This is a genomic window from Anaerofustis stercorihominis (assembly GCF_024623185.1).
GTDB lineage: Bacteria > Bacillota > Clostridia > Eubacteriales > Anaerofustaceae > Anaerofustis.
The window spans coordinates 115,344-162,326 of record NZ_JANJZK010000003.1 but is presented as its reverse complement, the minus strand read 5'-3'; the positions used below and the strand labels follow the sequence as shown (position 1 = coordinate 162,326).

Here is a 46,983-nt window from a genome sequence, read left to right as displayed (position 1 = left end):
TTCGAATCCATTCTCCCCCACCATTTATACGATTTTAAACATCTTTCTAATGAAAGATGTTTTTTTGTATAACTCAAAAGATAAATGAAATTATAACTTTAATTTTTTAAATAAAATATTTAGGTATTAAAAAGTATCGTTATGAAATATGATTAATAAATATAATTATAAAATAGATATATTTTACTTGTAAGGTCTGTAGTTTTTTATATAATCTAATGATAATATTATAATACATAATCATAATAAAAGTATGTCTGATATGTTGGGGTATAAAATATTTATATTATAATTTTTAAAAGACAAAACAAAGCACAGAAAATCGGGAAACCTTTTTCTAATAATAGTAAGATATAAATACAGATAGGAGGTATTTATCATGGAGTGGACTGAATGTATTGGAGGTGCAATAAATTATATTGAGGATAATTTAACAGAAGAACTTACAGTCGAAGATATTGCACATAAAGTATTGATTTCACCTTTTTACTTTCAAAAAGGATTTAACATGCTTTGCGGATTTACCGTGGGAGATTATATAAAAAAACGCAGACTTTCGCTTGCCGGCAGCGAGCTTGTTTCAACAGATGAAAAAGTCATAGATATTGCTTTGAAATATGGTTATAATTCTCCGGACAGTTTCACAAAAGCATTCACTCGTTTTCATGGTGCAACACCTACTTCTGTACGAAAGGGTGAAGCAATGATAAAATCTTTTGCTTCGCTAAAAATCAATTTTACCTTAGAAGGAGGTTATACTATGGATTATAAAATAGTAAAAAAGGATCAATTTACCGTTGTAGGTATATCAAATGTATTTAATTATGATGAAGCCGAAACAGAGGTCCCTAAGTTATGGGAAGAATATTACCAAAAAGGGTTAAGTAATATTGTATGCAGTGTGTATGGTATTTCTATCGATGAAAATATGGAGGGTAATAAGTTTGAATATCTTATTGCGGACAATTACGACCCTATAAAAGATATTTCCGAAGAATTTATAACAAAAACCATTCCGGAACATACTTGGGCGGTATTTTCTTGTAAAGGTGCAAGTTCTAAATCGATTCCCGATGTGCAAAAGAAGATTTTTTCACAGTGGTTACCGAACTGCAGGGACTATGAAATAGCTGCAGGATATAATATTGAAATGTACAGCGATCCGTCTGAGTATAAAAAAGGTGTAGAAGATGATGATTATTACAGCGAGATTTGGATTCCTGTAAAAGCAAAATAGTTATTATAATAAAAAAGGAGATAAATCACATATCTCCTTTTTATATTAGTATATTTATTATAAATTAATAATGAACAATAAAAAAGTATATAACATATACCCAGCTTAATAATCCGTGAATGATTGCCCAGCCTATGGAATGCCATGTAGAATAGCTTATGACCATTGCAAGGGCACTTCCGAATGAAATCCCGGATTTCACACTTTTCTTTATTATCGTCGTCTTATTTTCTGTTTCCATATTTTTCTCCTATATAGCTTTAGTTAATTATACTATACGGTTTAAAGAAATACTATTTTTATTATTATTTACTTTTATTTTAATCTTCATTTCTCTTCTTACTCATACTAAAGCATACCAGTGCAACTATTATAGCACTTATTGTATTTATAATTGCGTTAAATACCTCAAATGGATCCGGACCTATAAAATAATTTGCTATATGGTTTATAGAAAGGCTTAAAGGGATCAATAATAAAAATGCCATCCCTGTAGCTTTAAATTTTTTATGTTTCATTTTTGTGTATAAGTAATATAGTATCCAAATATATATTATGCTAAGTACAGCTATAATACTTCCAAGAGAAAATATTAAATTATTTTTTAGTAAGATACTTAATACAAATAGATATGGGATAATTGACAGCGTAATACTTATAATGACCGATTTAGCTTTGTCTCTTTTGGATTTAAAAAACGGGAGTATAATAAACCAGCTTAATATACATGAAGCTGATACAACAAGCGACCATGAAAAAGAATCATACAATACATAATCGCATATCAAGCAAATTATCATACTTATAATAAGAGAGAATGTAACACCTAAAAATATATAATTTAAATATTTCTTACTCTTTTCACTCGATATATCAACCATATATGTAAGTGTCTTTTTTACTTTTTTATCTACGTCTTTATTGATATCCGATACTTTTTCTCTTTGTCCGTTAAGTATTTCATTTGTCGTTACTTCCAGAATATCGGATAATGGTATAAGCAAAGAAATATCGGGACAGCTTATTCCTCTTTCCCATTTTGATATTGCTTTGTTTGTAATATTGAGTTTATCTGCAAGTTCTTTTTGAGTCAAATTTTTTTCTTTTCTGAGACTGCAGATAAATGTTCCTATTTTTTTATAATTCATTAATGTTCCTCCGTTATGTTATTACAATCATAATGGAAAATAATAAAATAAGCAATCGCTTGTCAGTCGAATACATAAATAAGGACAATTATTTCAATAGCTTTATAAAAATAAAAAAATCTGTACTGAAACTTCAGTACAGATAGTTTTTTTAATGGAGCTACTAACGGGACTTGAACCCGTGACCTCTTCCTTACCAAGGAAGTGCTCTACCGCCTGAGCCATAGCAGCATTTTCAGTTCATATAATAACATGATTTCTTAAATTTGTAAATTGTTTATTAAAATTAATTATTAATATTATCTAAAAATTCCAGTACATCTTTATAAACTTCCATATGATTTTTTTCATTCAATATTTCGTGTCTCAAACCATAGTATAATCTTGAAGAAATATTTGTATACCCGATATTTCTTAAAAATTCTATACTTTCTCTAAATTTTTCCACTCCTCCGATAACCGGGTCATCTTCTCCCGCTATAAAAAATATAGGTAATTCTTTATTCTTGATTTTATATTCCTCTTTATTGAATGCCTTGTCAACAAGACTAAAAAGATTTTTAAATCCGTTTATGGTAAAAATATATCCGCAAAGTGGGTTTTTATTGTATTCTTTGACTTTTGACATATTACTGTTTATCCACTTATTCATTATAGGTTCTTCGAATTTATCATTGAATGAATTAAAAGCCAATCCATGAATAAATTTGCTTCTGTGATGTTCACCTTTTAATTTTCCGATTATCGAAGAGATGTTAAGACCCATTTTTGCCATTGGATTTTTATATGGTGCACCGCATAATATCATGCCATTTATTTCGTTGTCATATTCTTTCAAATAATTTCTTGCCACTAACGTACCCATACTATGAGAGAAAATATAATAAGGTATATCTTGATATTCCTCTTTAATAATTTCAGTTATACTATGGAAATCTTTAACTATCATCTCTCCGCTGTCATCATAAAAATAACCTAAGTCTTTATCTTCTATTATACTTTCTCCGTGACCTCTGTGGTCGTTGATAACGGTTATATATCCATTATTTGATAAATAGTCCATAAAGTCATAGTATCTTTCTTTATGTTCTGCCATACCATGGGCAATTTGAACAATACCTTTTATATTATCTTCCGGAATTTTCATATAACATGATATTTTTAATTTTTCATCGCTTGAGTCTATTAAAAATGATTTTTCTTTCATTTTGATTTACCTCACTTGTAATTAAAGTATATCTTTTCTGTAAGGATTTAAATGCCATTTTTTATATTATAACATAAATATTAATTTATATAAAATAGGCGGTAATATATATGTGTTAAAAGGTAGTTAAATATAATAGGATGATTACATATAAATAAAAAAGAAGTGATTTACACTTCTTTTTTATTTTTTATTGTACATATTCATTGCTTTATCCAAATCTTTATCGAGGGCAGTAAAAACAGCCTTACTTGTCATAATAACCATATCTTTTATTATAGGGAGCTCTTCTTCGTTAAATCTTCCGAGAACATAATTTACCAAGTCTCCGTGTTCGGGACTTCCAACTCCCAGTCTGAATCTTGGAAAGTTTCTTGTCCCCAGTTCCTTCACTATGGATTTCATTCCGTTATGGGTTCCCGGACCTCCGTTTTTTCTTATCCTGAGTTTTCCCTTTGGAAGCTCTATATCATCATAAATAACAAATATATTTTCTTCGGGGATTTTAAAATAATCTTTAAATAATTTAACGCTTTCTCCGCTTAAGTTCATATATGTCCTTGGCTTGATTAAAAAAACATCTTCACCTGCCAATTTGCCTTTGCCAAAGTCGGCTTTGAACTTTGTTTTATTTATTTTTATATCATATTCATCACTTATATAATCTACCACTTCAAAACCTATGTTATGTCGTGTAAGATTATATTCACTTCCTATATTCCCAAGTCCAACTATTAAGTACATGTTTGTGTTTTCTCCTAAATTTTAATCAGCTTATACATTATATCATTTATTATTAGTTTTTTTAATATGTATTTATTCATTTATTCTTTTTATTATGGCTTCACTTACCATTTTTACCATTCCTGTCATTGAGGTTATCGCCATTATAGCAACCTTGCTGACATCATCAATAATATCTTCTTTATTGTTTGTTTTAGTAAATTTTAAAGAATTTTCATTTAATTTACTCTGTCCGATTATATCTTTACTATATGGTACAAATTCGTTTATTAACTGCATATATAATCCTCCTTTTATTTTATAATATTTAAAAAGTTTAATAATGGTGATATTAATATGATGAATTGCTTTGTTTTATTGTTGGAAATATAATTTTATATTTTTAAGTATATAAGATGATATGCTATAATGAATAAAATCCTAGGAGAATTATTATGTATGACTTTATTAATGAAATTTTTGATAAGTATCAAGTAAGAAAAAGCTATAATGATAAAAGCAAATTCATCGAATATCTTGAGAGTATTTTTAACAAGCTTGGAATTAAATTTAATATAGATAACCATGGTAGAATGATAAAAAGCAGAAATATTATAGTAGGGGATATCGATGAAGCGGACACAATATTTACTGCCCATTATGATACTTGTGCAAAACTTCCTTTCCCAAACTTCATAACGCCTAAAAATATATTTATATATCTTTTATATTCTTTGTTTTTAGCGTTTTTAATAATACTCAGCGCATCTATATGTGCTTTTATCGCAGAACTTTTATTTCATAAGTCTCTTATCTCGAGACTTATATATATGTTTATTCTATTCATGGATATTTATTTAATGATATTCGGTAAGCCCAATAGACATACTGCAAATGATAATACTTCCGGAGTAATAACTTTACTGACTATAATCCATGGTTTGGATAGAGAATATATGGATAAAACAGCTTTTGTTTTCTTTGATAATGAAGAGGCAGGGCTCGTTGGGTCTTCTGCTTTTAAGAAAAAGTATAAGAACTTAAATGATAAGTTAATAATAAATTTTGACTGTGTATCCGACGGGGATAATATTATGTTTGTGTGTTCTAAAAAAGCGAAGTTTGATAAAAAATTCGAAATTTTAGAAGAGAATTTAAATAAGGAAAAAGAAAATTATAAAAAGAATGTGTTAATAGAAAATACAAAAAATACGTTTTATCCATCCGACCAAATGATTTTTAAAAATAGTATAGGGGTAGCCGTACTTAAAAAAAAACCTATAATGGGATATTATATGGATAAAATACATACAAATAAAGATATCGTTTTTGATAAAAGAAATATTGATTTTATAAGTAAGGTTATGATAAATGTAATTGAGAATGATAAATAGAGGTCCTAATAAGTTTTTATTAATTTTATATTTTCAGTTAAAGCAAGTTATATACAAATTAACGTTTTGATTTTAAATTTAAATAATTTATTGAAATATGCATAATAATATTAGATAACTTACATTATTACAAAAAGAATTTATATTTAACATAAAAATTCAGTAATAATAAAATGCTTTTAAATTTATTTATTAGCATGTATCATGTAGATATATGATTGATTTCATTTAATGCAAATATAAAATAAGGATGACATAAATGATAAAGAAAAGCAGTTTAAAGCATATAACTAAAAATAGAGAAATTCTTATTTACGAAGAAAACTTTGTTTATTTACGTCCATGTAAAAAATTAAGACATTTAGTATCTAATTTTACAATTACTATTCCCAATAAAACGATCATTTCAGATTATTATACTATTATGCCTCACGGAAGTGTTACGCTAGTGTTGTTCCAATATAATAAAAAAATATATAGCTTTTTGTTTGGACCGACCACTAAATCAGTCAAAGTAGGTGATATTGCAAATAAATGCGATATCATATTCATTATCGAGTTTCAACCGGGAGGATTTTATCCCATTGCAAAAATAAATCAAAATAAACTTACAGATAAAATTATCCCTCTTTCATTTATTGATAATTCTCTTGATATTAATATGAGAGCTATTTTTAATAAGTCTATATCCGTAGACGAATTATTATTTAAATCAGAAGAAATCCTTCTGCAAAGTATTATATTTCAATATCCAAGTGAACTTACTAATGCTGTTAAACTTATCATTCAAACTGAAGGCGGTATTACTTCTGAAGAAATTTTAAAAAACATTTATTACAGTATGAGACATTTAAATCGTTTATTCAATTTATATGTTGGTATGAGCATAAAGTCATTTTCTCGATTAGTTAGAATTAATAAGTCTTTTCAGCTTTTAAACAATAATAAATTTACATTGGATATCATATGCGAAAAACTTGGATATTATGATGTTTCTCATTTTGTAAAAGATTTTAAAGTAGTGTGTAATATTACACCCGGTGAATATAGAGCCAATATGTCCGATTTTTACAGTGAAATAGCGAAATTTTAAATCTATAATATTACTGTAATGTTAAATACAGAAAGAGAGGATTAAAAAATGAAATTTAACGAAACAACAATTCGTATTTTAGTAAGAAAAAATTATGGGGAATGTTTTGATTTTTACACAGAAAAAATTGGATTGACCACAGTTTGGGGGGATAGAAACGGACCTTATACTTCTTTTGCCATAGATGATAAGTCAAATCCTTGTTTTGCTATTTTTTCAGCAGAGGCAATGTCAATGTTTAAAGGATATGAACAACCAAATTTCAGTACACAGCCGGATACTATTACTGCAGTTATTCCTACGCTTGATTTAGACTCTGATTATTTACGTATGAAAGAAGCGGGAGTTGCTTTTTTAGGTGAACCACAGTATATTGAAGAATGGGGTATGCGCTGTACTTATTTCAGAGATCCCGAAGGAAATCTGTTTGAATTAAATGATGCCAGCGGTGTATAAAAGGCATATATAATTGAGTTAAAAAGTTAATGATTTATAATAGTATTTATTAGTTAATAATTATAAAAAAGACAATTAAAACTTATATTTTTAGAAATAAAAAAAGTCCTGTCATAGGACTTTTTAATCTTTCATTTTTTCTTCTCGTTCCATTATCAAATAATTTCTTGCATTAACAGTATTTGGATGCAAAAGATATCCCTTTTTTAGAATGGATAAAATAGTTCTGTTAAGGGACATAACTATTGCTTTATCAATATTTTCATATGCTACTTCCCTTACTTCTTCCACACCTTCATAAGTTCTGGTCTCTTCAATCACATCTGCAAGAAATATTATTTTTTGTAATAATGTCATATTTTCTTTACCAGTCGTATGATATTCTATTGCATTCAAAATATCTTCATCCGTTACATTGAATTTAAATTTTGCCATTACTCTTCCGGCTTTTCCATGAAGTAATGCAGTATTTTTTCTTTCTATATCGTCCAATTTGATATACTGCTTAGATAAGATATCTATCATTGCTTCCGGTTCCATGTTTTTAGCACAGTCATGTAAAAGTGCGGCAAGAGATGCTTTTTCAGGATCTGCTCCATAATTTTTTGCAAGCTTGACAGCTTCACGCTGTGTAGCCAATGTGTGAATATATCTGTCTTCTTTTAAAAGAGTCTTTAGTTTTTGCTTTATGCTGGTATATTCTTTCATTTTTTCTCCCTTAGTCATCATAATATAAATTATTCTTTATAATATATTCTGCCACTTTTTTAGGAATTTTTAAAGACTTATTTGATAAAATATTATTTCTTATTTCGCTGGAAGATAAATCGATCATCTTAAAGTTCTTTAATATGTTTATATTTATATCATATTTTTTGTTTAACTCATTTACTTTATCTTCAAGTTGCGGTAATTTATATGGATTCCTGCCGGCAATAATAAAATCTACTTCTTTTAGTAATTTTTCATAGTCTTTCCATTTATGAAGTTCAAATATTAGGTCTGCGCCTCCGATAAAATATAAATCATTATATTTATTTTTTAAATATTCAACGGTATCAATAGTATAACTTATTCCTTTTTTATCGACTTCATAAGTATCGATTTCAAAATCATCATAATCTTCAATCGCAAGTTCTACCATCTTGACTCTGTCTTCTGTTGATACTTTACTTTTGTTTTCTTTTATAGGGTTTATACTGTTTGGAATAAAAATCACTTTATCCAAATCAAATTCATTTTTTCCTGCAAGCGCCAAGTTAATATGTCCGTTATGTATCGGATTGAAACTTCCGCCGATAAAACCAACTTTCATTTTATCTCCTAGATGTTATATTTATTCTTATCGGGATTTCTTCTGTAAAGTACAAAAGTACTTCCTATCGTAATAACTACTTCACTGTTTGTCTTATCTGCTAAATATTCTGCTGATTCTCTAACATCTTCAAGAGAGTTTTGCTGTATTTTTCCTTTTACCAATTCTCTTGCTTTTAATGCATCATCGGCTTGAGTGACAATATTATCACTCATTCCGTCTTTACCGATGTGTATTATTGGCTGCATCTTGCTCGCTTCTTTTTTTAATAAACTTCTTTCTTTGCTGTTCATTTTTCTACTTCCTATTTATAATATTCAAATTCAAATCCTTCGATGTTTACTGTATCTCCGTCTGTAATGCCCATTTTTTCAAGTTCTGCAAAAATCCCTTTGTTTTTAAGAACTCTTTGAAAATATGTGCTTGATTCATAATCTTCAAGATTAACGGAATTTATGAGTCTTCTCATCATTTTTCCTTCAACATAATAAGTTCCGTTTTCTTTTTCGATTTCGTATTCTTTTTCTGCTTTTGGTGCATATAGTACTTTTTCTTCAGTTGTAAAGAATAATGGAGTTCTTTCTATTGTAGGGAGTACTTCTACTATATAATTCATTATTTTATCAAGTCCGTCATTCATAGCCGCACTTGAGTCAAATACTCTATATCCCTTTTGTTCAAAGTAAGTTGTTAAATCTTTGATTATTTCTTCCTTATTATCTATATCAATTAGGTCGGTTTTATTCAAAACAACTATTTGAGGTCTTTCCTTTAACTTCTCTGCATATAAAGATAATTCATTATTTATAATATCAAAATCTTTTTTTGGATCTCTTCCTTCTACTCCCGAAGCGTCAAGAACATGCACGAGAAGTCTCGTTCTTTCAACATGTCTTAAAAACTGATGTCCAAGTCCTTGTCCGGAGCTTGCGCCTTCTATAAGTCCCGGGATATCGGCTAAAACAAATTCCTCACTGTTTTTATACTTAACTATACCTAGGTTAGGTGATAATGTCGTAAAGTGATAATTGGCTATTTTAGGTGTAGCATTTGTTACCATTGAAAGGATCGTTGATTTGCCTACATTCGGAAAACCGATAAGTCCTACATCGGCTATTGTTTTAAGTTCTAATATTAGATTTTTTTCTTCTGCTTCATCACCGGGCTTTGCAAATTTGGGAGACTGTCTTGTAGATGTGGCAAAATGCTGATTGCCTCTGCCGCCTCTTCCTCCGTTAAGCACTGTTATTTCCTGGTTATCTTCTACCATATCGCATATTAAAGCTCCGGTTGCTGAATCAAAAATAACGGTTCCTACAGGAACTTCTATTACTATATCTTTTCCGTCTTTGCCGCTCATATTGCTTCTGCTGCCGTTTTCTCCGGCTTCTGCAGCAAACTTTCTTTTATAACGAAAGGCTTCGAGTGTATTTAAGGCAGAATTACTTTTAAAAATAACATTTCCGCCTTTTCCGCCGTCTCCTCCTGAAGGACCTCCGTTTGGAACATATTTTTCTCTTCTAAAAGCGACAGCACCGTCTCCGCCTTTACCGCTTTTAACATTTATACTAACTTTATCTACAAACATATATTATTTTCCTTTATAAAAAATTAAACTCCACACACTTAGTATGGAGTTTATTATTTAAATTATTCTATTGAGCCTTAGGGTAAACACTAACTTGTTTTCTTGTTTTGCCTTTTCTTTCGAATTTAACAACTCCGTCAGCTTTAGCAAATAATGTGTCATCTCCGCCAATTCCTACGTTAACTCCTGGATAAATTCTAGTTCCTCTTTGTCTAACTATGATATTTCCAGCTAAAACATATTGACCGTCACCTTTTTTAGTACCAAGTCTCTTTGATTCACTGTCTCTACCATTCTTTGTACTACCCATTCCTTTTTTGTGGGCGAATAGTTGTAAGTTATCTAAATTAAATTTAATCATTTTTATTCCTCCGTGATATTTAGTTTTATAAACTCAGGGTTTTCCTCTTCAATTCCTTTGACTGAAAGCATAAAACTTTTTGTAAGTATATCGGATTTTAATCTTTTATTTTTTTCTTGTTCGTCTATTTCTATCAATGTAAATCCTTCAGATACTTCTGCTTTGATATTTGCCTTAGCTATTTCCGTTAAAGCATTTATAAGGGATATAGTTAAAGTCGAAATACTGCAGCATATCAAGTCTTTTCCTTTTTCATTGCTTTCAGCGTGACCGCTGAGCTTAATTGTTTCAATAAAATCAGATTTTATATCAATGCTGATATTGATCATTACTCAGCTGCTTTTTCTTCTTTTTTTACAAGACCTGTTATTTCAACTTGTGTATATGGCTGACGGTGTCCTTGTTTTCTTCTGTAGTCTTCTTTAGCTTTATACTTGTAGATAATGACTTTTTCGCTCTTACCTTGTTCAAGTATTTTACCTTCTACCTTATAGCCTTCTACCAAAGGTGCACCTACTAACATATTTCCGTCTTCGTTTACAAATAATACTTCATCAAAAGTAACTTTCTTTTGATTTTTTCTCTTTGGAACGATTTTTTCAACGTTTATAACGTCGCCTTTTTGTACACGGTATTGTTTACCGCCTGTTTTAATAATTGCATACATATCTTTTACCTCCACTATCCTGTCTCGCCGTCCAAGGTGTGAATAATCAACTTCTTTTTACCTTCTTCAGTGCGGATACATGCTTAAATAGTATATCACCAAGACCTTGTTCTGTCAATGATTTAAAAGGTTTTTTATATTATTTTGTTATATTGAATGAATTATATTTTTTTAATGAATATTGATTGATTTAAATTAAGATCTTTATTATGCTTAAACTGTTTTTTTATATAATAAATATATGAATTGTTTAATTTATATTATATTGTCTTTGATATATATTTATGATATTTACAAAAAATATAATTTAGAAAGGATGAACAACTTATGTTTTATACTTATAAAAATATAAATATTTATTATGAAACTATCGGTGTCGGTAATCCTGTACTAATGATACATGGTCTTGGCTGTGACTTGACTTTACTTAAAAAGTGTATGGAACCAATATTTAAAAAACATGAAAATTATAAACGTATTTATATAGATTTACCAGGAATGGGGAAATCCGATGCTTTAAAAGAATATTCTTCTTCTGATAAAATTTTAGAAATATTGTTATCATTTATTAAAGAAGTGATAAAAAAGCAAATTTTTACTGATAGGGCAATCATATGGAGGTTATTTGGCTAGGGGTATATTATCAAAATGTAGTGATATGGTAGATGGTATGCTACTAATTTGCCCTGTGGTAATCTCTGATGTTAAAAAAAGAAATGTACCGGAAGTAAAAATCAAATATAGAGATGAAACCTTTTTAAAAGAGTTACACGATAGTGAAAAAAATGATTTTTTAGAGGATTGTATCGTAGCCAATAGTGAAGTATTCTATAGATATAAAAACGAAATACAATCTGGTCTTAAAATAGCTAATAATGTATTTATTGATTATTTAAAAGATGATTATTGTTTTTCATTTGATGTTGATAAAGAAGTTTGTAAACTTAATTATGAAAAATCTGTTTTATTAATAGCGGGAAGACAGGATAATTGTGTTGGTTATCAGGATTTATGGAATTTAATAGAGGACTATAAAAGTGCTTCTTTTTCTGTTATTAATTATGCAGGTCATAATTTACAAATTGAGCAAACTCAAATATTTAATGCTTTAGTTAATAATTGGTTGTTTTCTTTAGAAAATTATCAAAATTAAATATAATTGTATATATTGATTTAAAGTAAAAAATAGAAATAAGCTTAAACTAATTTCTATTTTTATTATTTTCCTACATTTTTAAATATGCATCGATGAATACATTGATATCTCCGTCCATCACTGCCTGAACATTTGAGGTCTCAGCCTTTGTTCTATGGTCTTTTACCATGCTGTAAGGGTGAAATACATATGACCTTATTTGATTTCCCCATGCTATTTGACCGTAGTCTCCTTTTATTTCATCTATTTTTTCCTTATGTTCTTCCATTAATATTTTATATAATTTCCCTTTAAGGATTTTCATTGCTGTTTCTTTATTTTGGAACTGACTTCGTTCATTTTGGCATGATACAACTATTTTTGTGGGAAGATGTGTTATTCTTACCGCTGAATCAGTTTTATTGACGTGCTGTCCTCCGGCACCCCCTGCTCGGTACGTATCGATTTTTAAATCACTTGGATTTATTTCAAGATTAATATCTTCCTTTATCTCCGGTTCCACATCTACGGAAGCGAAGGAGGTATGTCTCCTGCTGTTACTGTCAAATGGTGAGATCCTCACAAGCCTATGAACTCCTTTTTCTCCTTTTAAATAACCATATGCATTATCCCCGCTTATTAATATTGTAACACTTTTTATTCCCGCAACATCTCCGGGAAGCTGCTCCAATATTTTTATTTTAAAATTTCTTTTTTCAGCAAATCTAATGAACATTCTAAGAAGCATTTCAGCCCAGTCCTGGCTTTCGGTACCGCCCGCTCCTGGGTGGATAGATAATATAGCATTGTTTGCATCATATTCTCCCGATAACAATGTGTCTATAGTAAAAACCTTAAGTTCCTTTTCAAGAGCTAATAATTCTTCCATCGTGCTGTCAGCATCACTTTCAGAAAAATCTTCCTGTAGCATTTCCACAAGTACGCTTATATCATCTTTTTTATACTCTAAAGAAGAATAGGAATTTATTTGGGATTTTAATGATTTGACTTCTTTTAAGATTTTGTTTGCTTTATCACTTTCATTCCAAAAGCTTTTATCATTCATAAGGGTTTCTTTTGATCTTAGCTCGTCTTTTAATAGTTCTATATTTATTGAATTTGCAATATCCGAAAGTTCTTTATCTATATTATCTAATAAGGTTTTAAGCTCAATTAGTTCAGCCATTTTAATACTTCCTTTGTATTTTAATTTAGTATAATTATTATATATTAAAATTTTATTTTTAACAATATATACATTTTGTCATGATGTAAAAGTTACATAAATATCTTTATTCTTGAAATAAATATTTGTGTAGTGCTTTTGCTTTCATTTTAAAACCATAAATAACAAATGAATTTAAAAATATATAAAGCAGTATTACGACAACATTATATCCTTTTTTATTTATATATAAATGTAAAGGTTATAATTAATCAAACATAATTATCTTTTGAAAATTTACCTTTATTTTCATAACCTTTTTTTCTTTTTTTACACGAAACTACTTGTAATTACTTAAAGTATAATATATAATTCACTTATCATAAAAACAAGTGTTATAAAAAGTAAGGAGAAATTACATATGTTATATTTAATTGATGATGCTAATGTTGAAAGCATCAAAACTATTACACAATATTTCCCAATTCATGGGGTAACTACCAATCCAAGTATTATTGCTGCAAACGGAGAAAATGTTTATAAAAAAATAAAAGCAATCAGAGATGTAATCGGTCCGGATCTTGAACTTCATGCGCAAGTTTTAGAATCAACTTGCGATGAAATAGTAAAAGAAGCTATCAGACTTAGAGATACTGTAGGCGGAAACTTCTTTGTAAAAGTTCCTGTAACAGGTGAAGGTCTTAAATCAATAAGCGTATTAAAGGAATTAGGTTTCAATGTAACTGCTACAGCTATTTTTACAGCTCAGCAAGCTTTACTTGCTTCTACAGCAGGTGCTGATTATGTAGCTCCATACGTAAACAGAATTGATAACTTCTCTTCTGACGGTATCGGTGTTGTTGGTGATATAGTAAACTTATTCGAAATGTATGATAAAGATACAAAAGTTTTAGCTGCAAGCTTTAAAAATACACAACAAGTATACAATGTAGCTATGGTTGGTTCTCATGCTGCTACAATCAGCTGTGACTTATTCGAACAACTTATTTATCATCCTTTGACAACTTCTGCTATAATGGAATTTGAAGAAAAAGGTGCAGAATACTATACTTACGAAAAATAGTAATTATTAGTTTAAATATTATTGTATAATTTGAGTGGATATTTTATCCACTCTTTTTTATTACAAAAAAATTGATGAGGGAAATATTATGAAATTCAAAAATAAAATATTATGTGTTGTATTGACCATAGTGATTTCGTTTTCAGTGTTTGCTCCTTTTGTATTTGCAGAGACATTATCCGGAAATAATAATTCAATGAAAGCTCATTTTATTGATGTAGGTCAGGGCGACAGTATTTTCATAGAAAATAACTCAGAAAATATGCTTGTTGACACCGGTAATTCTCCCGGCGGAGATAAAGTAATAAGTTATTTAAATAAAATAAATGTAAGTAAATTAGACAGACTTGTCATCACTCATCCCGATATAGATCATATGGGAGGTGCTATAAAAATAGTTGAACATTTTGGCAATATCAAGCATGGTGTATTTATTTCTTCTGTAATGGAAGGTGAAAATGCAGAGGCAAAAGTAGCTTATGGTAAATTGATGAAATTACTAGAAGATAAAAATATAGATGTCATCAAAGTTAAAACCGGAGATACATTTGATATTGGTGATATAAAGAATAAAGTTCTCTATGGTGAGACGGATTTAGCCGGTAATGATGCAAGCCTTGTTTTAGATGTAAGTTATTTAGGCAGAAATTTACTTCTGACAGGTGATATGACCGGCAGTGTAGAAAATATTTTATTAAATGAAAACTTAATCAAGCATTATGATGTACTTAAAGTAGCTCATCATGGTGCCAAAACTTCTAGTTCAATGCCATTTTTAAGTAAAGTCAAACCAACATATTCTATCATTGGCGTAGGAAAGAATAGTTACGGACATCCCACTAAAGAAACCATAAACAATCTAACAAAAGTGGGTTCTAAAGTTTATCGTACAGATAGGGACGGAAGTATTATAGTCACTATTGATGATAAAGGAATTAATGTTACAAAGGAAAAGGCGACATGTCCAAGTACAAGTGTTAGTGTGACTCCGTCTTCGAGTATGTATCTATCTGAAAAGAAGACAATTAAAGCAAGTTTAACTCCTGATTATTCTACGGATAAACTAACATTTTCCAGCAGTAATTCAAAGATTGCGGCAGTTACTTCATCCGGCATTGTAACCGGCAAGAAAGCAGGTAAATGCTATGTTTACGCAAAGTCGACTTCAGGTAAAGTAGCTAAATGTCTTGTTACCGTAAAAGCACCAATATTATCGGTGTCTAAGAAAAAGATCAGTCTATACACAAGTTTTAGTACTAATATAAAAGGGAGTACAAAACCTTCTTCATATGTTAAGTTTAAATCTTATAATAATAAAATCGTAACTGTAAGTTCAAAGGGAACAATTAAAGCAAAAAAAGCAGGAAAGACGCATATTTTAGCTTATTCTTCGCTCGGAAGAAAAGTAAAAGTTCCGGTTACCGTTAAACAATCTAAACTTAAATTATCTAAGAAGTCCGGGAAAATTATTTCAGGTAAGAAATTAAAGATAAAAGCAAAATGCAGTCCAAAGAATAAAATAAAATTTGTATCTTCAAATAAAAAGATAGCAACGGTTAACAGTAAAGGTGTAGTTACCGGTAAAAAGGCAGGAACTACAACAATAAAAGTTAAGGCAAACGGTATTACTTAAAATATAAAATAAAAGTTTTAAGTAAATCTCATTTGAAAGTATATATTTCCAATAGAAAAAGTACTTGTTATCATTACAGTAAAACTTGTTTAAAATCTCCAAAGAAAACAACTTTAGGTAAGGCAAAGAAAGCAGGATATTTACCTTGTAAGAGATGTGTTAAATAATAATTAAATAAAAAATAGCGCTAATATAAATTTAGTGCTATTTTTATTTATATTAAACTTTAAATGAAATTACCTATTACATTTTAGTAAGTTTTATTATAGCAGAAATAAGGAGTTAAAGAAAAATTTAACAAGTTTCATATTATAATATATATATAGGATATTTACTAATTTAAATACGAGATTTATTAATTCTTTGTTATCTTTCTTGAGATTATATTATATTAAATTCTATTTATAATAATAAATTATACTGCTTTATTTTATATTAGTTATCCTTTATGATATAATATTTGTAATTTAGGAGCGGATTATGAATTTAAGACTTGATGATTTACAAATAAAAAATTATTATATTTATCAGGATACCGATAGCTTTTGTTTCGGTGTAGATGCGGTTTTACTTGCTAACTTCATGGCAAAGTTCATTAAAAGAAACGATAAAGTAATCGACCTTTGTGCCGGAAACGGAATCATACCTATTCTTATATATGCCAAAAAAGAAAACAAAGATATAACCATGGTTGAAGTAAATAAAGATATGTGTAAAGTAGCAAAAAAATCTCTTGTATATAATAATATAGAAACTATTGATATTATCAATAACGACTTAAATCAATTAGACAAATCTTTATATAATAAATTTGACAGCCTTTCTGTAAACCCTCCCTACTATAAAACGAACAGCGGTATAATAAGTGAAAATGACAACAAAAAAATAGCACGACACGAGATATTATGTAACTTCGATGATATAGCAAAAATCTCATCAAAGCTACTTAAAGATAAAGGGAAATTTTTCTTAGTCCACAGAACAGACAGATTTGAAGAAATACTTCTTACCTTAAATAAATATAAGCTTACGGTAAAAGATGTGAAATTCATCTATCCAAAGAAAGATAAAAATTCGAATTTATTCCTTTTAAAAGCAGTGAAAAATGCAAAAGAGTCAATGAAAATATTACCGCCGCTAACAATGTACGAAAATAACAACCAATATACAAAAGAATTTATGGAGTATTATTATGAAGATAGAACAAGTAAACAATGATATTATTTTAACTGAGACCGACCATTTTAACTTAAAGAAAACATTTGAATGCGGACAATGCTTCAGATGGGACGAAATAGAAAAAGATGAATTCATAGGAGTAGTAAACGGCAAAGTAATACATATAAAAGAAGATAACGGAACTTTTACTTTTTATGATACTACAGAAGAATATTTTAATAATGTTTTGGTAGATTATTTTGACTTTAATTTAGACTATAATAAAATAGATAAAAAAATCAGTACAGATGAACATATCAAAAAGTGTATTGAATATGGGAATGGAATAAGAATTTTAAAACAAGACTTATTTGAAACAATTATCTCTTTTATAATTTCTGCTAACAATAATATACCAAGAATAAAAAAAATCATAAGCGACTTATGCGAAAGATACGGTAAAGAGATAATTTATAACGGAAAAAGTTATTATTCATTTCCTTCTTATGAAGATTTAAAAGATATAACAAAAGAAGAATTTCATGAACTTAAAATGGGATTTAGAGATAAATATCTGGTAGATGCCACTAAAAAAATAAACTCCGGGGAAATCGATCTTGACAAAATAACAAATATGGAAACATCAGAAGCAAAAAAAGAATTAATGAAAATTAAGGGTGTGGGAGAAAAAGTTTCTGACTGCATATTACTTTTTTCCCTTAAGAGATTAGAATTATGTCCTATGGATGTTTGGGTTAAAAGGATATTTGAAACCAGATACGGACTCACCGATTTAACATTTGAAAACGGATTTAACCTTGCAAAAAACAACTGGGGTGAATATGCAGGTATAGCACAACAGTACTTATTTTATTATGAGAGAGAAACTTCTAAGGAGAAATAATTTATGAATAATAAATTACTTATATTTGATTTTGACGGAACACTTGTAGACTCACTTCCGCTATGGCAAAAAGTAGATGAGATTTTCTTTAATAAGAGAAGAGGTATAAACTATTCAAGCGAGGATATTGATTTCAGACCCATGAGCATTGAAGAAGCTGCTATAGAAGCAAAAAACTTTTATGGAATAAAAGATAGTATAGAAAGTATAATGAATGAATGGATAGAAATTGTAGACGGACTATATCTTACGGAAGATATTCTTAGGATCGGTGCCAAAGAACTGATTTTAAGGGCTAAGGAAAAAAGTTATAAATTAGCTGTAGGTACCAACAATACTATAAGACTTGTTGACGGGTTCCTTGAAAAGGAAGGAATAAGGAAATACTTCGATTTGATTTTGACAGCAAATGATGTTGAGAACAGCAAACCTGCTCCCGATATTTTTTTAGGCATTGCGGACAAATTAAAGGTAGAACCTAAAAATTCTATAGTAATAGAAGATTCCCTTTCGGGGACAACAGCTGGAAAAGCTGCAAATATGTTTACATATACAATTAAAGAAGATGAAAGCTTGGAGCATAAGGACGAAATACTTAAAATAACCGATAAATACATCAACTCATTAAAAGAAGTAGAATTATTTTAATGTATGAATGTAAAGTAAATGTAAAATAAAAATAATATCTTTGACAAAATATAATGAATATGGTATAGTATTCCAAAATAAGGGAGTAATCGACGCATGGCGTAATAAGGTCAACATCCTGGAATAAAAAAATTCCTGGCTTTATTTGAAACGATGAGACTTATCTGTTATAAAGACGGATAAGTCTCTTTTTTTATCTTCTTTATTTTAAGAAAGGAAATATTATGAGTTTATGGGAACTATTCATCATCGCAGTAGGACTTTCAATGGATGCATTCGCAGTTTCGATTTGTAAAGGTCTTTCAGTAGAAAAAATAACTATAAAACATCCGATAAAAGCAGGATTATATTTCGGAGGATTTCAGGCATTAATGCCACTGATCGGATATTACCTGGGATTTCATTTTAAAGATTTAATAACGAATTTTGACCATTGGATAGCTTTTGTATTATTGGGTTTTATAGGTATTAATATGATTTTGGAATCAAGAAATATTGGCGAAGATTTAAATAATAAGTTTGATTTTAAAACAATGATTACTCTAAGTATTGCTACAAGTATAGATGCTCTTGCAATAGGCATCACCTTTGCATTTCTAAAAGTTGATATTATTCCCGCAGTATTACTCATAGGAACAACAACATTTATTTTATCCATAATAGGAATAAAAATAGGAAATATATTTGGTCTAAAATATAAGCAAAAGGCAGAAATGTTTGGAGGTGTGGTATTAATTCTAATGGGATTTAAAATATTACTGGAACATATTGGAATACTTTAAAATTTAAAGTTAATAATTAAATATAGAAAATAGACTTAAGAAGTTAACATATTAAAATATGGAGGATATTTATTAATGAAAGAGTATTTACTTAGCATACTTGACGTACTTAAAAACCTAAATACGACAGAAGACGGATTAACAAGCAGTGAAGCCGAAGAAAGAGAACAGTCCCACGGGAAGAATAAACTTATCGAAGGTAAAAAAATATCTATCTTTAAAAGATTTATCAATCAGCTCTTAGACCCAATGATAATTATTTTGATAATAGCCGCAGTCGTATCGGGAATAACTGCCGCATATGCGGGAGAGTCTTTTGCGGATGTAATTATAATAATGATAGTTGTAATAATAAACGCAGTTCTCGGTGTTGTGCAGGAAAGCAAAGCAGAAAAAGCAATAGATGCACTTAAAGAAATCGCAGCTGCGACTTCCAAGGTTATCAGAGACAATAAGCAAATAACCATTAAAAGTGAAGATTTGGTACCTGGAGATATTATTATCCTAGAAGCAGGAGACGCAGTTCCCGCAGACGGAAGGATAATAGAATGTGCTAGTATGAAAGTCGAAGAATCTGCCCTAACCGGAGAGTCCGTACCTGTAACTAAAACCGAAAATGAAGTGAAAGCTCATGCGAACGGTGATGTTCCATTGGGAGACAGAAAGAACATGGTATATATGGGAAGCTCCGTAGTTTACGGAAGGGGTAAAGCAGTAATTACCGCTACCGGTATGGATACCGAAATGGGTAAAATAGCAGATGCCCTTGCAAAAGCAGAGGATAATGCAACTCCTCTACAAAAGAAATTAACACAACTAAGTAAAATACTTAGTATTTTAGTCCTTGGTATTTGTGCTATTATTTTTGCGATAGATATATTCAGAGTTTATCCTAATGTAACAGGCGAAGCAATGCTTGATACATTCATGGTCGCGGTAAGTCTTGCAGTGGCAGCGATACCAGAAGGTCTCGCCGCAGTGGTAACAATAGTCCTCTCCATAGGTGTTACAAATATGTCTAAAAGAAACGCCGTTATCAGAAAACTGACTGCCGTAGAGACCCTTGGATGTGCCTCTGTCATATGTTCGGATAAGACCGGTACACTTACACAAAATAAAATGACTGTAGTGGAACATTACGGAGAAGATGAAAATTTGATAGCTAAAGGAATGGCACTTTGTTCGGATGCAGAACTTGATGAAAATAATTCTGCAATAGGTGAGCCGACAGAGTGTGCATTAGTTAACTTTGCTTATAAATTAAATCTAAATAAAAATCATTTAAAAGAGGAATATCCTCGTATAGGAGAAGCTCCCTTTGATTCTTTAAGAAAAATGATGAGTACCGTCCACAAAACCAAGGAAGGTAAAATCATCCAATTTACAAAAGGAGCGCCGGACGAAGTACTGAAAAGATGTAATAAGGCTTTACTAGATGGAAAAGAAGTTGATATAAATGAAGATATTTTAAATAGTATCCTAACTCAAAACAAAAACATGGCTGACAGGGCTTTAAGAGTTCTTTGTATCGCTATGAGAGTTTGGGATAATGAACCCGATAGTTATGAGGCAAATAATCTTGAACAAAATTTATGCTTTGTCGGACTTACCGGGATGATCGACCCGGTAAGACCTGAAGTAAAAGACGCAATAGTAGAATGCAGGAATGCAGGTATCAAACCTATAATGATTACAGGAGATCATAGAGATACCGCTGTAGCTATTGCCATGGAACTGGGTATTATACAAAATAAAGATGAGGCTATTACAGGCGCAGAACTGGATGAAATATCAGATGAGGAGCTACCTAATAAAATAGAACATTATGCGGTATATGCAAGAGTCCAGCCGGAACATAAAGTAAGAATAGTAAAAGCTTGGAAGGATAAAGGAAAAATAACCGCAATGACGGGAGACGGAGTTAATGATGCTCCTTCCATCAAAAATGCAGATATCGGAGTAGGTATGGGAATTACCGGAACGGATGTCACAAAGAATGTAGCAGATATGGTATTGGCAGATGATAACTTTGCAACCATCGTTTCCGCTGTGGGAGAAGGAAGAAGGATATACGACAATATCAGAAAATCAATTCAATTCCTCCTTGCTTCTAATCTATCGGAAGTTTTATCTATATTTATTGCAACTTTACTTGGATTTACAATATTAAAGCCGGTTCATCTATTATGGATAAATCTTATTACCGACTGCTTCCCTGCTCTTGCGCTTGGAATGGAAAAAGCAGAAAGCGATATAATGAAACGTCCTCCGAGAGATTCAAATGAAGGGATCTTTGCAGGAGGTATGGGGGTTAATATAGCTCTTCAAGGTATAATGGTAACAGTGATTACACTTTTAGCCTACTTTATAGGTCATTATATGGAATCGGGCGTATGGGAAATCGTGAACAGTGCCGACGGAATGACCATGGCATTTTTGACTTTATCCATGGCTGAAATATTCCACTCGTTTAATATGAGATCCCTTGATAAATCCATATTTAATATAAAAGGTCAAAACAAATATTTATTACTTGCAATGCTGGCTTCCCTAATATGCACAACAGCGGTAATATATGTACCTTTCTTATCCAGTGCATTTGGATTTGAACATATTTCGATTATGGAATATGCAGTATCGATACTTCTTGCGGTACTGGTCATTCCTATAGTTGAAATAAGTAAGTTAATAAAGAGAAAATCAAATAAATAATGATAAAAAAGACTTGTTTAAAGAAATTATTTTCTTTTCAAGTCTTTTTTTAATAAATTTTAATACAAATACTATTGATATATTTACTATTATTTTCCATTATTAGGCAAAACCTCAACTATTTTTGTTGTAGCCTAACATAAAAAAATGTATAATAAAATTATATATATCAAAATACATAATTTAAGGGGAAATTAAAATGAAAAAAAGAATAACGGCACTGGTAATTTCTATGCTTCTTGTTTTTGGAGCTTTGACGGGATGTAAGAGTAACGATAATCCTGCAGGAGTTAAGCTCGATCCGAATAATCCTGTCACAATAACCGTTTGGCATTATTATAACGGAGCTCAAAAAGTTGCATTTGACAACATGATAAAAGAATTTAATGAAACGATTGGACTTGAAGAAGGAATATTTGTTGAAGGACATAACCAAGGAGATGTTACACAGCTCGAAGACAGCGTTATGGCATCAATAAATAAAAAAGTAGGAAGTAAAGAAATTCCTAATATTTTTGCTTCATATGCCGATACCGCTTATGAAATAGAAAAAAAAGGATACTTAGTGAATTTAACTAAATATATGTCTGAAGACGATATTGACTCATATGTAGATTCATATATTGAAGAAGGAAGAATAAGCAGCAATGCAGACGAACTAAAAATCTTCCCCGTGGCAAAAAGCACAGAAATATTTATGTTAAATAAGACAGCTTGGGACAAGTTTTCAAAAGCTACAGGTTCAAAACTTGATGAGCTTAAAACTAAAGAAGGCTTAGTAAATATTTCAAAAAAATATTATGAATGGACCGATTCATTGACTCCTGATGTTAAAAATGACGGAAAAGCATTTTACGGAAGAGACGCAATGGCTAATATGTTTATAATCGGTTCTATGCAAAATGGTGACGAACTTTTTAAAGTCGAAAACCAAAAAGTGACATTAAACATAAATAAAGAAAATATGAAGAAAATTTGGGATTTTTATTACGTTCCATATGTTAAAGGATATTTTTCATCTTACGGAAAATTCCGTTCAGATGATGTAGCCATAGGAGAAATAGCATCGCTGACCGGTTCTACTACATCAGCTAATTATTTCCCTGATAAAGTAGATAATAACGGTAAATCAAGCAAGATTGAAACAATAGTGCTTGAAGACCCTAAATTTAAAGACGGTAAGGACTATGCTGTACAGCAAGGTGCAGGAATGGTAGTAACAAAAGGGACTGAGCAGGAAGAATATGCGTCTGTTGTTTTCTTAAAGTGGTTCACGGAAGAAGAAAGAAATATTGATTTCTGCGGTGACAGCGGATATCTTCCGGTTAAAAAAGACGCTAACAATATAGATACATTTAATAAAGTTATTAAAGAAAATAACATAAACTTAAATGACAAAGTTAAAAAGACTATGGATGTAGCATATGATACACTAAAAAATAATACTCTTTATACAAATAAAGCATTTGACGGCGGAAGAAATGCAAGAAAAGTATTGGAATATAACTTATACGATTTAGCTATTAAAGACAGAAAAGAAGTTGAAAAAGCATTAAAAAATGGTAAAAGTTTAGAAGAAGCGACAAAAAAATACACATCTACTAAAAACTTTGAAAAATGGTATGATTCATTCAGTAAGGCATTAAAGGACAGCGTAAAATAACAAGTTAAAATAAACTTTTGAGGGCATAATGAAGAAGAAAAGATCAATATTCAATCAAATACTATTTCCATTGATAATTCTTATTTTCATACTAGTTTTTGCATTATATATAGCTTTATATATAAGCGGAACACCCAGTATTTTAAATCAGAATTCCGTACAGATATTGAGTCAAACGACGGAAAATAGAAAAATCATATTAGAAAATAATATGGTTCAGCAATGGTCAAATCTAAAAGAAGAACTCAAAGATGTAAATTCTAATTTAGATAAGATACTCAAAAATAACAAAATAAATTTAAATACATTCTTAAAAGATAAATCTTTGCAGAATGAGTTATTTGATTCGTCTTCAAATACCCTCATATCAAACTTAAGAAAAAATACGGTTAACGGTTCATTCATAATAATTGCCGATACGAGAAATAAAAAAAATGTACCCGGTATTTATTTAAGAGATGCAGATCCTGAAAACGATCCTATGGATTATTCAGATATAACCATGGTCAGAGGGAGTTCCACACTATCACATAAATTAAAAATACCTTTTGATATCCCATGGGAATCATCTTTTAATATAAGCAGCAATAATGAAACCTTCAGTAATGAATTTTTTTATAAACCTTTTAATGCAGCAAAAGAAAACCCTGAACTTGGATATCAAAATCTAGGCTATTGGTCTAAGCCATTCTACTTGGAAGGTGAAAAAGAAGCAAATAAAAGTTATCAAATGATTACATATTCCGTACCTCTTGTATATAAAGGGCAGGTTTATGGCGTTGCGGGTATAGATATATCCATTTCATATCTTCATTCTATATTGCCGTCTAGAGAACTTGATTTGAAAAATTCTCATCAAAGCGGTTATTTATTGGTATTAAAAGATGAAAACAATAATTGCAGGGTCTTAACGGCGTCCGGAGCAAGCGCTTCACAAGTACAAACCATCAATAATGTATTTTCTCTAAAAAAAGAAGATACTTCAGATAATTTTTATAAGCTTAAAGATATAAAATTACATAATTCAGACGTATATGGGACACTGTCAGATTTAAATTTATACAACACCAATACCCCATTTTCTTCAGATAAGTGGGCATTAATGGCTATAAGTACCGACAATCAATTATTTGGAATCTCTAATAATTTAATGAAAACCGTAACGATAGTCGTTATCCTTTGTTTAATAATAGGTTTGGGAGCAATATATCTGACATCTACATCAATCACTAAACCTATAATACGATTAGCTCAAACCATTAAGGCAAGCGATGAAAATAAACTAAATGAATTCCCTATTTCAAATATAGAAGAAATAGACGAGCTGTATAATGTGATAAGCGATTTGACTCATAAACAAAAAGAGTCGGAAAATCTAATCATCGAAGAAAAAAGCAGATATCAAGCAGCACTTGAAAGCAGTACACAAACAATATTCGAATACGATGCCATGAAAGATATCGTATATGTTTATTATGAATTTAAAAACAAAGAAGATGAAAACAGCAGTTTGGAACCTTCGATTACAATAGAAAACTGTAAAGAAACTCTTAAAAATAAAGATTATATTTATGATGAAGATAAATACATCATAGATAAATATATATTTGATGATTTAGGATACATCCATACCGACTTTAGGGGTAAACTTGGCAAAAATATTGAACATTATATCTGGATAGAGCTAAGAGGAAAAGCTATATATAATAACAATAATGAACTCATTAAAATCATCGGAAGCATGAGAGATATTGATGATGAAAAGAAACAAGAACTAAAAGAAATCGAAAAACAAAGACGAGATCCTTTAACAGGACTATTTAATTGGAATGAAGGAATCAAGTTAATAAAAAATGATTTTCATGTATCCGATTATGGAACGATTTTAATATTTGATTTGGATTACTTTGAAAACATCAATAATAATTTAGGTATCGTTATCGGAGATGTAATACTTGAAGAAAGCGGTCAAATCTTAAGTTCCGTAATTTCTAATAATGATATTGCAGTAAGGTGCGGAGGAGACGAATTTTTACTTTGGGTTAATAATAAAAATTCCGATGAAGCTTTAACTATAGCAAAAGAGTTTACCAACAACTTTAATAATACTTTTAAAGACTTAAATGTTCAAACAGGATGCAGCACCGGGATATATTATGTAGAAAATACTAAAGAAACAGATGTAAAAGATGCAGTAAACAATGCAATTAAAGCATTAAAATTTGCAAAGAATAAAAAAATGGACGAAGTGGAAACATATGCAGCTCTTCCTGAAACAGAAAAAAATAACAATATAGATTTAACTAATTCATTTGGAGATATACTTGGTGTCAACTATACAAATGATATAAGCATAGCATCACTTATATTCAATATGTTTGATAAAACAAATAATTTAAGAAAAATAATGCCGCTACTTTTGATGAAAGTCGGAAAATATTTTAAATTAGACAGCATAATAATGACTTTTGCCGAACAGGATTTTTATAGCAGTTACATACCTTTCCAATGGAGCAATGATAATCATAAAATCTCGGAAGAAATAAGACATTACCCTAAAGAAGATTTTATAAAGTTAAGCAGTGAGTTAATGACAAAACCTATTAAATATAATATAGATAATAAACTGCTACCTCCTGAAAGAGATTTCTTTAGAGTAGAAGAGCATACCAGCGGTATTTGTTATCCATTAATAAATGATGAAAATTATATAGGAAGTATATCATTTAATTTAAAGGATGAAACAAAAGATATAGATGAGAAAGATAACAGCAGTTTATACGAAATAGTTAAAATCATTGCTACAAATATCGGGAAATCACGTTCCGACTCGGCAAGTAAAGCTAAGAGTGATTTCTTATCAAGAATGTCACATGAAATCAGGACACCTATGAACGCTATCATTGGAATGACTAATATTGCAATGGAAGAAAACGGGCTTAAGAATAGCACTAAGGATTATCTTGAAAAAATAAGCACTTCTTCAGAATATCTTCTATCCATAATCAATGATATTTTGGATATGTCAAGAATTGAAAGCGGTAAAATGAAACTATCACCTTCCAATTTCAGTTTAACTAACCTTATCGATGAAGTAGAAACTTTGATAAGACCTCAAGCAGAAGATAAAGAACTTAACTTTAATGTTAAGGCTGATGTTAAAGAAGGTATTCTATATGGAGATTATATGAGAATAAATCAAATTCTTATAAATCTTCTCGGAAATGCAATAAAATTTACACAGTCGAAAGGAAATATATTACTTTCGGTAAGTGAAGAAGATTATAATGATAAACAAAGCAAAGTTACATTTATTGTAAAAGACGATGGTATCGGAATAAGCAGAGAAAATAAAGAAAGAGTTTTCCATGCATTTGAACAGGCAGAAGACGATACTTCCATTCATTACGGAGGGACAGGTCTTGGGCTTGCAATATGTAATAACCTCGTAAAATTAATGGGAAGCAATATAGAGCTTGAAAGTGATTTAGGAAAAGGAAGTACATTTAAATTTACATTGCTCCTTGAAAAATCTTCAGTTCATAAACTAGAAAAGAAAGATAATAATAATATAAAATTTGATTTCTCAGGGAAAAAAGTGTTATTGGTCGAAGATAATGAATTGAATATTGAAATCGCAAAAACCATACTTGAAATGAATAAGTTTATAGTGGAAGTTGCTGAAAACGGACAAATCGCTGTAGATAAATTTACAGAGTCTGAGGCCGGATATTATGATTTGATTTTAATGGATATCAGAATGCCGATAATGGACGGTTTAACAGCAACAAAAACTATAAGAAACCTCAATAAAGCTGATGCAATGACAGTACCGATCGTTGCTATGTCCGCAAATGCATTTGATGAAGATATGAAAAAATCAATAGAGAGCGGTATGAACGGACATATTTCAAAACCTATCGATTTAAATAAACTATACTCACTTCTCGGAGATTTACTTTGCAAATAATAAAAAGAAAAAAGACCCTATGCAAAAATAGAGGTCTTTTTATTTTATAAAGACGGGGCACTACGCCCGCTTACGCGGATTTCGCGCCCCTGAACATACTATTTTACAATCAAAAAAGACCCTATAAAAGGGTCTTTATCTTTATTATTTAATTAAAGGCATTCTACAATAAGCTTACCCATTTCTTTAGTTCCGACTTCTTTTGTATCTTCACTTTTTATATCTGCAGTCCTATATCCCCTGTCCAAAACCTGAGCTACCGCATTTTCAATATCATCAGCTTCTTTATTCAAATTAAATGTGTATCTAAGCATCATAGCCATTGAAAGAATAGTTGCAATAGGGTTTGCCATATCTTTACCTGCTATATCAGGAGCAGAACCGTGTATAGGCTCATACATCCCAAATGAATTTTCACCTAGGCTTGCGGAAGGAAGCATACCTATAGAACCTGTGATTTGACTAGCCTCGTCAGATAGTATATCACCGAACATATTTGATGTAACTATAACATCAAATTGCTTAGGGTTTCTTACAAGCTGCATTGCTGCATTATCCACATACATATGAGTAAGTTCTACTTCGGGATAATCTTTACTCATTTCGGTAATCACTTTTCTCCAAAGTCTGCTGCTTTCAAGGACGTTGGCTTTATCTACACTGCAAAGCTTCTTATCTCTAGCCATAGCAGTATCAAAAGCAATTTTGCCTATCCTTCTTATTTCCATTTCGGAATAGCTTTCGGTGTCGAATGCTTCGTTTCCGTACTTGCCGTCTCTGTATCCTCTCTCACCGAAATAGATACCCCCGGTTAGTTCTCTAACGATCATTATATCTAAGCTGTCGCCTATGATTTCTTTCTTTATGGGACAAGCTTCACTAAGTGCTTTATGGATGATTGCGGGACGAAGGTTCGCATATAATCCCAAAGCTTCCCTAATTCCGAGAAGAGCTTTTTCCGGTCTTTGGTTTCCCGGAAGATCATCCCACTTCGGACCGCCTACCGCACCGAGTATCACGCTGTCGGAGTTCTTGCATACCTCTACTGTTTTATTTGGAAGACATTCTCCCTCATTGTCAATAGCATCCCCGCCCGCTTTTACATATGTAAAATTAAATTTGTGGTCATATTTTTCACCAATTTTATTTAATACTTTTATTGCTTCATCAACTATTTCCGGACCTATTCCGTCCCCCTTGATTACAGCTAAATTAAAATCCATAGACTACTCTCCTATCTTTTCCTTTGTATATTCAACAAGTCCGCCTGCATTCATGATTTTCTGCATAAATTCAGGGAAAGGTTCCGCCTGATAAGTTTTTCCTGTGGTAATATTTGAAATCACACCGCTGTCAAAATCAACTTTCACTTCGTCTCCCGCTTTTATATCATTTGCGGCTTCTTCACATTCGAGGATAGGAAGCCCGATGTTTATTGCATTACGATAGAAAATCCTTGCAAAAGTAGAAGCAATTACACAAGATATTCCTGCACATTTGATTGCAAGAGGTGCATGTTCTCTGCTTGAACCGCAGCCGAAGTTTTTAGTTGCAACCATAATATCACCTTTATTTACTTCTTTTACAAAATTTTCATCTATATCTATCATACAATACTTTGCAAGTTCATCTCCGCTCGATACATTTAAGTATCTTGCGGGAATGATTACATCAGTATCTACATTATCACCATATTTAAATACTTTACCTTTAGCTTCCATTAAAACTCTCCTTTCATGACCTTTTCGGGATCGGCAATATATCCCGCAATCGCAGAAGCTGCCGCTACCGCTGGACTGGATAAGTAAACTTCACTGTCTACATGCCCCATTCTTCCCACGAAGTTTCTGTTCGTTGTGGATATCGCTTTTTCTCCCGCCGCAAGTATTCCCATATGCCCTCCGAGACACGGTCCGCATGTAGGTGTAGAGAATATCGCTCCGGCATTTACGATATCTTCAACATAACCCAGCTTAACACTATCCAAGTAAATCTTTTGAGTAGCAGGGATAACAATAGTTCTGACTTTCTTGTCAACCTGTTTTCCCCTTAAAATATCAGCCGCCATTTTTATATCTTCAAGCCTTCCGTTTGTACATGAACCGATAATAGCCTGGTCTATATAAACCTTTCCCGCTTCATCAACTGTCTTTGTATTTTCAGGTAAATGAGGGAAAGAAACAGTTGGTCTTAGTTTACTTAAATCAATCTCTATAACTTCATCATATTCTGCGTCTTCATCAGCTTCGAATACTTCAAATGTTTTTGTAGAATGTTCTTTTGCATATTCTATTGTCTTATCGTCAACAGGAAAAATACCATTCTTCGCTCCTGCTTCAATAGCCATATTTGCCATGGAAAATCTATCGTCCATTGAAAGATATTTAATCCCGTCTCCGGTAAATTCCATAGATCTGTAAAGAGCTCCGTCTACGCCGATTTTTCCGATGATATGTAAAATAATATCTTTACCGCTTATCCATTTTGCGGGTTTATTTTTAAGAACAAATTTTATTGCAGAAGGAACCTTGAACCATGCTTCTCCTGTAGCCATTCCGATAGCCATATCAGTACTCCCTACCCCTGTAGAAAAAGCACCTAGGGCACCATATGTACAGGTATGAGAATCCGCTCCGATTATTACTTCTCCGGGAACTACGATACCTTTTTCCGGTAAAAGTGCATGTTCTATCCCCATTTGACCTACATCAAAGAAATTTTTAATATTCATATCCCAAGCAAAATTCCTGCAGCTTTTACACTGTTCGGCTGCTTTAATATCTTTATTTGGAGTAAAGTGGTCTAATACGATTGCGACTTTTTCTTCGTTAAATACTTTCTTTGCTCCCGTCTTTTTAAATTCTTTTAGGGCAACGGCAGTTGTTATATCATTACCCATTACTATATCAAGTTTAGCTTCTATAAGCTGCCCTGCTTTAACGCTGTTAAGTCCTGCGTGTTTTGCAAGGATTTTTTGAGTCATAGTCATTCCCATAATATATATCTCCTTATTTTTCTATTCTACAATTTTATTTGCAACACTCACTACAGCATAGAAAGATGATAATGTGATATTGCTCGATACCCCTGCACCATAATACATTTTATGGTCTTTTCCTTCTATTTGTATATAAGATATAGCTCTCGCATTAGTACCATATTCCATAGAATGTTCACGGTAATCCGTTACTTCCATCTCTACGTCAAAGTGATTTTCAAGTGCATGCGTAAATGCATCTATAATACCATTACCGGATCCGTTCACTTCAGCTTCTTTTCCATTATACTCTATAATTGCCTTAACAGAAACATCTTTGTCTTCATCTTTTGTTGTTTCTTTATATCTTATAAGTTTTATAGGTCTTTCATTGTTTATATATTCTTTCTTAAATATATCAAATATCACTTCGGGAGCTAAATCTCTATGATGTTTATCAGATACTGCTGTGGTAACTTTACTAAAATCTCTTTGGAAAGCTTTTGGAAGATATAATCCATAATTTTGTTCAAGTACAAATGCTACCCCGCCTTTTCCTGACTGCGAATTTATACGAACGATTGGATCGTAAGTCCCTCCAACATCTTTTGGATCGATTGGAAGATAAGGAACTTCCCAAATTTGTTGTTTCCTTTCTTCTCTTTTTGCCATACCTTTTCTTATTGCGTCCTGATGAGAACCGGAGAACGCGGTAAATACAAGGGCACCCACATAAGGATGTCTCGGATGAATTTCCATTCTGGTAAGTCTTTCAAACAAATCACCAAGTTCTCTCATTTTTGTAAAGTCCAGTTTAGGGTCTATCCCCTGTGAATACATATTCATTGCAACTACCATGATATCACAGTTCCCGGTTCTTTCACCGTTACCGAATAAAGTACCCTCTACTCTGTCAGCTCCTGCCATCAATGCAAGTTCGGTAGCGGCAACTCCTGTTCCTCTGTCATTATGAGCATGAAGAGATAATACTACGTCTTCTCTATGATGAAGTCTTTCCGAGCAGTACTCTATCTGATCGGCATAAATATTGGCAGTCGCCATTTCTACCGTCGAAGGAAGGTTAATAATTATTTTGTTTTTTACATGTCCATGCCATACATCTATTACGGCATTACAAATTTCCACCGCATAATCCATTTCCGTTCCGGTATAACTTTCAGGAGAGTATTCAAAAGTAAATTCCGTTTCGGGATACTTCTTCATTTCTTCAAGGAACTTCTTTGCACCCTTAACGGCAATTTTTGTTACTTCTTCCTTACTTGCGTTAAATACAACATCTCTTTGGAGAACAGAAGTTGAATTGTAAAGATGTACTATTGCTTTTTTCGCACCTTTAATAGAAGCAAAAGTCCTTTCAATAATTTCATCTCTCGACTGCGTAAGAACTTGTATATTTACATCATCCGGAATCAAATCATCATCAATAAGTTTTCTCACAAATTCAAATTCGGTATCGCTCGCTGCGGGAAAACTTACCTCTATTTCCTTAAATCCGATTTCAACCAATTTATTATAAAATTCTAATTTTTCATCCAAGCTCATTGGTATTTCCAATGCTTGATTTCCGTCTCTTAAGTCTACACTGCACCAAATCGGTGCTTTTTCTATAACCTTAGAAGGCCATTTTCTGTCTTTTTTATCCACGGGTGGATATGGTTTGTACTTTTCAAAGTTTTTCATTTTTTTACCCCTTATGATAATTTATGAACGTACCCTATTTAAAAATAACACACTTCTCGGTAGCCTTTATTTCTTATAATATTTCAACTTATATGTAAAAAAAAGGAAATAAAAAACCTTCCGACTCAAATATTTAAATAAGAGACGAAAGGTAATATTTCCGCGGTACCACTCTAATTTATTCTTATAAATAAGAATACACTCATTAAAGATACGGGCAGTGTGCCGATATCCTGTCACTGTAACGGGTGACACCCGATTTAACCTACTCTATACAATTTCAGCAAATCACTCTGAGGCGAGTTCGGATTTCATTAAGCACTGTTTCTCACCAGCCAACAGCTCTCTTTAGCTTATTAGAAAACTTACTATTCCTCTTCTTTGTGTTTTAAAGGTATTAAGTTCATATTGATATTAATCTATCACAAGAAAGATTGATTGTCAATAATATTTAGAGAATTCTCTATAATATATTTATAATCAATATTACTTTATATTATAAAAATAATAATTAAATTTTATTGTTACTTTTTATAATAACGAATAAGTAAACAAACATATATTAATATATAACCATGCCAGTTTGATATTTAGAATTTATAATTACTTTCTATAAATAGTATATAAGAACATAATAGACAAATCATTTGCAGATGAAATTTAATTATAATATAAAAATATTTCATAGTTAAACGTCACTGCTAACAATGAAATATACTAAAAGGTAAGAGTATAAAAAATTCAAAAACATTAAAGTTATACCCAAATGTAAATTGACATTATATAATAAAGCGGAGCAAAATATAATTTAAAACAATTTCTAATGTAATATTAAATTTATTTATTCAATTTGTAATATACAATAAAAAAATTGATACAAAAAAAGATCCAATAATGGACCTTTTAAATCTCTTTTTTGGAAAAAGAAGTTTTTACTTGGACATTAGGGATTTTTCCAAGCCTTCCCGTGAAAGCATTGATCATATCGACTTCTCCTACAACCGCTATTGAAATTATTGATACATCTTCATCAGGCAATGGAACGCCCATTCTTCCTTTAATAATATCCTTATAACTTCCTATAACTTCATTTACTTCTTTTTGCACAGACGTAGGGTCGTCCAAAACCATACTTACTACCGCTATTCTCATTTTCGCTCCTTATTTACATTTATTTATAAATTCTTTTATTATTTTTACACTTGTTTCTTCTTTTTTATAGTTACATTCGGGGTGCCATTGGACGGCTAAAACAAATTTTTTATCTTTCATATATACCCCTTCAATAACTTTATCTTCAGAAACAGCCATTACTTTAAGTCTATTTGAAAGTTCTTTAACTGCCTGATGATGACAGCTGTTGACGTCAATTTTATCTTTATTTAATATATCATATAAAGGGGTATCCTTAATAATATCTACTTTATGAAAACTTTTATCATATGGAGGTTTCTGTTTATGAAGGATACCGAGCTCATTTCCCAAATCCTGATATAAATTTCCTCCAAGAAGCACATTTATGATTTGAAGCCCTCTGCATATCCCAAGTATCGGTTTGTCTTTTTCTATAACTTTATTAAAAAGTATTTTTTCCATTTCGTCCCTTTTTATGCAGATGTTTTGGCAGTCAGCATTTTTCTTTTCGTTATACAGCCTAGGATTGACGTCATGCCCGCCTGAAAATAAAAAACCGTCGCATATATCTACAAGCTCATCTATTGTTTTATCATTAGTCGTAAGGGGCAGCATGATAGGAACTGCACCATTATCCTCTAGACAAGTCATATAACCGGGAAGCATCCAATAACTGTCTCTATATTCATCATATAAGGGAACTATTCCAATAATGGGATTTTTCATATGTACCTCCAAAATATAATTTATAATATCAAAAAATATGTAAATAGTAAATAAACTAATAATTTATTATAATAAAAAAGGACCTTAAAGTCCCTTTTCATTATGTACTTAACTTATTCTTTTCATATATGAATTTTTCAACGAAATGTGTAAAAATTATTAAATAAGCCATTGATAAACTAAATCCCGCCAAAACATCGCTGGAAAAATGTACGCCTAAATATATCCTGCTTACCCCGATCAGCACTATCAAGGTAATAATCGCAACCGTCGCTATCCATTTCAATACATCGGTATAATCCGTCTTCCAAAGAAGATAGAGAAAAAATCCATAAAACGCCAAGGATACCATGGAATGACCGCTTGGAAAACTAAATCCGCTGGCTTCCGCAAGTCTAAACACGGTAGGTCTTGGTCTTTCAAATAAAAATTTAAATATTTGATTTATCATAACTATATTTATTAAGTTTACTGTCGAAAGGATTATTTTCCTTTTATTCTTAAATAACAATAATGTAAATATCCATAAAGGCAGGATCACTTCACCGGATCCAAACCTGGTTATAAACCTGAATATCCTTGTCATTTTATATGATATAAATCCTGCTACGGTGTAATATATTTTATTATCCAGGAAGATGAGTTCATTTTCAGTAAGCTCTATGGAAATATGTATGAAAATAAATAAGCATACAGCACATATGACCCATTTAAAGTATTTATGATAATAATTATTGATACTCTTTACTTCCATAATATTTCTCCTTTTAAATATTTTACACTTATATAATTAATTGAACCTTAAAATACGTATCTTCGTATATATTTATAATTTTATTTTATATGTTGTAAGCTCCAAACTCAAAAGAAATATGTAAAATAATAAAATTATTTTAACATCAAATAAAAGAAACATATTTAAGATACAAAAACGTATAAATAAACATAAGGAGGGAGAAATGAAAAAATATCTTTATGTTATTTTATCGAGTATTATTGTAATCGGAATTTTATTTGGTATGTGCTTTTATCTTTTGGTAACTACTTCATATGTGGATAGTTCATTATATATATTAGACGGGAAGACTATTTGTATAGACCCGGGACACGGAGGACAAGATCCCGGAAAAGTAGGCACAGCAGTAAACGAAGACAAAATAAATTTAGCCATTGCTGAAGAATTACGAAGTATTTTAATGACAATGGGTGCAAATGTAGTTATGACAAGGGACAGCGACAACGGACTTTTTGAAGACGGAAGTATGACTTGGACAAAAAAAGGCGATATGAAAATGAGAAGAGATATCATAAAAGAGTCCAAGTGCGACATAATGATAAGCATACATATGAATGCACACAGTGATAACAGCAGAGGTGCACAGGTATTCTATTTAAAAGATCATGAAAAAAGTGAAAATCTTGCTAAACATATCAAAGAAGAACTCGACAATACATCAAAATATTCCAAACACAGACAAATAAAACCAAGAGATGACTTATATATTCTTAAAAATGATAATACACCAAGCGTAATAGTAGAATGCGGATTTTTAAGTGAACCAAACGAAGAAAAACTATTAAATGACCATGACTATCAAGTTCAGTTAGCAAAATATATTTCTCTCGGAGCCGTAAAATATTTTTATGATATAAAATAAAGAGCATATCAATGCTCTTTTTTATTTATTTTTGATGTATATTTAATCTTCGGACCTACTATAAACGCTATAACGGACTTTATAATATCACCGGGAATATAAGGAAAGCAACCTATTATAAAAGCACTTATGATACTTATATTACTTTGAAATGCGAGCCATAAGCTTCCTATGATATAACAAATGATATTTCCAAGTATAAATCCTAAAATAATAAAACCTTTATTATCATAATATTTATCTATAAAATATCCCGTTATCAAAGTTAAAAATATAAATCCAACCAAATAACCTCCAGTAGGACCCAACAGTCTGTTTATGCCGCCCATAAATCCGGAAAACACAGGAAGCCCTATGGAACCGATCAAAATATATAATAATGTTGACATCAAAGCATATTTATATTCAAGAGCATAAACAGCAAAATAAATCCCGATTTGAGTTAAAGATATAGGTACCGGACTTAGAGGAATGGGTATGGATATTGGACCTAGTATACACATTACCGCTGTACATAATGCTATCTTCGTTAGGCTCTCTGTTTTTAAATACACCTTTCTTTTCACTTTGATATGAATTAACCTTTCATATAATATTTATTAGTCATTATATATCAAAAACTAACTTTTTCATAATAATAAAAAAAACAACTTATAAAAAGCTATTTTTATTTATTTAATAAATAATTTGCAGTATTTTCATCCGTTATAAGACTATTGATATATTTATTTTTCAAAGCTAAATATATAGCAAACATTTTATTTTCGCCTCCTGCAACAGCTGCTCTAATAGGAACTTTTTTAAAACATTTTGGACTTATACCTACGATCCTGTCTAGTATTTCCAGGTTTTCTTCCACTCCCTCTCGATTTAAAAATAATGAAGAGACTATATCACAGCAAATATCTCTGTCTTTAAGTTCTTTAAGATCTTCATCTTTAAAATATCCGGATTTATGTATCGTAGCATTTTCGTCTGCCGGATTACCTAAAGAAGTTATTACGCAGTCAAGCTTTCTGTACATATCAAAAACTTCTTTTATTGAACCTTCATTTATTATTATCTCTTTAAACTTTTTATTATCCACTATGGAAGGAGCAAGCAGCACCATAGACTTACTGCCGTATACTTCGCTTATCATAGCTGTTATTTGATTTGAGTGCATCTCAATAGATACATTTCCGTATCCTCCGAGAAGAGATACAAATGTTTTCTCGGGGTATTTGATATCACTTTCGATATTCAGATTACTTAAAGTTTTTCCCCAGCCTATACCTATATTATTATTATTTCTAACCAGCTCATCCAAGACTTCACCCGCACCGTCGGCAAGAGAGCGGACGAGTTTTTTTGTTTCTTTGAAAAAAGGAACTATTTTAAAATCGGCATAAGGATATTTTTTCTTAAGTGCATCTTCCAAATTACTGAGGGGAGTAAATTCTTTTATCTTGATTTCTACTATACCTTCTTCTATGCATCTTTTTAAAGCTCTGGAAATCCCTATTCTTGAAATGCCTAAATTATCTCCTATTTGTTTTTGAGTAAGACCTTCCAAATAGTACATTTTTGCTATTTTTGATAGTGTATTATTATCCAGCATAATTTTCTCCTAAATTTAATAAAAATTAGTTGACATCTTTATTTTTTTATTATATAATACGGTTGAAATTGAACATATGAACTCATATGATGTTCATATGAACATGAATAAATAATAACATTACTATTTATGTTTGTCAAGTTAAATAACACTTTCAAAGTATTTAGGAGGAAAATAATGGAAGGTAAAATGAAAGCTGGTAGACTTCATGCTATCAATGATATAAGATGTGATGAAGTAGATATACCACAAATAAAGGATGACGAAGTACTACTTAAGGTTTACTGTGCGGGGATATGCGGTTCCGACTTAGGAAGAGTATTTTCAACAGGTACATATTCTTTCCCAACTACACTAGGTCATGAATTCGGCGGAGAAATCGTTGAAATAGGCAAGGGCGTTAAAGATCTTGATTTAAGAGAAGAACTTAAAGTAGGTCAAAGAGTAGATGTTAACCCGATGACAGGCTGCGGAAAATGTAAAGACTGTTTAAACGGAAACATCAATTTATGTGATACATACGGTTACACCGGTTCAAGAAGCGACGGAGGTTTCGGACAATACGTTGCAGTTAAAGCAACACAGTGTTATGTATGTCCAGATGACTTCAGCTGGGATATGATTTGTCAAATCGACCCTGCTGTTATCTCTCTACATGGTGCTCTTAGAGCAGGTATAAAGGTAAATGACGCAGTAGTAGTATTCGGTACCGGTCCTGTTGGATACTATATGGTACAATGGGCAAATATCTGCGGAGCAAGAATGGTAATAGCAGTAGATATTAAAGACGAAAAACTTGACTTAATCAAAAAAGTAGGTGCTACATATACAATCAACTCAATGGGAATGACAAATGAAGAAGTTGTTGCCAAAATCAAAGAATATGCGGGAGAAGAAGGTCCTGAAGTATGTATAGAAGCTGCAGGCTCTCCTATAACATTTAATCAAGCTCTACAATGCTTAAAGAAACATGGTACATTCACATGTATCGGAACACCTCACGGAGATGTAAATATATTGGATAAATCTTATGATAAATGTATCCTAAGAAAAGAACTTACAATAAAAGGTTCTTGGTGCTATAACTTCACACCAGAATACGAAGAATTCTGTGCAACAATCGATGCAGCTAAAAAAGGTTTATTGGACTTAACATCTATTATCTCTCACAGATTCAGCGTAGATGAAGTAAAGGACGCTTTTGATTTAATAGAAAGAAAAGAATTCTTTAATAAGATAGTAATCACACAAGACGGTTACGAACCGGGCAAATAGTTATTAATTAAAATTAAATATAATAAATTCAAGGAGAAAATTAAAATGATAACAAAATATGAATTAGCAAGAGCAAACGACCACTCTTTATTAAAACCACAATTAACTTATGATGAAGTAAGAAAAGGTATCCAATTCGCTAAAGAATGGAAATGCAGAACTGTATGTGTTACTCCAAGCAGAGTAAAAATGGCTTATGAAATCCTTAAAGGTTCTGAAACAGCAGTATGTGCATGTGTTGGTTTCCCTAACGGTGCAGAATTAACTGAATCAAAAGTTGCAGATACTCAAAGAGTATACAACATGGGTGCTACAGAAGTTGATATCGTACTAAACGTTTCAGCTATGAAATCAGGAGACTACGACACAGTTTATAATGACGTATACGAAGTAGTAAACGCTTCTCCTGCTAACATCAAAGTTATCTTGGAAAACTGTCTACTTACAAAAGAAGAAATCGCAAAAGCTTCAAGAATTTGTTCTGACGCAGGTGCAGGTTTCGTTAAAACATCAACAGGATTCTCTTCAGGCGGAGCAACACTTGAAGACGTAGCTATAATGAAAGAAAACATCGATACAACAAGAGTACAAATCAAAGCAGCAGGCGGTATCGCTAACATCGCTGACGCAGAAGCATTCCTAAACGCAGGCTGTTCAAGACTTGGTATTTCAAAAACACAAGCTATGTTTGATGAAATCGACGCAGCTAGTAAATAATTAAATTAATATGAAACCAATAAAAAAGAACCTGATATTAGGTTCTTTTTTATTTTTATATATCCTTCTTTTTATTTATAATGAAAACAAATCATTTAAAGCTTCGCTCATAGTAGGATGAGTGAACACTTGATTTTTAAGTGTCGTATAATCAGCACCCAAATCCATTGCCAGTTTTACTATATTTATCATTTCATATGACTCCTCGCATAGCAGCATTGTACCGAGTATCTTATTTGTTTTCTTATCTATTATAGCTTTCAAGACACCATATGGCTTCTTAAGTACTTGTGCCTTGGGTATTGACCCTACCGGTAATTTTAGTACTATTATATCATAACCTTGTTCTAAGGCTTCTCTTTCATTCAAACCTACTCTTGACAGCGGAGTATCCATAAATACACTGTAAGGAACATTTTCTCTTTTGCTTAAGTTATATTTATTTTCATTTTCAAGTCCGCTTACAATTATTCTGTAATCATCCAAAGAAACATAGGTAAACTGAAGCCCTCCGTTAACATCTCCCATTGCCCAAATATTTTCATTTGAAGTCCTTAAATTATCATCTACGACTATCCCGCCGCGTCTGTTCATTTCGACACCGGCAGCTTCCAAATTCAATTCATCGGTATTTGCTCTTCTTCCCGTAGCAACTAATATAGCATCCGCCTTATCATTAAATTCTTTTCCTTTTTGGCTATAGGAAACAATACCGTCTTCACTGAATTTTTTAATTTTAGCACCAAGTTTTATTTCAATACCTTGATTTTCGAGCAATGATTTTATTTCGTTAGCGATATCTTCGTCTTCTCTCGGAATAAATTTATCACCGTCTTGAATAACAGTTACATTACTTCCAAAGTTCGCATACATAGAGGCAAATTCAAGACCGATATATCCTCCCCCTATTATAATTAGCCTCTTCGGTAAATTATCGAGGTCCATTAAGGTATCACTAAAATATACATATGGATTATTTTCGACCCCTTCTATCTTTGGAACTACAGATGTCGAACCGGTATTTATATATATTTTATCTGCACTTAATAATTCTTCACCGTCTTCATATGTGATTTTAATCACATTTTTATCTTCAAAACTTGCTTTTGCATTGATAACATCAACATTATCCAAATCATTTAATTTAGCATAATTTTTGCCTCTAAGCATTTCGGTTAAGTTTCTTTTTTCCAAAATCGCTTTATGGTATAAGTCACATTTTTCTTCAAATGAAATATCTCCCATTTGTGCTGTCTTTGAAGCATTTTTAACAAGTGATTTAGAAGGAATACATCCCACGTTTATACAAGTCCCGCCATACATTTTATTTGACTTTTCTATTATAGCAACCTTTTCACCTTTCTTTGCCAAATATCCTGCTAAAGTTTTTCCGCCCTTACCAAATCCTATAATTATATCATCATATTTTTTCATTTCTATTCTCCATTTTTAAATATTTTACTGTCTATATCCTTTATTGTTATTTTACTTAGCTCTTCTTTACATACATCATCTAATTTTTCATATACTTCGTCCATGATATCCCCCATACCGGAAGCTATCAAACATTCCATATTGACATTTCCCGAACGCCAAGATATATCTATTACCCTTTTGCCGATTGCTTGATAAACATCAAGTAAAGTGATCTTAGCCGCATCTAGAGTAAAACTATATCCGCCCTTTACAGAACCTTCTTTTGTATTTACCAGTCCTGCCTTTTTAAGTTTGGAAAGGATTTTCCTTGCCCTTGCTGGATTTATACAAATATTCTCGGATATTTCTTCACTTGTCTTAATTTCTTTATAGTGATGATTTAAAAAAACCAATGCATGAACCGAAACCGCAAATTCACTATTCATCAATTACCTCCTAAAATTATTTCTCTATTTCATAAGGCCAGTCAATTATCCCGCCAAAATCATATATATTTTTATATCCTATATCAACTAACTTCATCGAAGCATCTTTACTTCTCTTACCCGACCTGCAGTAAACTAATATAGTTTTTTCTAAATTTGGAATTTCTTCTAATACTTCATTACTGATAGTTTCATTTGGAACCAATACTGCATTTTTTATATGTCCGCTTTTATATTCATCTTCTCTTCTTACATCTAAAATAGTTACATCATCTAGTTCCATCATCTCTTTCGCTTCCAAAGCAGAAATTTTATGATAAGCACTTTTATTTTCTTCTTTATGGATAAAAAATTTAAAACTAATAAACAAGATAATAACAATTCCCACTATAATCAATATATTTTTCACAACATCCTCCTTATGTAACAATACATGTTACAGTTTCTTTAATGTAATTATAGCTGTTACAGATATATTTGTCAACATAAAATAAAAAAGAGAGGAAATTTATTTCCTCTCTTTAAATTATAACTGTCTAAACAGTTATTTTAATTCAGATTTGTACAGTTCTTCCATTTCATCACAGCTAAAAAATTCATCCATTTTCATATCGAGTACTCTTGATAAACTATATATAACATCTATACCCGGATTTTGACTTTTTCCATCAAATAAACTATATACAGTTGTCGGAGGAATACCTGCGCTCTCTGCAAGACTTTTAATGGAAATTTCTTTTGCTTCGCTTATTCTTATTATCCTTTTCGTTATAGCACCAATAAGATTAGTATCGGTTTTATATATTGCATTTACTGATATTTTTTCTCTATTCATTGTTTTTCTCCTTTAAAATTAAAATTGCCAAAGGGATCTTTATCCCTCTGACAACAAATCTTTGAACATGCTATTTAAAACCTTTTTCTAAATTTACAAAGAATTCAGAATCGAAAAAATCTTTTATATCCATATCCAAACTATCACAAATCATTTTAATAGTTTTGAAACTTGGATTAGTACATTTGCCGTCAAACATACTATAAACAGTAGTAGGCGGAATTGCTGACATATTCGCAAGTTTATTAATAGATAGTCCTTTTTCATCACATAATTCAATTATCCTTCTATTTAGTGAGTCTCTTAACTGCATTTCTATACCTCCTTTTCTAATTATTTTCATAGATAAAAACCCAAAATTTTCTTCATATATCACCTCCTTTCAATTTTAGTGGCATAAAGTAGTATCTACATATAAAACAATTATTAAATATTTACTTAACATTTTGTAATAAAAAAGGACGCGTAAAAACACATCCCGAAATCACTGAAAATATAAATAAATATCTTAATAACACAAAAGAAAACAATCATATACTTTCTCCCATACTTTAACGTCAATATTCTATATCAGATAACTATGCCCACTTATATATTTTACCAATTTCATCCATTAAGTCTACATAATTTAAAATATTTTTATTTATAATGTAATTATATTGACATAAAGTAAAAATATATTATAATAAAGGAGAACAATCTTCAGGGTTGGGTGCAATTCCCTACCGGCAGTTAAAGTCTGCGAGCGCAAGCTGAAAAGGTGAAATTCCTTTACCGACGGTAAAGTCCGGATGAGAGAGGATACATAAAGTATTTTTTTAGTAATTTCCTGAAGGGTGATTACTATTTTTTTATGTATACCTTAATTTTAGGAGGTATAGAAAAAATGAAAGACACTAGAAGACTTGTAACAGTATCGATGCTTATTGCTTTATCGATAGTACTTATGTTAATCATAAGATTTCCTATCATGCCTTCGGCTGCATGGCTCGAGTATGAACCAATGGATATCCCGTTATTAATTGCAGGATTACAGTTCGGACCTGTAGTTGGGATCATCGCAGTCATTATTTCAAGCTCAATTCAAGCAATGACGGTGAGCGCTATGAATGGATGGGTAGGAGCACTTATGCATATTATTTCGAGCAGCGCCTTGGTTGGAGTAACCGCACTTGTGTATAGAAAAAATAAAACAAAAAAAGGTGCAATGATAGGTTTGATACTAGGGGCATTATCAATGGTAATAGTAATGATCCCGGCAAACTTACTTATTACAACCAATTTTTATGGAATGCCAATGGATGCTGTAATAGCTTCCCTACCGGTAGCTGTAATTCCATTTAATTTACTCAAAGCAGGTATCAATTGTTTAGTTACATTTATTATTTATAAACCAATAAGTAATTTTATCAACAAACAAAATGACAGAAATGTAATAAATACAACTAAATAATATATACAATTCTTTACTTAATGAAATCCTTAGACCTTCTTTATGAAGGTCTTATTTTTTATTAATCCATCTAAAGTGACCGCTGATATCATTATATCTATACATTGCATAAACTTCTTTTTTCTCAAACTTACTTTGATGTATTATGAATACTTCACCATTTTTAGTTCTCTTATCCGATACTATTCCTATATGACTATTTGAAAATGTTATTATATCTCCGGGCTGCCACTGGTCTACCTTTGTTATGTCTTTCGTAAGAGAAAGTGCATTCTTTTTAAAAAAGACTAATAAATTCGGTACCCTTCTAAAGTCAATATTGGGGTCCGGATTACCTTCTACTCTATAATATTCTTTTATGTTATTTTTGATATCATAATCAACCAAATCTTTCAAATCATATCCCGCTTTTTTAAATGCATACCATATTACGTCTGTACATACTCCTTCGCCCTTAGGAGGATATCCGTCTTTATAATATGCACTTTTATATTTAGGTTTAGTCATTACATACTCTCTGGCGCCAAGCATTATATCAGTATAATCATCTATTCCGTCCTTATCCTTATCTATATCAGACTTTATATCTTTTATTCCAAGTTCTTCCGAGCTATAAGATTTAGTTGGTATATATCCGAAATATTTAAAAATATATAATAAAATAACAGCAAATACTATTATTATTAAAAACAAAATTCTCTTTTTATTCATAATCCCCTCATTCCAAATACAAAAAAACAGTTCCCCTAATAGAGAACTGCCCTTTTAGAAAAACTAATCTTCAACTTCGTTTTCTAATTCCTGTAACTTTTCTTCATAAGCTTTTAAAACCTTATTTTGAATATCGACTCTGGTTTCTAGGTTTATAGGATGTGCAATATCTTTGAATTCCCCATTAGGCATTTTTCTGCTCGGCATAGCAATAAATACCCCATTATCTCCTTCAATAATTTTGATGTCGTGAATAACAAACTGATCGTCAAATGTTACTGATACAATTGCTTTCATCTTACCTTCATCATATGTCTTTCTTACCCTAATGTCTGTGATTTGCATTATACGTTTCCTCCCTTTAATCTGTTATAAATATTATACCTCATAAATTTTATAATTGCAACAACGATTACATAGGCTGTACATAAGGGATTTGGGATTCTCATAATAGTTATATTTTAAAATAAGATGCATATATTTTATTAGTATATTTAACTATAGTTATATACAATAAAATACATATTGTAAAAATTATAAAAACATAGTAAAATGTATATTATATTTATTTTAAGATAAAAATTACATGGCGGTGAATTAATTATGAATATAGATTTAGAGAATATTAAAAAAATATATTTTATAGGTATCGGCGGAACCAGTATGTCGGGGCTTGCTCTTATGTCTAAAATCAACGGCAAAGAAGTTTTGGGTTCTGACATGAGACCTTGTGTATATACAGAGAAGTTAGAAAAAAATGGAATTAAAGTAATTATCGGACATAATAAAGAAAATATAACTGATGATATTGATCTAATCGTATATTCAGCAGCTATAAGAGAAAATAACCCTGAAAGAGTAGAAGGAAAAAACAAAGGTATCTTAGAACTTGAACGTTCTGTTTATCTCGGACTCATCAGCAGATATTATAAAAGAACAATTGCAGTAAGCGGTACTCATGGAAAAACTACAACCTCTTCATTGATGTCTTTAGTTTTTTTAAATGCAAATTTAGACCCTTCTATTTCAATAGGCGGAACGCTTAAAAAGATAAACGGGAATTCAAGAGTGGGCGACAGCGATTATTTTGTTATAGAAGCATGTGAATTTGTGGATAGTTTCTTACACTCAAGACATTTTGTGGGAACAATTCAAAATATAGAAAAAGATCATTTAGATTACTTTACCGGCGGACTTGAACAAATAAAAGAATCTTTTAGAAAATTTGCACAGATAACACCAAAAGACGGAATGCTTGTAGTAAACGGAGACGATGAAAATGTTTTGGATATACTTGAAGGTTTAGAATGTAAAATTGTTAAAGCAGGACTATCCGACAGCAATGATTTTGTAGCCAAGAACATAACATATGATAAATTCGGTAATCCAAACTTCGATGTTTATAAACACGGAGAATTCTATCACAATTTTGAACTAAATATCCCGGGTGAACATAATGTTTTAAATGCTTTGAGCGTAGTAGCCGTAGCAGACTTTTTCATGATAGATAAAGAAGTTGTAAATGACAGCTTTAAAGAGTTTACCGGAGCTAAAAGAAGATTTGAAAAGAGAGGTATAGTTAACGATATTACTGTTATTGAGGACTATGCACATCATCCCACAGAACTTAAGGTTACAATTGATGCTTGTAAAAATTATGAACATAATAAGTTGTTTGTAATATTCCAGCCTCATACTTACTCCAGGACATTCCTCTTATTCGATGAATTCGTGGAAGCAATGAAAGGCGCGGATGAACTTATATTAAATGATATTTACTCTGACAGAGAAGATAATGAATGGAATATCTATTCCGAAGATATAGCAAAAAAAGTAGTAGAAAAATATAATATACCTTCAAGAGTAATAAGTGAATTCAGCGATATAAGAGACTATGTAGTAAAGAATGCAAAAGCGGGAGATTTTGTATTGGTAGCGGGAAGCCAATCAATAAATCAGGTTGCATATGATATAGTAGAAAAATTAAAAGAAGTTTATAAATAAATTATTAAGATGTACATTGTTGTACATCTTTTTTTATTTCTGATATAATATTTATAATAAACTGTGGAAGGTATTATATGAAAGAAGAAAACATAAAAAGATGCAAATGGGTAGATTTAAATTCTGAAATTTATATCGATTATCACGATAACGAGTGGGGCGTACCTACCTATAATGATAAAGAGTTATTTGAAATGCTTATACTTGAAGGGTTTCAGGCAGGTCTATCGTGGATAACGATACTAAAAAAAAGAGAAGCATTTAGAAAAGCATTTGACAATTTCGAT

Annotated in this window: 50 protein-coding genes, 1 tRNA gene, 1 riboswitch and 1 other annotated feature (1 of these 53 cut by a window edge); of the genes, 21 read left to right on the top strand and 30 right to left on the bottom strand. The window is 31.1% G+C overall.

What is annotated here, in order from left to right; all coding sequences use genetic code 11:
* The first annotated feature begins 379 nt into the window (after window positions 1-379).
* A complete protein-coding gene (locus NSA01_RS03250) occupies window positions 380-1,237 on the top strand; it encodes an AraC family transcriptional regulator (protein ID WP_257480078.1) in 858 nt (285 codons plus the stop codon).
* Between the two features lie 64 nt (window positions 1,238-1,301).
* Here the strand turns inward: NSA01_RS03250 and NSA01_RS03245 are convergent, their stop codons facing one another.
* The 6 genes from NSA01_RS03245 to NSA01_RS03220 all read right to left on the bottom strand — a co-directional run bounded on the left by NSA01_RS03245 (window position 1,302) and on the right by NSA01_RS03220 (window position 4,615).
* Entirely contained in the window at window positions 1,302-1,478 is a 177-nt protein-coding gene (locus NSA01_RS03245) for a hypothetical protein (RefSeq protein ID WP_007050606.1), read from the bottom strand.
* A gap of 79 nt (window positions 1,479-1,557) precedes the next feature.
* Window positions 1,558-2,385: a helix-turn-helix domain-containing protein gene (locus NSA01_RS03240; RefSeq protein WP_257480077.1), complete on the bottom strand. Its 828-nt coding sequence runs from the start codon at window positions 2,383-2,385 to the stop codon at window positions 1,558-1,560.
* Between the two features lie 155 nt (window positions 2,386-2,540).
* Window positions 2,541-2,616: transfer RNA gene (locus NSA01_RS03235), tRNA-Thr, on the bottom strand.
* A 55-nt stretch (window positions 2,617-2,671) separates the two neighbouring features.
* A complete protein-coding gene (locus tag NSA01_RS03230) occupies window positions 2,672-3,592 on the bottom strand; it encodes an alpha/beta fold hydrolase (RefSeq protein ID WP_257480076.1) in 921 nt (306 codons plus the stop codon).
* Window positions 3,593-3,775: 183 nt separating this feature from the next.
* Window positions 3,776-4,336, bottom strand: coding sequence for an aminoacyl-tRNA hydrolase (gene pth, locus NSA01_RS03225; RefSeq protein WP_257480075.1), 561 nt, complete (start codon window positions 4,334-4,336; stop codon window positions 3,776-3,778).
* A gap of 72 nt (window positions 4,337-4,408) precedes the next feature.
* Window positions 4,409-4,615 (bottom strand): hypothetical protein, encoded by a 207-nt coding sequence (locus NSA01_RS03220; RefSeq protein WP_257480074.1) that lies wholly within the window; start codon window positions 4,613-4,615, stop codon window positions 4,409-4,411.
* A gap of 155 nt (window positions 4,616-4,770) precedes the next feature.
* Between NSA01_RS03220 and NSA01_RS03215 the strand changes: the two genes are divergently transcribed.
* The 3 genes from NSA01_RS03215 (at window position 4,771) to NSA01_RS03205 (ending at window position 7,258) form a co-directional block, all read left to right on the top strand.
* Window positions 4,771-5,709, top strand: a complete 939-nt coding sequence (locus tag NSA01_RS03215) for a M28 family peptidase (protein ID WP_257480073.1) — start codon at window positions 4,771-4,773, stop codon at window positions 5,707-5,709.
* Between the two features lie 259 nt (window positions 5,710-5,968).
* Window positions 5,969-6,802 carry a helix-turn-helix transcriptional regulator gene (locus tag NSA01_RS03210; RefSeq protein WP_257480072.1) on the top strand — a complete coding sequence of 278 codons (834 nt, stop codon included), beginning with the start codon at window positions 5,969-5,971 and terminating at the stop codon, window positions 6,800-6,802.
* Between the two features lie 48 nt (window positions 6,803-6,850).
* The gene (locus NSA01_RS03205; protein WP_257480071.1) at window positions 6,851-7,258 is read left to right on the top strand and encodes a VOC family protein; all 408 of its coding nucleotides are present in this window, start codon (window positions 6,851-6,853) and stop codon (window positions 7,256-7,258) included.
* Between the two features lie 123 nt (window positions 7,259-7,381).
* On the opposite strand, the gene yqeK is transcribed toward NSA01_RS03205, so the two are convergent.
* The 7 genes from yqeK to rplU all read right to left on the bottom strand — a co-directional run bounded on the left by yqeK (window position 7,382) and on the right by rplU (window position 11,189).
* Window positions 7,382-7,966, bottom strand: coding sequence for a bis(5'-nucleosyl)-tetraphosphatase (symmetrical) YqeK (gene yqeK / locus NSA01_RS03200; RefSeq protein ID WP_257480070.1), 585 nt, complete (start codon window positions 7,964-7,966; stop codon window positions 7,382-7,384).
* Between the two features lie 10 nt (window positions 7,967-7,976).
* Window positions 7,977-8,573 (bottom strand): nicotinate (nicotinamide) nucleotide adenylyltransferase, encoded by a 597-nt coding sequence (gene nadD, locus NSA01_RS03195; RefSeq protein WP_257480069.1) that lies wholly within the window; start codon window positions 8,571-8,573, stop codon window positions 7,977-7,979.
* An 8-nt stretch (window positions 8,574-8,581) separates the two neighbouring features.
* Window positions 8,582-8,866, bottom strand: coding sequence for a YhbY family RNA-binding protein (locus NSA01_RS03190; protein ID WP_257480068.1), 285 nt, complete (start codon window positions 8,864-8,866; stop codon window positions 8,582-8,584).
* Window positions 8,867-8,877: 11 nt separating this feature from the next.
* Window positions 8,878-10,161 carry a GTPase ObgE gene (gene obgE / locus NSA01_RS03185; RefSeq protein WP_117530854.1) on the bottom strand — a complete coding sequence of 428 codons (1,284 nt, stop codon included), beginning with the start codon at window positions 10,159-10,161 and terminating at the stop codon, window positions 8,878-8,880.
* Window positions 10,162-10,228: 67 nt separating this feature from the next.
* Window positions 10,229-10,522 carry a 50S ribosomal protein L27 gene (rpmA, locus tag NSA01_RS03180; protein ID WP_007050617.1) on the bottom strand — a complete coding sequence of 98 codons (294 nt, stop codon included), beginning with the start codon at window positions 10,520-10,522 and terminating at the stop codon, window positions 10,229-10,231.
* A 2-nt stretch (window positions 10,523-10,524) separates the two neighbouring features.
* Window positions 10,525-10,851, bottom strand: coding sequence for a ribosomal-processing cysteine protease Prp (locus tag NSA01_RS03175; RefSeq protein WP_117530852.1), 327 nt, complete (start codon window positions 10,849-10,851; stop codon window positions 10,525-10,527).
* Window positions 10,851-11,189 (bottom strand): 50S ribosomal protein L21, encoded by a 339-nt coding sequence (rplU, locus tag NSA01_RS03170; protein WP_257480067.1) that lies wholly within the window; start codon window positions 11,187-11,189, stop codon window positions 10,851-10,853. The genes NSA01_RS03175 and rplU overlap by 1 nt, the downstream gene beginning before the upstream one ends.
* A gap of 327 nt (window positions 11,190-11,516) precedes the next feature.
* On the opposite strand from rplU, the gene NSA01_RS03165 reads away from it, so the two are divergent.
* Together NSA01_RS03165 and NSA01_RS03160 are read left to right on the top strand one after the other, a co-directional pair.
* Window positions 11,517-11,822 carry an alpha/beta fold hydrolase gene (locus NSA01_RS03165; RefSeq protein WP_257480066.1) on the top strand — a complete coding sequence of 102 codons (306 nt, stop codon included), beginning with the start codon at window positions 11,517-11,519 and terminating at the stop codon, window positions 11,820-11,822.
* Window positions 11,815-12,342: an alpha/beta fold hydrolase gene (locus tag NSA01_RS03160; RefSeq protein WP_257480065.1), complete on the top strand. Its 528-nt coding sequence runs from the start codon at window positions 11,815-11,817 to the stop codon at window positions 12,340-12,342. Before NSA01_RS03165 ends, NSA01_RS03160 begins: the two co-directional genes overlap by 8 nt.
* Window positions 12,343-12,415: 73 nt before the next feature.
* Here the strand turns inward: NSA01_RS03160 and prfB are convergent, their stop codons facing one another.
* Window positions 12,416-13,510 carry a peptide chain release factor 2 gene (prfB, locus tag NSA01_RS03155; protein ID WP_257480064.1) on the bottom strand — a complete coding sequence of 365 codons (1,095 nt, stop codon included), beginning with the start codon at window positions 13,508-13,510 and terminating at the stop codon, window positions 12,416-12,418.
* A 400-nt stretch (window positions 13,511-13,910) separates the two neighbouring features.
* Between prfB and NSA01_RS03150 the strand changes: the two genes are divergently transcribed.
* The 9 genes from NSA01_RS03150 (at window position 13,911) to NSA01_RS03110 (ending at window position 28,043) form a co-directional block, all read left to right on the top strand.
* The gene (locus tag NSA01_RS03150) at window positions 13,911-14,573 is read left to right on the top strand and encodes a transaldolase family protein (protein ID WP_257480063.1); all 663 of its coding nucleotides are present in this window, start codon (window positions 13,911-13,913) and stop codon (window positions 14,571-14,573) included.
* Window positions 14,574-14,661: 88 nt separating this feature from the next.
* Window positions 14,662-16,206, top strand: coding sequence for an Ig-like domain-containing protein (locus NSA01_RS03145; protein ID WP_257480062.1), 1,545 nt, complete (start codon window positions 14,662-14,664; stop codon window positions 16,204-16,206).
* A gap of 480 nt (window positions 16,207-16,686) precedes the next feature.
* The gene (locus NSA01_RS03140) at window positions 16,687-17,424 is read left to right on the top strand and encodes a tRNA1(Val) (adenine(37)-N6)-methyltransferase (protein WP_257480061.1); all 738 of its coding nucleotides are present in this window, start codon (window positions 16,687-16,689) and stop codon (window positions 17,422-17,424) included.
* A complete protein-coding gene (locus NSA01_RS03135; protein ID WP_257480060.1) occupies window positions 17,399-18,268 on the top strand; it encodes a DNA-3-methyladenine glycosylase family protein in 870 nt (289 codons plus the stop codon). Before NSA01_RS03140 ends, NSA01_RS03135 begins: the two co-directional genes overlap by 26 nt.
* Window positions 18,269-18,271: 3 nt before the next feature.
* Entirely contained in the window at window positions 18,272-18,916 is a 645-nt protein-coding gene (locus NSA01_RS03130) for an HAD family hydrolase (protein ID WP_257480059.1), read from the top strand.
* A 224-nt stretch (window positions 18,917-19,140) separates the two neighbouring features.
* Window positions 19,141-19,698: a manganese efflux pump MntP gene (locus NSA01_RS03125; protein ID WP_257480058.1), complete on the top strand. Its 558-nt coding sequence runs from the start codon at window positions 19,141-19,143 to the stop codon at window positions 19,696-19,698.
* Window positions 19,699-19,773: 75 nt separating this feature from the next.
* Window positions 19,774-22,410 carry a calcium-translocating P-type ATPase, PMCA-type gene (locus tag NSA01_RS03120; protein ID WP_257480057.1) on the top strand — a complete coding sequence of 879 codons (2,637 nt, stop codon included), beginning with the start codon at window positions 19,774-19,776 and terminating at the stop codon, window positions 22,408-22,410.
* A 199-nt stretch (window positions 22,411-22,609) separates the two neighbouring features.
* A complete protein-coding gene (locus tag NSA01_RS03115) occupies window positions 22,610-24,073 on the top strand; it encodes an extracellular solute-binding protein (RefSeq protein ID WP_257480056.1) in 1,464 nt (487 codons plus the stop codon).
* A gap of 28 nt (window positions 24,074-24,101) precedes the next feature.
* Complete coding sequence (locus NSA01_RS03110; RefSeq protein WP_257480055.1) at window positions 24,102-28,043, top strand: ATP-binding protein; 3,942 nt, start codon at window positions 24,102-24,104, stop codon at window positions 28,041-28,043.
* A 152-nt stretch (window positions 28,044-28,195) separates the two neighbouring features.
* Here the strand turns inward: NSA01_RS03110 and leuB are convergent, their stop codons facing one another.
* The 7 genes from leuB to NSA01_RS03075 all read right to left on the bottom strand — a co-directional run bounded on the left by leuB (window position 28,196) and on the right by NSA01_RS03075 (window position 35,335).
* Window positions 28,196-29,266, bottom strand: a complete 1,071-nt coding sequence (gene leuB / locus NSA01_RS03105) for a 3-isopropylmalate dehydrogenase (RefSeq protein ID WP_257480054.1) — start codon at window positions 29,264-29,266, stop codon at window positions 28,196-28,198.
* A gap of 3 nt (window positions 29,267-29,269) precedes the next feature.
* The gene (gene leuD, locus NSA01_RS03100; protein ID WP_257480053.1) at window positions 29,270-29,764 is read right to left on the bottom strand and encodes a 3-isopropylmalate dehydratase small subunit; all 495 of its coding nucleotides are present in this window, start codon (window positions 29,762-29,764) and stop codon (window positions 29,270-29,272) included.
* The gene (leuC, locus tag NSA01_RS03095; protein ID WP_257480052.1) at window positions 29,764-31,038 is read right to left on the bottom strand and encodes a 3-isopropylmalate dehydratase large subunit; all 1,275 of its coding nucleotides are present in this window, start codon (window positions 31,036-31,038) and stop codon (window positions 29,764-29,766) included. The genes leuD and leuC overlap by 1 nt, the downstream gene beginning before the upstream one ends.
* A 21-nt stretch (window positions 31,039-31,059) precedes the next feature.
* Entirely contained in the window at window positions 31,060-32,721 is a 1,662-nt protein-coding gene (gene leuA, locus NSA01_RS03090; protein WP_257480051.1) for a 2-isopropylmalate synthase, read from the bottom strand.
* A gap of 137 nt (window positions 32,722-32,858) precedes the next feature.
* Window positions 32,859-33,112: a binding site (T-box leader), on the bottom strand.
* 512 nt (window positions 33,113-33,624) lie between these two features.
* Window positions 33,625-33,873 (bottom strand): TM1266 family iron-only hydrogenase system putative regulator, encoded by a 249-nt coding sequence (locus tag NSA01_RS03085; protein ID WP_007050644.1) that lies wholly within the window; start codon window positions 33,871-33,873, stop codon window positions 33,625-33,627.
* Window positions 33,874-33,882: 9 nt separating this feature from the next.
* The gene (locus tag NSA01_RS03080) at window positions 33,883-34,581 is read right to left on the bottom strand and encodes a gamma-glutamyl-gamma-aminobutyrate hydrolase family protein (protein WP_257480050.1); all 699 of its coding nucleotides are present in this window, start codon (window positions 34,579-34,581) and stop codon (window positions 33,883-33,885) included.
* A 100-nt stretch (window positions 34,582-34,681) separates the two neighbouring features.
* Entirely contained in the window at window positions 34,682-35,335 is a 654-nt protein-coding gene (locus NSA01_RS03075) for a phosphatase PAP2 family protein (protein WP_257480049.1), read from the bottom strand.
* Window positions 35,336-35,540: 205 nt separating this feature from the next.
* Here NSA01_RS03075 and NSA01_RS03070 point away from each other — a divergent pair, with 205 nt between their 5' ends.
* Window positions 35,541-36,239, top strand: coding sequence for an N-acetylmuramoyl-L-alanine amidase (locus NSA01_RS03070; RefSeq protein ID WP_257480048.1), 699 nt, complete (start codon window positions 35,541-35,543; stop codon window positions 36,237-36,239).
* 8 nt (window positions 36,240-36,247) lie between these two features.
* On the opposite strand, the gene NSA01_RS03065 is transcribed toward NSA01_RS03070, so the two are convergent.
* A complete protein-coding gene (locus NSA01_RS03065; protein WP_373887174.1) occupies window positions 36,248-36,793 on the bottom strand; it encodes a biotin transporter BioY in 546 nt (181 codons plus the stop codon).
* A gap of 113 nt (window positions 36,794-36,906) precedes the next feature.
* The gene (locus tag NSA01_RS03060) at window positions 36,907-37,839 is read right to left on the bottom strand and encodes a sugar-binding transcriptional regulator (protein ID WP_257480046.1); all 933 of its coding nucleotides are present in this window, start codon (window positions 37,837-37,839) and stop codon (window positions 36,907-36,909) included.
* A 177-nt stretch (window positions 37,840-38,016) separates the two neighbouring features.
* Between NSA01_RS03060 and NSA01_RS03055 the strand changes: the two genes are divergently transcribed.
* Together NSA01_RS03055 and deoC are read left to right on the top strand one after the other, a co-directional pair.
* Window positions 38,017-39,114 carry a galactitol-1-phosphate 5-dehydrogenase gene (locus NSA01_RS03055; protein ID WP_257480045.1) on the top strand — a complete coding sequence of 366 codons (1,098 nt, stop codon included), beginning with the start codon at window positions 38,017-38,019 and terminating at the stop codon, window positions 39,112-39,114.
* A 45-nt stretch (window positions 39,115-39,159) separates the two neighbouring features.
* Entirely contained in the window at window positions 39,160-39,831 is a 672-nt protein-coding gene (gene deoC / locus NSA01_RS03050) for a deoxyribose-phosphate aldolase (protein WP_257480044.1), read from the top strand.
* A 75-nt stretch (window positions 39,832-39,906) separates the two neighbouring features.
* On the opposite strand, the gene NSA01_RS03045 is transcribed toward deoC, so the two are convergent.
* The 5 genes from NSA01_RS03045 to NSA01_RS03025 form a co-directional block, all read right to left on the bottom strand.
* Window positions 39,907-41,265, bottom strand: coding sequence for an FAD-dependent oxidoreductase (locus NSA01_RS03045; protein ID WP_257480043.1), 1,359 nt, complete (start codon window positions 41,263-41,265; stop codon window positions 39,907-39,909).
* A gap of 2 nt (window positions 41,266-41,267) precedes the next feature.
* Complete coding sequence (locus NSA01_RS03040; protein ID WP_257480042.1) at window positions 41,268-41,693, bottom strand: RrF2 family transcriptional regulator; 426 nt, start codon at window positions 41,691-41,693, stop codon at window positions 41,268-41,270.
* Between the two features lie 16 nt (window positions 41,694-41,709).
* Entirely contained in the window at window positions 41,710-42,102 is a 393-nt protein-coding gene (locus NSA01_RS03035; protein WP_257480041.1) for a rhodanese-like domain-containing protein, read from the bottom strand.
* A 135-nt stretch (window positions 42,103-42,237) separates the two neighbouring features.
* Window positions 42,238-42,528 (bottom strand): helix-turn-helix domain-containing protein, encoded by a 291-nt coding sequence (locus NSA01_RS03030; RefSeq protein WP_257480040.1) that lies wholly within the window; start codon window positions 42,526-42,528, stop codon window positions 42,238-42,240.
* A 70-nt stretch (window positions 42,529-42,598) separates the two neighbouring features.
* The gene (locus NSA01_RS03025; RefSeq protein WP_257480039.1) at window positions 42,599-42,841 is read right to left on the bottom strand and encodes a helix-turn-helix transcriptional regulator; all 243 of its coding nucleotides are present in this window, start codon (window positions 42,839-42,841) and stop codon (window positions 42,599-42,601) included.
* Window positions 42,842-43,222: 381 nt separating this feature from the next.
* A riboswitch (FMN riboswitch) is annotated at window positions 43,223-43,335 on the top strand.
* Window positions 43,336-43,414: 79 nt separating this feature from the next.
* Between NSA01_RS03025 and NSA01_RS03020 the strand changes: the two genes are divergently transcribed.
* On the top strand, window positions 43,415-43,981 hold the full coding sequence (locus NSA01_RS03020) for an ECF transporter S component (RefSeq protein ID WP_257480038.1): 567 nt from the start codon (window positions 43,415-43,417) through the stop codon (window positions 43,979-43,981).
* Window positions 43,982-44,032: 51 nt separating this feature from the next.
* On the opposite strand, the gene NSA01_RS03015 is transcribed toward NSA01_RS03020, so the two are convergent.
* Window positions 44,033-44,692: a DUF1287 domain-containing protein gene (locus NSA01_RS03015; RefSeq protein ID WP_257480037.1), complete on the bottom strand. Its 660-nt coding sequence runs from the start codon at window positions 44,690-44,692 to the stop codon at window positions 44,033-44,035.
* 63 nt (window positions 44,693-44,755) lie between these two features.
* Window positions 44,756-45,037: a septation regulator SpoVG gene (gene spoVG / locus NSA01_RS03010; protein WP_257480036.1), complete on the bottom strand. Its 282-nt coding sequence runs from the start codon at window positions 45,035-45,037 to the stop codon at window positions 44,756-44,758.
* Window positions 45,038-45,295: 258 nt separating this feature from the next.
* Between spoVG and murC the strand changes: the two genes are divergently transcribed.
* The gene (murC, locus tag NSA01_RS03005) at window positions 45,296-46,696 is read left to right on the top strand and encodes a UDP-N-acetylmuramate--L-alanine ligase (protein ID WP_257480035.1); all 1,401 of its coding nucleotides are present in this window, start codon (window positions 45,296-45,298) and stop codon (window positions 46,694-46,696) included.
* A 77-nt stretch (window positions 46,697-46,773) separates the two neighbouring features.
* Window positions 46,774-46,983 carry the beginning of a DNA-3-methyladenine glycosylase I gene (locus NSA01_RS03000; RefSeq protein WP_257480034.1) on the top strand. It continues 348 nt past the right edge of the window, so 210 of the gene's 558 nt are visible here — the first part of the coding sequence; it begins with the start codon at window positions 46,774-46,776; the stop codon falls past the right edge of the window.

Excerpts from the sequence above, each read along its gene's own strand:
- NSA01_RS03220 (WP_257480074.1), bottom strand. The coding sequence starts at position 4,615 with ATGCAGTTAATAAACGAATTTGTACCATATAGTAAAGATATAATCGGA.
- NSA01_RS03015 (WP_257480037.1), bottom strand. The coding sequence starts at position 44,692 with ATGAATAAAAAGAGAATTTTGTTTTTAATAATAATAGTATTTGCTGTT.
- NSA01_RS03140 (WP_257480061.1), top strand. The coding sequence starts at position 16,687 with ATGAATTTAAGACTTGATGATTTACAAATAAAAAATTATTATATTTAT.
- NSA01_RS03230 (WP_257480076.1), bottom strand. The coding sequence starts at position 3,592 with ATGAAAGAAAAATCATTTTTAATAGACTCAAGCGATGAAAAATTAAAA.
- NSA01_RS03085 (WP_007050644.1), bottom strand. The coding sequence starts at position 33,873 with ATGAGAATAGCGGTAGTAAGTATGGTTTTGGACGACCCTACGTCTGTG.
- NSA01_RS03125 (WP_257480058.1), top strand. The coding sequence starts at position 19,141 with ATGAGTTTATGGGAACTATTCATCATCGCAGTAGGACTTTCAATGGAT.
- NSA01_RS03070 (WP_257480048.1), top strand. The coding sequence starts at position 35,541 with ATGAAAAAATATCTTTATGTTATTTTATCGAGTATTATTGTAATCGGA.
- NSA01_RS03190 (WP_257480068.1), bottom strand. The coding sequence starts at position 8,866 with ATGAACAGCAAAGAAAGAAGTTTATTAAAAAAAGAAGCGAGCAAGATG.
- obgE (WP_117530854.1), bottom strand. The coding sequence starts at position 10,161 with ATGTTTGTAGATAAAGTTAGTATAAATGTTAAAAGCGGTAAAGGCGGA.
- NSA01_RS03145 (WP_257480062.1), top strand. The coding sequence starts at position 14,662 with ATGAAATTCAAAAATAAAATATTATGTGTTGTATTGACCATAGTGATT.
- NSA01_RS03165 (WP_257480066.1), top strand. The coding sequence starts at position 11,517 with ATGTTTTATACTTATAAAAATATAAATATTTATTATGAAACTATCGGT.
- rpmA (WP_007050617.1), bottom strand. The coding sequence starts at position 10,522 with ATGATTAAATTTAATTTAGATAACTTACAACTATTCGCCCACAAAAAA.
- NSA01_RS03120 (WP_257480057.1), top strand. The coding sequence starts at position 19,774 with ATGAAAGAGTATTTACTTAGCATACTTGACGTACTTAAAAACCTAAAT.
- leuB (WP_257480054.1), bottom strand. The coding sequence starts at position 29,266 with ATGGATTTTAATTTAGCTGTAATCAAGGGGGACGGAATAGGTCCGGAA.
- nadD (WP_257480069.1), bottom strand. The coding sequence starts at position 8,573 with ATGAAAGTTGGTTTTATCGGCGGAAGTTTCAATCCGATACATAACGGA.
- NSA01_RS03210 (WP_257480072.1), top strand. The coding sequence starts at position 5,969 with ATGATAAAGAAAAGCAGTTTAAAGCATATAACTAAAAATAGAGAAATT.
- spoVG (WP_257480036.1), bottom strand. The coding sequence starts at position 45,037 with ATGCAAATCACAGACATTAGGGTAAGAAAGACATATGATGAAGGTAAG.
- leuA (WP_257480051.1), bottom strand. The coding sequence starts at position 32,721 with ATGAAAAACTTTGAAAAGTACAAACCATATCCACCCGTGGATAAAAAA.
- NSA01_RS03110 (WP_257480055.1), top strand. The coding sequence starts at position 24,102 with ATGAAGAAGAAAAGATCAATATTCAATCAAATACTATTTCCATTGATA.
- NSA01_RS03240 (WP_257480077.1), bottom strand. The coding sequence starts at position 2,385 with ATGAATTATAAAAAAATAGGAACATTTATCTGCAGTCTCAGAAAAGAA.
- deoC (WP_257480044.1), top strand. The coding sequence starts at position 39,160 with ATGATAACAAAATATGAATTAGCAAGAGCAAACGACCACTCTTTATTA.
- NSA01_RS03040 (WP_257480042.1), bottom strand. The coding sequence starts at position 41,693 with ATGAATAGTGAATTTGCGGTTTCGGTTCATGCATTGGTTTTTTTAAAT.
- NSA01_RS03030 (WP_257480040.1), bottom strand. The coding sequence starts at position 42,528 with ATGAATAGAGAAAAAATATCAGTAAATGCAATATATAAAACCGATACT.
- murC (WP_257480035.1), top strand. The coding sequence starts at position 45,296 with ATGAATATAGATTTAGAGAATATTAAAAAAATATATTTTATAGGTATC.
- NSA01_RS03175 (WP_117530852.1), bottom strand. The coding sequence starts at position 10,851 with ATGATCAATATCAGCATTGATATAAAATCTGATTTTATTGAAACAATT.
- NSA01_RS03045 (WP_257480043.1), bottom strand. The coding sequence starts at position 41,265 with ATGAAAAAATATGATGATATAATTATAGGATTTGGTAAGGGCGGAAAA.
- NSA01_RS03205 (WP_257480071.1), top strand. The coding sequence starts at position 6,851 with ATGAAATTTAACGAAACAACAATTCGTATTTTAGTAAGAAAAAATTAT.
- yqeK (WP_257480070.1), bottom strand. The coding sequence starts at position 7,966 with ATGAAAGAATATACCAGCATAAAGCAAAAACTAAAGACTCTTTTAAAA.
- NSA01_RS03080 (WP_257480050.1), bottom strand. The coding sequence starts at position 34,581 with ATGAAAAATCCCATTATTGGAATAGTTCCCTTATATGATGAATATAGA.
- NSA01_RS03150 (WP_257480063.1), top strand. The coding sequence starts at position 13,911 with ATGTTATATTTAATTGATGATGCTAATGTTGAAAGCATCAAAACTATT.
- NSA01_RS03075 (WP_257480049.1), bottom strand. The coding sequence starts at position 35,335 with ATGGAAGTAAAGAGTATCAATAATTATTATCATAAATACTTTAAATGG.
- NSA01_RS03055 (WP_257480045.1), top strand. The coding sequence starts at position 38,017 with ATGGAAGGTAAAATGAAAGCTGGTAGACTTCATGCTATCAATGATATA.
- prfB (WP_257480064.1), bottom strand. The coding sequence starts at position 13,510 with ATGGCTGAACTAATTGAGCTTAAAACCTTATTAGATAATATAGATAAA.
- leuC (WP_257480052.1), bottom strand. The coding sequence starts at position 31,038 with ATGGGAATGACTATGACTCAAAAAATCCTTGCAAAACACGCAGGACTT.
- NSA01_RS03020 (WP_257480038.1), top strand. The coding sequence starts at position 43,415 with ATGAAAGACACTAGAAGACTTGTAACAGTATCGATGCTTATTGCTTTA.
- pth (WP_257480075.1), bottom strand. The coding sequence starts at position 4,336 with ATGTACTTAATAGTTGGACTTGGGAATATAGGAAGTGAATATAATCTT.
- NSA01_RS03025 (WP_257480039.1), bottom strand. The coding sequence starts at position 42,841 with ATGCAGTTAAGAGACTCACTAAATAGAAGGATAATTGAATTATGTGAT.
- NSA01_RS03215 (WP_257480073.1), top strand. The coding sequence starts at position 4,771 with ATGTATGACTTTATTAATGAAATTTTTGATAAGTATCAAGTAAGAAAA.
- NSA01_RS03135 (WP_257480060.1), top strand. The coding sequence starts at position 17,399 with ATGAAGATAGAACAAGTAAACAATGATATTATTTTAACTGAGACCGAC.
- NSA01_RS03060 (WP_257480046.1), bottom strand. The coding sequence starts at position 37,839 with ATGCTGGATAATAATACACTATCAAAAATAGCAAAAATGTACTATTTG.
- NSA01_RS03115 (WP_257480056.1), top strand. The coding sequence starts at position 22,610 with ATGAAAAAAAGAATAACGGCACTGGTAATTTCTATGCTTCTTGTTTTT.
- leuD (WP_257480053.1), bottom strand. The coding sequence starts at position 29,764 with ATGGAAGCTAAAGGTAAAGTATTTAAATATGGTGATAATGTAGATACT.
- NSA01_RS03130 (WP_257480059.1), top strand. The coding sequence starts at position 18,272 with ATGAATAATAAATTACTTATATTTGATTTTGACGGAACACTTGTAGAC.
- NSA01_RS03250 (WP_257480078.1), top strand. The coding sequence starts at position 380 with ATGGAGTGGACTGAATGTATTGGAGGTGCAATAAATTATATTGAGGAT.
- rplU (WP_257480067.1), bottom strand. The coding sequence starts at position 11,189 with ATGTATGCAATTATTAAAACAGGCGGTAAACAATACCGTGTACAAAAA.
- NSA01_RS03245 (WP_007050606.1), bottom strand. The coding sequence starts at position 1,478 with ATGGAAACAGAAAATAAGACGACGATAATAAAGAAAAGTGTGAAATCC.